Below are 42,814 nucleotides of genomic sequence, written 5' to 3' on the forward strand. Positions count from 1 at the left end.
GTAATATTTGAAAGGAATTAATACACCCATGTCACTTGTTAGTTTGATAAAAGGGCTTTTGCCTAACAATAAAAATAGTCATTTAGCAGACGATAGATATTCCTTAGTGTATGACTCATATGGCGTTAACTTTGTAACAGACGAGGCTTCTTACCATTGTTTAAACAAAGGTGAGGGCGGCGGCAGTCAGCTCATTGCGCATGTTGTGTTAAAAATGCTGCAAGAAAGAGACATTGCAGAAACGATACCTAATGGCTTTAGAGTGGATAGCGATCAAGCTTGTTTACTCGACCCAGAAGATGCAGAAGTACTTGGACTGCCACCTTTTTGTAGTCACGATTTTGACATTGATATTCAAGGCAGAACAACTAAAAGTAGTTTTACATTGCAGTTGTTTACAATGCTTGGTCATCAAAAATATCCCGTCAAAAGAAAAGGGCCCATACTGGCTTTTAGTGAACAAACACAGTTTTTAATGACACCTGAGCAGCTTAATGCTGTTTTGGCTGTAGAAGATCATTCATCTCTTACACCAGATGACCGCACTGAACTTAATAATGTTTTGGCTATCGCCAGGTTGCAGCAAGCGGTTAAAGACGGTTTAAAACTAGATTTAAAGCAGTTTGATAAATTTGATTTAGTCCAACCAGAGCAAATTACTGTTACCGCTAACCAAAAAGCAGATGGTAGCTTAGAGCTTAGCCCAAGCTTTGGTGATGGTTCATCATCAGAAGATTTACAAAATCGATTTGCTCAGTTACAAGGTGACGGACAGGTAATGCGAGTAAAAGATCGCATTGTGTTGTTGTCAGATGATAAAAAACAAGCCATAAAAGAAGTATTGCAAAATCGGACCATTCCAGCACACAAAGTCGCAGAATTTATTAAAACACCATCCGCTTTTTTAGATGCATCCATTCTTAATCTTGATTTAGGTTTTTCCATTCGTGTTTATGGTATCGGGAAGATGGTTCATATTCCCTTTGGGCAAGATAATGATGGAAGTAACGGCTGGTTTTCAACTAATGCTGCGAGTGAACCTCCAGAGCGTTTAGTTAGGCTGCTTGAATGTGAAGAAGATATAGCTTCTTTTGAACAAAGTTACGAGCAAGCTAAAGGTCAAAATGCCGACAGTGTCATTGTTGATAATGAAATCATTGATATTCGTGATGAGCAGCGTGTAAATGAAGCGCTTGCAGAGGTAAGGGACAATTTAGCAAATCCTATTAATGACTCTGACCTACCTGGTTTTGATGATGTTCCGGACCGTAAAGAGCAAGTGTCTTTATTGCTAAAAGATGCAGAAGATCATAATCAAGATATTGTAAATAAGGTCGCACAGTTAGATCGAACAATTAGTTTTAATCGAACTAACTTAGCTCGTACCCCTTTCCCTCATCAAGAGTCTGGTATTAGCTGGATGCTGTCGTTACTTAAATCTTCACAATTAGATAATTATGACGATATGTATCGCGTTCAAGGCGCTTTATTAGCCGATGATATGGGATTAGGTAAAACCTATATGACGCTAGTCATGCTAGCCGAATATTTATCAATCCAAAAGCAAAGCAATAAATCAGAAAAGCCTATATTAATAGTCGCTCCGCTTAGCTTACTAGAAAACTGGGAGCAAGAAGTGGCAGTAACGTTTAAGCATTCGCCATTTCGAGATATAAAAGTATTACAGTCTGCTAGGGATTTAAGAGAGTTTAAAGTTCAAGGGGCTGAACGTGAATCGATGCAACTAACGACAGTGATGAATGATTCACAAGCTGATCATAAAGCTATTCGTTATGCTTTGAATGTGGGTGCAGATGCTGCAACAAAACGCTTAGATATGGATAGACGCGTTGTTATTACGACATACCAAACGCTTCGAGATTACCAGTTTTCTTTATGCGTGATTGATTGGGGGATTGTTGTGTTTGATGAAGCACAAAATATTAAAAACCCTAATACTCAAGCTACTCGTGCGGCGAAGGCTTTAAAAGCTGACTTTAAACTCCTTGCCACAGGAACGCCGGTTGAAAACAGCTTAAGTGAGTTTTGGTGTTTAATGGATACTGCTCAACCTGGTTTACTAGGTGATTGGAGCTATTTTAGAGATCGTTGGATAAAACCAATTAGCAATGCTAATGATGAAGAAAAAGCGGAGATTCGCTTAGACATTGGTCATGATTTACGCACCTCCGTTGGGCAGTTTATGTTACGCCGCACCAAGGAAGAAGAATTAACGGGAATGCCAAAGAAAACAATAAAAACAGGTATTCATAAAGATCTTGCTGACAACATGTTATTTACACCCGAGCTCGCTCGTAATATGAGCGGTGGTCAGTTACTTGGATATAACCAAATTGTTGAAGACTACAGAAAAGCTAAAGCAAAGGAACAGGGCGGCACTCATGCTTTAGCAGTGCTTCAGCAATTAAGAGCGGTTAGTTTACACCCAAGGCTGAATGAGATTTTTAAAGCGCCACCAAATACCGCTAAAGAAGCGCTTAATATGCTGAATGAATCTGAAAAATTGCTTATGTTATTAGATATCTTGGCAGATATAAAAAACAAACAAGAAAAAGTCATTATTTTTGCGACGACTAAAAAGCTTCAGGCAGTGCTTAAAATTTGTTTAGACAAAATTTATGCTTTACAGATTCATGTCATTAATGGTGATAGTAAAGCGATTGCAACGAAGAAGGACCAACTGTCTCGTAAAGGCATGATTACTGACTTTGAGTCGAGAGAAGGCTTTAATATTATCATTATGTCACCTGTTGCTGCTGGCGTAGGATTGACCGTTGTTGGCGCAAATCATGTAGTGCATCTAGAGCGCCATTGGAACCCGGCAAAAGAAGCTCAAGCAACAGATCGAGTCTATCGAATTGGTCAGGAAAAACCTGTTTTTGTTCATTTACCCTGCCTTTTACATCCAGAGTATGATTCGTTTGATGTGAATTTAGACAAGTTATTAGCAAAGAAAACGATGCTCAGTGATGCAGTAGTAACGCCAGAAGCAGTCTGTGAACATGAGCTTATGTCTTCAATGGGCTTGTAGGGAATATTTAAACATGTCACAGGGAAGCTGCTATTCATCGATTCTTATATCTAAATTTGATTCGTTGTTGTGATTCTTGTAACGGGAACGATAAAAAAAGTATGAAATTATTACTATCCGCAACCAATGCACTCAACAAATGGCTTAAAGCCGACTTGTCTCGCTTGCCTGAGAAAGATGGCCAGAGAGTCGGGGTCCATAGCTTAGCGTCAGATAATCACACCTGTTGCTGGCAAGTACATATTATCGATAATGCCTATAAATCACGTCACAAAACCATTATTGCCTGTGAAGCAAACAGCCGTTTTACTGTATTTATACCCGCTGATACAAAACTAACGCTGGATGAATTAGCTGCACGCTTACAAATGGAGTGGCAATATTCATTAGCAGAAACCTTGCAGCAGCTCCGCGCCATACCAAGCAGTGATATTGCGATGTTATTAAGTGAGTTATCTGAACTAAACATGGATATTCATTGGGTTAAAAATACCGATTTAAGCATTAGCGGACATATTAGCGATGCCGCGCTTTGGGTAACCCAAATGTTGGAGGAGCAGGGGCTTAATGAGCTGCCATCTGATTTGTGCACCGATTTATCGATTCATCTAAACACTCAAATGAAGCGAGCTAAAAATCAAAAACAAAAATTTCTACCAATAGTAAAGATGATGGATTACTGCCAAGATATTTTAATGGAACCGCAACCACTACCAGCAAAGCCAGATTTAGCATCTGTTACTAATACGGCTGAAAATAGTACTCTTGCTGGCGACAAGATAGTGCAATTGAGTGATTACAGAAAGTAATAATAATTACCAATTGTTAAGATTGATTACCTAGTTTAATTGGTGTGATTAAACAAATTTGTCGCAAGAAATTGAAATATAAGTGTTTAAATAACTTATAGCTGTTGGCGTGATTGTGGCGCAGTTCTGGCATTAGTCGTCATACATTTATTGAAAAGGTATGAGCAATGTCCAAGCTGTTGTTACTGTTAGCCCTGTTAATGGTGATTTTGATCATCAACGCCATCGCCTTGCTAGTATACCTTGTCAAAGGCGACACCTATGAAGTGCCTGTTAGTAAAAACATAGCAAGCCAGGATACCGAGCTTGACCAGCAAAAACAGTTAAAGGATTAATATGACTAGCTTAGGAATAGTATTAAACAAAGGTAACAAGCCGAATTCCATTAAATGGATATGCTGTGTATTCAGCAGTATTTTTTATGATTATTTAACTTTTCTATCAAAAAAATTGAGTTCAGCAAAGCTTCATGCTTGAATACAAGCCACTGAAACAAGGATGTTTTTATGCCACTAGATCTCTCTAATACATTAGTCGTTGGTATTTCAGCCACGGCCTTATTCGATATGGCTGAATCTGACCAAATTTTCAGAAAAACCTTTGAATCAGATCCTGATACTGCCATAGAAAAATACCGCGAGTTTATGCTGGCACACGAAGATGAGCCGCTAAAACCTGGGACCGGTTACCCTCTGATCAAAGCTTTACTTGGCCTTAATCAATATCAGCAGGGCAATAGCCCTCTTGTTGAAGTTGTGGTGATGTCACAAAACAGCCCAGATACCGGTCTTCGGGTGCTTAATACTATTCGCCACGACAAGCTCAACATTACCCGTTCAGCCTTTACAGCGGGCGAAACCGTAGCCGATTATCTCGATGCCTTTGATGTGGACCTGTTTCTCACCACCAATGTTAAAGATGCTCAGCAGGTGATTGATTCCAAGAACTGCGCCGCGGCAATATTAAAAGCGCCGCCAACGGATGCACCGGAAATACCAGAGGGTCAAGTCCGCATCGCTTTCGATGGTGATGCCGTATTGTTTTCCGATGAAAGTGAATTAGTTTACAAAACCCAAGGCATGGAAGCCTTTCATGCTCAAGAAGACGCAAAACAAAATATCCCAATGGCAGAGGGGCCTTACGCCAGTTTATTGCATAAGTTGTCTCGCTTGCAGGATAGATTACCCATTCGCGTTGAATACTCACCGATCCGCATTGCATTAGTCACTGCTCGTAATAGCCCTTCGGAGATGCGAGTAATTAAAACCTTAAGGCATTGGGGCGTGTATGTTGATGAGGCTTTTTTCTTAGGGGGAGTAGAGAAGACTAAAGTGTTAAAAGCCTTTCGGCCTCACATCTTCTTCGATGATCAGGACGTGCACCTTGATGCTGCTGCTAATTTAGTTCCTTCCGGAAAAGTCCCTTATCTTAGTGATTCAGCATTGTCTGAAAAGTTAGCAAGTGATCTCATGTCAAAACACAGGGAGTAATTAATAATGGTTATGCCACTTGGAAATATGGCTTGGCAGTGTGAGAACTGCGGTTGGAAATTGAAAGCGCTGTGCAGTTAGCACATTGCTGTTTTAAGGGCTCTAGCAATGGTCTAAATACGATTGTCTACATACCAAAGCTAGATTGTAAATATTCGGACAACCTAACAAGGAACACGTATGACGGCTAAGGATTCGATGGCCTCAGCAGATTTAGATGTATTGCTGAAACAGGCATCAGATATATTGGCGAGAAAGCAGGTACAGGATAAACCTGTTATCGCCGTTTGGGGAATGATGAATGCAGGTAAAAGCTATTTGCTGAACATGCTCACTCACCACTATAACGCAGAGTATTTTCCAACTAATGATGTCCGAGAGACCGCCGAACTAAGGCAGTTTGAGGGAGAGTCTTATATTTTCCTCGATACGCCAGGTTTGGATGCTCATGACGCTGATGATCAAGTTGCGATGGATGGCGCCGCAAAAGCAGACGTGGTGTTATTTGTGCACCAGCCTAAAGGAGAACTCGAGAAAATTGAACTCGATTTTCTTAAGCAGTTGAAAGAATCATTTGGCGTTTATGCTGAGAAAAATATCGTCCTTGTCATCAGTAAAGCTGATGCAGAAAGCTTAGAGAAGATTGAACAGATTGAGCAAAAAGTGCTTGAGCAATGTCATCTTCATTTGGGTTTTGCACCTGAAAGTTTTCTCATTTCTGGAACTCGTTTTCACAAGGGGATTCAACAGCATAAGGATGGCTTAGTGAAAGCCAGTCATTTACAAGAATTGAAGCAGCATATTGAAACTTTGGGGATTGATGTACGGGCTGTTCGTGAAGAAAGAATACGTCATGCACAGAATACATTGTTATTGGATATCTCGGCTGCTGAAGAAGCGCTCAATGATGAAAAACTGCAATTAGAAGATGATTTGTACTGGAATTTTGCCCGCTTTAACGACGCCATGCTCTCGTTAGATCTCAGCATGACTTTGAAAAAAACCGAATACCTGAATGAAAGATTACGGGGAGAGTAAAATATGGCGTTACCTTGGTTGATTGGTGCGGCAGTAGTTGCACTTGGAGCGGCTGCGGTCTCTGCTTTCAGTGATGATAGTGACTCTGGGAGTGGCGGAAATGGTGACGAAGAGCGTCGTCGTAGAGAACGGGCAGAGCAGGAACGCAAGACGCGTGCCCACAAAGGAAAACTGGAGAGCATGAAAGAGGCGTTTGTCCAAGAAGGCATGCAGAGAGCAAATGATCTGCAACAAAGTTTAGATGGTCAAATAAAAGTGATCTTGCTTGGCGATAAACCATTTAAAGCTATTTTGGATAATGATGAAGAGTTTCACAATCCGGTTAGTCCAACATACGTGGAGGTTTATGACCTTCAGTTTTTACCTCAAGAAACACAGGACTACTTAGTTAAATTGGAGTCTTTGTATGATGTGGAACTTGAACCGGAAGAGGAATTAATGAACGTTCCAGTCAGACTAAAAGAAATAGACCACAAGCTTGTTCAATTAAAAACGTTGCGCGAAAAGCTTTAAGTACTTTTAAATGGATTAAAAGGATAGATAAAGGATGTCAGACCTTATTTTACGTGAACAGTTGTTGACGTCATTTCAGACGTTGAAAAGTGATTTTATGGCATCGTTAGTTGATGCCAAAAAGCTGGATAGCGAGTTTCAAAAGGCTCAAAAAACTTTTGCGGTGCGTATGGAATCGCATATCAGACAAGCAAAGAAACGTTTACCAGAGGGAAATCCGCTCAGTCGTCAAATTGATGGCATTTTGTCTGCTATCAGTGATACAGACAAAGCGTGGCAGGCTAATTTGGCTTCATATGATAAAGGGTTGAGTTTTCGTCAGGATTTCCAGGATTCTCTGTTGGTATTTGTATTTGGTAAGGTCAAATCAGGTAAGAGCTCGTTGGGTAACTATATAGCATGGGGTCATACAGATCCTTCGGAAAATTTAAAAGCTAGTGTCCCAATATCATTGCTGCCTGAGTATTTTACTGCTGCCAATACCAACGTTGTAAACGGTGATGCTGATGATGAAGCGAAGCGTCGTAGAGAGTTTCGCGTGGGAGCGACGGAAGCGACCAGCTCTATTCAAGGTTTTCGTCTTCCTGGTTTAACTTGGGTGGATTCACCAGGGTTGCATTCAGTGAATGATATTAACGGTAAATTGGCGCAAGAGTATGTGTCTCATGCAGATTTAATTCTCTATACCATGAGTTCAGGCTCACCAGGTCGTGCCAGCGATTTAAAAGAAATCAGAGAGCTCAAAAATAAGGGAAAGGAAACACTTATTCTGATTACCGGAAGTGATGTCAATGAAGAGGATTGGGACGATGAACTGGGAGAGCCTGTTTCCCGAGTTCAAATGAAGTCGAAAGAAACGCGGCAGCAGCAGCGAGAGTACATCGCCAAAGAATTAGAAGGCATTGACAGTAACGATATTCTTTCTAACTCCGCCCGTTACGCTCAAGAGCACTTAACCGATCCTAAGGAGATGCAAAACAGCGGCATGGTTCAACTATTTAGTCGATTGCACAGCATTTCTCAAAACCAAGGCGTGCAGATAAAGCGCGCCGTTCCAATGACGAATTTCAGTAATTTCTTAGACAAGTGCCGAAAGGAATTATTGCCCTATACAAAATTGACAAATGACCTAGATGCAGAGATTGCGCATTTGGAGAGCTCTGTGCCAAAGGTTATGGCGAGATACACTCGAGAGGCGCAGAAAGAGATGTATGCAATCATCGATGATACATTTAACACGTTAGAGAATTATCGTGATGATGATGAGCAGATGAATCAAGAGTTGAGGTACGCTCGTCGAAGTTGGGATGACAAGCTTCAGCAAGTTATTGGCATTGCTTTAGAAAGTGGATTAGCGGATATCACCAAAGAGTTGAAACATGCTGTGGATAATACTTGGTATTCAGCGTCACTGGAATTGCCGAATTTCTCAATAGAAAAAGTCACTGAGCAGATCTCTGCAGGCTATCAGGCCGGCACAAAAAATCGTAATAGCGGTTGGGGTGGATTGGGCGGCTTAGTTGCTGGCGGAGTCGCGGGCTTTATGCTAGGTGGTCCTGCTGGTGCAGCTTTGGGGGCATCATTGGCAGGTGGGGCTGGTAGTATGGCTGGTAGCGCATTTGGTAGTGATGCCAAATTAAAGACGAAAACGATAGAGTTAAATGTCGGTGATAATCTAGAGTCACTGAAAAAAGAGATACGCGATAACTATGCGAGAGTTGTAAAGACTGTGATCGAGGATGAATCTAAAAAAGTGCTTACAAATGTATTGGCTGAAATGAGGACAATGACACGACAGCTTGCCACCGAACTACGCGAAGTGAATGAGCGGGTCGAAGCACTGAAAGCCCTATCGCTGCAAAAAATCGTAAAAAATGGAGTTTAAGATGAAGACGAGTGCTGAACTTTATAGAGCCTATGCAGAAACGAAAAAGCTAATTGTTGAATATCCTGATATGCAGGCAGCATTTAGGGATGTTGAAACATTATTTGAAGATAAAAAGGCCTCGCCTGAACTAAGTGTCATGGTATACGGCATTTACAATGCCGGTAAAAGCACCCTGATAAATGCATTGGTTGGTTCAGACGTAGCTCCTACAGGGGATGTGCCTTTAACGGCAGATGTTAAGGCTTATCAATGGAATAACTTTAGCATCCTAGACACCCCTGGTGTTGATGCGCCATTAGCGCATGAACAGGTGACACAAGCACAAATGATGCTTGCAGACGCAGTAATATTTGTTGTCAACCCATCTGGAGCCGCGGAAGAAGAGAAAACCCTTGGTAAGCTTATTGATTTAATTTATAAGAGAAAAAAGGTATTTTTGGTATTCAATGAAAAAAGCCCGCTTTCTCAAGAGGACTTTATTCGTCTAAAAAATGATACTCGCGCAAGGATTCAGTCTCTGGCTGTTGCTCAAGGTCTTAGTGAGGTTTTGACCGATATCCCGATATTGCGTGTTAATGCAGCTAGTGCCTTAAAAGGGAAGTTAGCGATGCAACAAGGCTTGGTAGAGCATAGCGGTATCATTGAACTTGAGATCTCACTTAATAGCTTTTTTACTTCTATTAGTCCAGAAGATGTCAACAGTCGTTTGGCTTATTCTCTGCAAGTATTTTTGAGCCAATTTATTCAGCAATTAACAAATGCTGACAGTAATGAACTACTCAGTCACTATAAAGAATTGTGTCGTAAGTTGATCGCCAACCAAAGCCAGTGCCGGGATAATATTTACCGCGAAATTGCTAGCAATCGAAAAAATATTACAGTTAAAAGTAAATCTGCCATGCATCAAAACCCCGAAGGCTGTATTGCATTGCTTGAGCAAGTCTTTGAAGAGTCGGGTAAAGCTGTTGTCGCTGTTATGGATGACGAGTTACAGTACTTGATGAGCCAATTCAACGATGATGTTGAAACAATGTCGGCGCTCTTAAATGCACAGCACGAGGGACCGAGTATTAATGACGTTCCACATTTCTCGGCTTCAGAATCTAAAGATCCTAATAATCAAAGAGGGATAAATAAAGAGGTTTTGGGTAATGCGGCGAGCTCTGTCGTAAAAATGGCGAAGCCAGAGCATATTGTTGGTGGATTAAAGTTGGTTAAAGACTGGGCACCTTCATTAATGAAAGGAATTGGGCCAAAAACCATGGAGAAATGGGCTGGCCAAGTTATCGGCAAATGGATCCCATACGTAGGTACGGGGATTACTGTTATTTCTTCTATTTACGATTTATTTTCAGAAGACCCCTCTGATAAAGAAATGCGTGAACATGCAGCAAAAGTTCAGCTGGAACGTGAACGATTTGAGCAGCAGGTTGAAGATACAGCTAAAGATCTGGGAGAACAGTTTGAGCGCGCGATGAATCAAATTTTGCGTCAGGAACTGGAGCCTGCCCTTCAACAAATGCTGTCAAAAGTAGAGTCAGCGCAAACTAGTGCTAACGAGCAAGAAAAGGCAAATAGTGTTGCTTTAATGAGAGCTCAGACTTTGCTAACAACGATATAGCAATGATGACTCTGACAATACCTAAGCCGTTCCCATGTAATGCTTGTGGACTTTGCTGCCGCAGAGTGAACGAGAGCGTGGAAACGGCTTTTCTTGATCGTAGCGATGGTGTTTGTCGTCATTTCGATGAGCAAACACACCTTTGTACTATTTATGACGAGCGTCCATTGGTATGCCGCGTAGAAGATTATTATCAAGCGAATTTATCTTCATTAGTTTCCTGGAGCGTCTTTGTCGATCTTAATGTTGAAATTTGCAATGAATTGCAACGCTTAGCAAAACTGAATAGTGAGTAAACTTTAACATGCCATTTCCACCTAAACCATACAAACTTATTTGCCCGCAATGCCAGTGGAGTTCAGTTAGGGCGCCCAAAAGCGATGTATTATTACCCAATGATGTACGAACAGAGTGCCCGGAATGTGGTTGTGAAGAGTTAAAAAGAGTGCAACCTTCAATGTTTGAGAAACTAAGCGCAAAACTGTTGAATAAATTTTAAATCCGAATTCAACTTCGAAGGATGATATTCGCCAAATTAAGGGGCTATTGTTTAAATACAACAGCTGGATGCTTAAACTTCAAACATTTCTTAGGTCGGTAGTTATCCTGTTATGTGCAAACAAGATGATGCCATCGCTTACCACAAAGTTGTTACGTTTTTTTATGAGCTTGCAAAAGCAACTGATCACGTACTAGAAAAAATTTTACAGCGAGATTTTAATGGATTTATGTTCCAAGGAGTAGCAGTTTAAAAGAGTTATCAATATTTGATGACGATATGAATCAAAGTGCTTAATCGAGCTGTTAACAATCCTTAGTGAATATAATAAGGACTCTTGTGCCTTTTTGGGTAGTGGTCTAGTTTCAGCTTGTCAAAAATCGCTTGTGCCAACATGTTTGGCACCGATTTGGCACAAGCTGCCTTTTTTAAGCTTTTGAATGTAATTTTGCACTTTGAAAAATTCGGCAGAGGACTTTAATTCTTAAAAAACGAATGGGTTTTAAATAATATTTTAAGGGAGAGTTGGCACAGATTTTTGGAGTTTGTCACTGAGGAATGTAAAGTATTTTAGATTGTAAAATATGGAAGACTTGATATTTCATAAGATTACAGCAAGAAATGGTACACCCGAGTGGACTCGAACCACCGACCCCTACCATGTCAAGGTAGTGCTCTAACCAACTGAGCTACGGGTGTATTATATTATTTTCACGTTTTATACTCTGTGAAGAGAGTGGTACACCCGAGTGGACTCGAACCACCGACCCCTACCATGTCAAGGTAGTGCTCTAACCAACTGAGCTACGGGTGTATCGTAAATTTTAACTTGCTATTCAAAAGCGTTGCGCCTTGGAACGAGCGCTATATTAGGGGCATAGCGCAGGGCTGGCAAGCAAAAAAATCAAATTTGTCGTCAAATGGTGAATTGCTGTGCAACTTGTCCAGTGTTTCAGCAAAGTCGCTGATAAAACCGCAGTTTATTATCCGTTTATACCAATCGTATAAAATATCTGCTCATTCAGCGGGAGTTCAACGCGCTTTAGACAAGGCGAAGGCTAGGGCATAGTGGTGCTCTGTCTAAAGCCTTAAACGCAGTATAAAGCGCGTTGCCATGCCGTTAACATCAGCCGGCCTTCGGGAGCCACACAGGCATCCCACTCCGGTGTTGCATTGACTTAAAAGGGAATGACCACTTCTGCGTCAATGCGCCTTGGATTGAGATGCCTGTGAGGCTCTGAACTGATTGTGATTGGTATTAGAGAAGGCATCGAAATCAAACCGATAAACAAAACGGCGAGCATCGATGCTCGCCGTTAATGCTATCAATGATGCACACTATCACCATCGATGAGGCTTAAATGCACGCCATGTTTTTGGATGTAACGCAGTCGAATGAAAAATAGCAGCGCCGCCGAGGTGAGGCCTGCAATCAATCCGGCCCAGAAACCATGGGCACCCATGGCAGGAACGATATGATCCGTATAAGCCAAGGTATAACCGAGTGACATCCCTATACCCCAATAGGAAAACAGCGTGATATAAAAGGCACTGCGGGTATCTTTATAACCACGTAGGGCTCCGGCAGCAACCACTTGGACTGAATCAGATAATTGATACAGTGCAGCCATTAACATCAAGCTGCCGGCTAAAGCGACAACTTCAGGATCACCATTATAAAGCTCTGCAATCTGGAATCTAAATATGACGGTCAAGACTGCAGTTGATAATGCAAGGGACAGCGCCAGCCATAAACCCACTTTGGTAACCACTGCGGAAATATCGGCGCGATCACGGCCTAAGTAGTAACCAATTCGGATCGATACCGCGATACCAATAGATAACGGCAGCATAAATACGATGGCAGAAAAGTTCAGTGCTATCTGGTGACTTGCCACCACAGTTGCGCCTAATGGGGCGAGTAACAGCGCGATAATGGCAAATAAACTCACTTCAAAAAACAGCGCCATTGCTATCGGCATGCCGAGTTTGGTCATTTTTTTCATCGTTTCAAAGTCAGGACGATGAAATTTACTGAAAGGAGCCAAGGCCGCGAATTTCTTATGCAGTTGCATATAAATAGTCATAGCAATCAGCATGGTCCAAAAAACCAAGGCAGTGGCAATACCGCAGCCAGCCCCGCCCATCGGAGGTACGCCAAAGTGTCCGTAAATAAAGATGTAGTTGGCGGGGATGTTCACTGCTAAGCCGACAAAGCCAATGACCATAGTCGGTAACGTGTAAGAAATCCCTTCACTACAGCCGCGCAGCACTTGATAAAGCACAAATGCGGGCGCACCCCATAAAATACCGTCGAGATATCCAATGGTTAAGCGGTATAATTCGGGTTCTAAATCCATATGGCCAAGCACAAAGGGCGCTGATGCGAGGAAAATCATCACGCCAATGCCACCAATGATGGCAAGATAGGCACCTTGAAAGGCCAAAGGTTGGATGGCTTTTTGATTATTCGCTCCATTGTAGTGGGCAAATAAAGGCGTAAAAGCCATCAGCAAACCTTGGACAAACAGAATAGCGGGTAACCAAAGGCTAGTGCCGACCGCCACCGCGGCCATATCAACCGCGCTAACACGGCCCGCCATAACGGTATCAATAAAGCCCATCATGGTCTGAGTGACCTGAGCTATTAGCACCGGCAGCGCCAATTGGATTAAACGTTTGGCTTGATAGCCTGAATTATTCATAAATACAGCCTTTAACGATTAAGCGAGCAGAAAATGTTTACAGGTATAGTTCAAGCCACCTGCGAGGTGGTTGCAATACATAAGAAAGATGGCCTAAATACCCTTGAGGTAGCGTTCGAACCTGATTTGCATGAGGGACTTGCGATTGGTGCAAGTGTGGCAAATAACGGGGTATGTCTTACTGTGACTCAGGTCGTTGATGATAGGGTATTTTTCGACGTAGTGGAAGAGACCTTGCGACTGACGAATCTGGCTAATTTGTCTATAGGTCAAAGCGTTAATGTTGAGCGTTCGTTGACTTTTGGTAGTGAAATTGGTGGTCACATTCTCTCTGGCCATATTCATACCAAGGCTAAAGTCGTTGATATTAGCCATACAGAACAGCATTATGATCTGACACTGGGCATTGAGCCTAAATGGATGGATTACATTTTTTATAAAGGTTTTGTTGGCGTTAACGGCTGCAGCTTAACGGTAGGCGAGGTGAGTGACTCCGGCTTTAAGTTGCACTTAATTCCTGAAACCCTAAAACTGACCAATTTAAGTCAGTATAAAGTGGGTGATGAACTCAATATTGAGATCGACAGCCAAACGCAAGTTATCGTCGACACTGTCGAGCGCGTGCTGGCCAGGCGTTTTAACGAACAAGCCCGTTAGTTTCATGACATCGCAGCCTTTAGTGCAATCTCGTTTAATAGATTTGCTCGTCGTCTGAATCGATATACAGCTCAACGGTACGTCTCAATTCGTCGATATGTAAGCGTAAGTGAATGGGATTACAACAAATTCGGCAATCATCGTAATAATCTTGATCTCCGCAGCTGGCATCGATACTGATATCTTGATGGTGCCCGCAGTGGGGACAAGCAATAACTTTGTTCATGACTCTCATGGTGTAACTCCTTATAGCTAATAGAAGAAAGCCACAATAGAGCAGAGCCCCAATAGAATAGAGCGAATCACTCAGTTCAATCAGTACATCTCACACTTAGTTCGTTCATCGCACTTATTGTTGTGCGCGTTGGTTTTGCAAACCTGAGTGCTGTTTATGTGCGTCCTATTCGAGCGCCTCTATTTAAGTGCTTCCTATTTGAGTATACAGCAGAGTGCAGTGCGCTGACTTAGACGAAGTCGGTATCAAAATGCAGCATGATAGACCTTCTGGTTAAATGCTTTGCTTAGTGGATCAACAACACTTTTTAGCATCTAGTCCTTAACCGTGACTAACCCTTCCATTTCGCTGCTGTGTAACACGCCATCGCGGGCATTTTGGGTAATATCCCGCGTTAAACGCTGCATCTGTAGCTCAAGCTCACTTTTAATATCAACGAGTAATACTTGAGTATCGATCTCAGGTTCGTTTGTACTTATATGCCGCGGCTCAGGTAAAGCGGCGGCTGTGTTCGTGAGTGCCACAGCCAGTAGAATGCAGTTCAACATATCAACTCCCTTGTCATGTTTTCAGTGATGGCTAATAAACTGGCGCCAGAATAGGGGAGTTAGATGACCGCTAAGTTACCAAGACACTGCAAAATCATGAATTTGCTTTTTGCTTTCAATCCCAATTCTGGCCAATATGCTTGCGCCTTTTAGCTACAATCCCTTAGAATAAACGCCCTGCTACGCAAGGCGGCTAAGACTCCTGTACTGTCTTAACCTAGCGAGCATTTCTCTTACATTAACTAAAACCAAGTGGCCCTACGTGTGGGTCACCACTGGAAAGGACATTTCATGCCTGTAATTACACTTCCCGATGGTAGCAAACGCGAGTTTGCTCATGCTGTATCGACCCTCGATGTTGCCGCCGATATTGGCCCAGGTTTAGCGAAAGCTTGTATCGCTGGCCGTGTTAATGGCGAATTAAAAGATGCTTGCGATCTCATTGAAACCGATGCAGAGCTATCAATCATTACCGCCAAAGACGAAGAAGGTGTTGAAATTCTTCGCCATTCTTGCGCACATTTATTAGGTCACGCGATTAAGCAAATGTGGCCAGAAACCAAGATGGCGATTGGTCCAGTTATCGATAACGGCTTCTACTATGATATCGACCTTGAGCACAAGTTGACTCAAGATGACATCGACGCCTTAGAAAAGCGCATGCTTCAACTGGCAAAAACTAACTATGACGTTGTAAAACGTGTGGTTAGCTGGCAAGAAGCGCGCGATACATTCGCTGCGCGCGGCGAAGATTATAAGATTGCCATTCTGGATGAGAACATCAGCAAAGACGCGACGCCTGCGCTGTATCATCACGAAGAATACACAGACATGTGTCGTGGACCGCACGTGCCTAACATGCGTTTCTGCCAACATTTCAAATTAATGAGCATTGCTGGCGCTTACTGGCGTGGTAACTCAGAAAACAAGATGTTGCAACGTATCTATGGTACTGCTTGGGCTGACAAAAAAGCCTTGAGCACACACTTAACCCGTCTTGAAGAAGCGGCTAAGCGTGACCACCGTAAAATCGGTAAGCAGCTCGACTTGTATCACATGCAAGAAGAAGCACCAGGTATGGTGTTCTGGCATAACGACGGTTGGAGCATCTTCCTCGAATTAGAAAGATTCATTCGCCGTAAGTTAAACCAATACACTTACCAAGAAGTGAAAGGCCCATTAATGATGGACCGCGTGTTGTGGGAACGTTCTGGTCACTGGGATAAATACTCAGAAGCCATGTTCACGACCAGCAGCGAAAACCGCGAATATGCTATCAAGCCAATGAACTGCCCAGGCCACGTGCAGATCTTCAACCAAGGGTTGAAATCATACCGCGACCTGCCATTACGTATGGCTGAGTTTGGTTGCTGTCACCGTAATGAACCTTCTGGTTCGTTGCACGGATTAATGCGCGTACGTGGTTTTACCCAAGACGACGCACATATTTTCTGTACTGACAGCCAAGTTCAAGAGGAAGTGAGTGCTTGTATCCAGATGGTTTACGATACATACGCCACCTTCGGCTTTGAAAATATCGTGGTGAAATTGTCGACTCGCCCAGAAAAACGTATCGGTGACGATGCGATGTGGGACAGAGCGGAAGAAGCGCTTAAGCAAGCTCTGAGTGACAATAATATTGAATTCACCATTTTGCCAGGTGAAGGCGCCTTCTACGGACCAAAAATCGAATTTACTTTACACGATTGTTTGGACCGTGCGTGGCAATGTGGTACTGTGCAGCTCGATTATGCGTTGCCAAGCCGTCTTGGTGCAACTTACGTTGCCGAAGATAATAGCCGTCAGACCCCAGTGATGATCCATCGTGCCATTTTAGGCTCTTTGGAACGATTCTTGGGTATCTTGATAGAAGAATATGCAGGACGTTTCCCAACTTGGTTAGCCCCAATGCAAGTTGTCGTGATGAATATCACTGATAAACAGGCTGATTATGTTGAAGAAGTCGTAAAATTCTTCAAAGAACAAGGTATTCGAGCGTCTTTTGACTTGAGGAATGAGAAAATAGGCTTTAAAATACGCGAACACACCTTAAGGCGTGTCCCTTATTTGTTGGTCGTTGGCGATCAAGAAATGGAAAATAAGGAAGTAGCGGTGCGTACCCGTGATGGTATCGATTTAGGTAAGATGCGACGTGAAGATTTCGCCACTAAAATCCATCAACAGATTTCGCTCCGTAGTCTCAAATTGTTGGAGGAATAGGTCATAAAGATCAAAAAAACAGCAGGGCGTCAGCCGGCCCCTAATAGAATCAATGAAGAAATCACAGGTGTACCAGAAGTACGCTTAACTGGCATTGATGGTGAAGCTATTGGTGTGGTAAGCATCAGAGATGCTCAGAATTTGGCAGATGAAGCAGGTGTAGACCTGGTAGAAATCAGCCCAAATGCTGAACCTCCAGTATGTCGCATTATGGACTACGGTAAGTTCCTTTTTGATAAGGCTAAGTCAGCCAAGGAACAAAAGAAGAAGCAAAAACAGGTTCAGGTCAAGGAAATTAAATTCCGTCCTGGAACTGACGAAAACGACTATCAGGTAAAACTACGCAACCTGATACGTTTTCTGGAAGACGGGGACAAAGCGAAGATTACGCTACGTTTCCGAGGTCGCGAAATGGCACACCAAAACCTGGGTATGGATCTATTGAACCGTATCAAGGCTGATTTGGACGAGTATGCGGTTGTTGAGTCTTTCCCGAAAATGGAAGGCCGACAAGCAATTATGGTGCTAGCGCCTAAAAAGAAATAAGTAGGGCAAAACTTAAAGTAGCAAAGGCCTATGGCCTTTGCTCGCCTTGCTTTTTATTAAACATCCCAATGCGGAGTTTTAGAAATGCCTAAAATGAAAACAGACAAGGGTGTAGCGAAGCGTTTTAAGAAAACCGCTAATGGTTTCAAGCGCAAGCAAGCACACTTACGTCACATTTTGACGAAAAAAAGCACTAAACGTAAACGTCACTTACGTGCCAAATGTTTAGTATCAAAAGCTGACGTTCCAGCAATCGCGCGTCAATTACCTTACGCTTAATTTAGGAGTTTAGAAAATGCCAAGAGTTAAGCGTGGTGTAACCGCTCGTGCTCGTCACAAGAAAGTTTTAAAACTAGCTAAAGGTTATTATGGCGCTCGTAGCCGTACTTACCGTGTTGCTGTTCAAGCAGTAACTAAAGCTGGTCAATATGCTTATCGTGACCGTCGTCAGAAAAAACGTCAATTCCGTCAACTTTGGATTGCACGTATTAATGCTGCCGCTCGTCAAAATGGTCTGTCTTACAGCCGTTTCATCAACGGTCTGAAAAAGGCGTCTATCGAAATCGATCGTAAGATTTTGGCTGACATCGCTGTATTCGACAAAGTTGTATTTGCAACTTTAGTTGAAAAAGCAAAAGAAGCGTTAAACTAAGAAATTAGTTTGTTGCTGTAGAGAAGGGACCATTTGGTCCCTTTTTTTGTGCGCCATTTTTGACTTAACCCAATGATGTTATTTACTTAAACACTTATAAGCGCTCATTTGACTGGTACAAGATTAAGCATCGTGAAGGAAAAACACCTGCACGCGTGAACAGTACTGATTGGCAAGCTCACAAAATTTTTTGTAATCGCTTAAGGATTTTGGACTAAAAAAATAGCAGGCTAAGCCTGCTATTCGTTGAAAAATTGAATCTAGTTACTTTTTAGCGTCTAAATAACGCTCTGCATCGAGTGCGGCCATACAACCTGTGCCCGCAGAAGTAATCGCTTGACGATAATGTTGGTCCATCACATCACCACAAGCATAAACACCTTCGATACTGGTTTGCGTGGCGTTACCTTGCAAACCGCTCTGTACTTTTAAATAACCGTGGTTCATTTCCAACTGACCTTCAAAAATACCGGTATTAGGGCTGTGACCAATGGCGACGAACACACCAGCAACGGCTAAGTCAGTAATAGAGCCATCTTTGGTACTCTTCATCTTCAGGCCGTTCACCCCCATAGCATCACCAACCACTTCATCCATGGTTTGATCTAAGTGAAGAATGATGTTGCCATTGGCAACTTTGTCCATCAGACGGTCGATCAGAATTTTTTCTGAGCGGAAGGTGTCACGACGGTGGATCAGATGCACTTCAGCGGCAATATTGCTTAAGTACAATGCTTCTTCAACGGCAGTGTTACCGCCACCGATCACAGCGACTTTTTGATTGCGATAGAAGAAACCATCACAGGTCGCACAGGCTGATACACCGCGACCCTTGAATGCTTCTTCTGACTCTAATCCTAAGTAACGGGCAGAAGCGCCAGTTGCGATGATCAGCGCATCACAGGTGTACTCGCCGTTATCGCCTTTCAAACGGAAAGGGCGCTCGGTTAAGGTCACTTCGTTGATGTGATCGAACAAGATTTCAGTATCGAACTTTTCAGCATGCTTCTGCATACGTTCCATCAACGCTGGACCAGTTAAGTCATCCGCGTCACCTGGCCAGTTTTCAACTTCAGTCGTAGTGGTTAATTGACCACCTTGCTGCATACCTGTGATCATCACAGGTTTTAAATTAGCACGCGCAGCATAAACGGCTGCGGTATATCCTGCTGGGCCTGAACCCAAAATCAATAAGTTACAATGTCTGACCTGGCTCATTTTTATCTCCGTGCCTTTAGCAAATTGCAAGGATTGTAGGGAATTTACCTGTGGGGGTAAAGTGTTGGAGGGCGATTCTTTTAGATTACGCTAATCGAGTCAGTGCGCTTTGGTATTCAGAGCGTCATTTTTACTTTACTGCGGCGAAATAAACAGCTTGAGAGGGCATCACTAACGAAAGAACGGGACAAGTTTGGATATGGGAGATTATCGATTCACATGCTTAAGCTTTGGTTCTGGCCAATAAAAAATCGGCCTCAACAGAGTCGAGGCCGATTTGGATTATTTGCTAGGTAAAGCAAACGCAATGTTCCACCGAAAGCTTAAGCTAATTAAACGCTTATGCCAGTAATGAAACTGGATCGGTGAACTCTAAATTCAGGGCGTGAGCCACTTCTTTACAGACCACTTTACCGTGCATCACGTTTAAGCCATTCAATAAGTGCTTGTCTTGCAACAACGCTTCTTTATAGCCTAAGTTAGCTAACTTAAGAATATACGGTAGCGTTGCATTGTTAAGTGCGAAAGTTGAAGTACGAGCAACCGCACCTGGCATGTTCGCCACACAGTAATGCACAACATCATCAACGATATAAGTCGGATCTTGGTGAGTGGTTGCGTGTGAAGTTTCAACACAGCCGCCTTGATCGATTGCTACGTCAACGATGGCACTGCCCGGCTTCATACGTGAAATCATGCTACGGGTAACCAATTTAGGTGCCGCAGCACCTGGGATCAGTACGCCACCGATCACAAGATCGGCTTCAATAACATGACGTTCAATCGCATCAGCAGTAGAGTAAATGGCTTTTACGGCAGAGCCGAATTGCACATTTAAGCGACGCAGTGCATCAATGCTACGGTCAAGTACAACCACATCTGCACCCATACCAACCGCCATTTGTGCAGCGTTAGTACCGACCATACCGCCGCCAATGATAACGACTTTAGCAGGTTCAACCCCTGGTACGCCGCCCAGTAACATACCGCGACCACCAGAAGATTTCTCTAATGCCATAGCGCCAGCTTGGATAGACATACGGCCAGCGACTTCTGACATTGGGGCAAGTAGGGGCAGGCCACCACGGTCATCAGTCACAGTTTCGTAAGCGATACATACGGCACCACTTTTAATTAAATCTTCAGTTTGCGGTAAATCTGGCGCAAGATGCAGATAAGTAAATAAAATCTGATCGTGACGCAACATAGCGCGTTCAACTGCTTGAGGCTCTTTTACTTTTACAATCATCTGCGCTTTAGCGAAAACTTCAGCAGCAGTCGCTAAAATTGTGGCGCCAGCATCAATATAATCTTGATCTGAAAAACCAATACCTGTGCCAGCATTTGTTTCTACAAAAACTTCGTGACCTTTGATCGCTAACTCGCGAACACTAGAAGGAACCATACCGACACGATATTCGTGGTTTTTAATTTCCTTGGGAACACCAATAATCATCTTTGAGCCTCAATTGCCTGAAAACCCACTTTTAATGGGCATAATTGTTATTTTATCGTGACCTGAACGTGATTAATTCAGGGATATCTAGTATAGTATCGGCGACGCAGTTTATGCTGCTGAACTTTCGGCATACGTAGAATAAAATGTTGTTTTAGTGATAAAGCAAGGTTAAATAAATGGCATATAATAAAAAGAGTCCTGTAAAAGACTTGGATCGCATCGATCGCAACATTCTTAATGAATTACAACTTGATGGCCGCATTTCTAATGTGGAATTATCAAAAAGAGTCGGACTTAGTCCAACTCCGTGTTTAGAAAGAGTGAAACGACTCGAAAAGCAAGGTTATATCAATGGCTATACTGCATTGGTCAATCCTCATTTCCTGGGTGCATCCCTACTGGTATTCGTGGAAATCACCTTAAGCCGTGATACTCCCGAAGTGTTTGATAAGTTTAACCGTGCAGTGCAGTTACTCGACGACATTCAAGAGTGTCATCTGGTTTCAGGCGATTTTGACTACTTACTGAAAACTCGTGTTTCAGATATGTCGGCTTATCGTCGCTTGTTAGGTGAAACCTTGTTGAAATTACCTTCTGTTTCCGACACGCGCACTTATGTCGTGATGGAAGAGGTTAAACACACCAGTCGCGTAGCGATAAATCATCTACTCTCAGATATCTAAATTACCCTGATTGTTTGGTTTTACAATAAGGGGCTTAGGCCCCTTATTTATTAGTCAAGTCAGCACAACTATCCCGTTTAGCACCTACGACGACTAACCTTGTTATAGCCCTTAAGTTCGCCAACTTAGGGGCTTATTTTTGTGGCATTTTTAAGCAGAGTTGTTAACGGAAGTGTTTGTGTAATAACTCATTCCTCTCCAAAAGCACACTTAAACACCCCAATAGGTTAATTTTTGCCAATCATGGCCAATTCTGCACAGAAAAACAGGCTAATGTGCTCCACATTTAGTGGGATTCTGGTATCGTTAGGCCACCTGTTTTCACTTTTTATGGATTACGTCGTTTGTCTCAAGGAAATAGTGTACGCACGCTCACTGGCCTGCAACGTCTGCTGGAAGGCGGACTCATCATTTGTTGTGTCCTCGCCACTTATATTTTACTCGCATTGACGAGTTTTAGTCCGTCTGATCCCGGTTGGAGTCAGTCGCATTTTCAAGGCGACATAAAAAACTGGACCGGAGCTGTAGGGGCTTGGATAGCCGATATTCTGTTATATTTCTTCGGCGTCACGGCTTACATCATGCCAATCATTGTCGCGTCGACCGGCTGGCTGCTGTTCAAACGCGCCCATCATTTACTCGAAGTTGATTACTTTTCAGTGGCCCTGAGATTGATTGGATTTTTGCTGATCATCCTTGGGTTTTCTGCGTTGGCGAGTATGAACGCTAACAACATCTACGAGTTTTCGGCAGGCGGAGTGGCGGGCGATGTGATCGGCCAAGCCATGCTGCCGTATTTTAATAAACTCGGTACCACCTTATTGCTGCTGTGCTTCTTAGGTTCTGGCTTTACCCTGTTGACGGGGATCAGCTGGCTGACCGTGGTCGAGAAAATCGGCTTAATCTCTATTTGGACTTATAAGAAACTTAAATTATTACCACAAGCGATGAAACGTGAGCGTGAAACCGAAGATACCCGTGGTTTTATGTCTGTGGTCGATAAATTTAAACAGCGCCGCGAATCACAATACGTGCTTGAGAAGCCGCCAGTCGTTGCCACGCCAAAGGTGCGTGAACGTCATATTGGCCGCAGAGCCGAAATAACTCCAACCCTGTCTACTGCCGCAGATGAAGGGTTTATTACCGAAAGCATTAATACTGAAGAAGTTGCGCCGCAAAGAACCAAGCTATCGGCCCTTGCAAAAATTTTGAGTTTGAATGGCAGTAAAAGCAAAAATGCACAAAGGGTTGAGCCTCAAATCGATCAAGAGGATTTTGCCGCCCATGGCAATTTTGAAGCGCCACCTTGGTTAGCCGAACCTCAACATGCAAGAAATGATGAGCAAGAAAGAGCCGACTTCAATTCGCATTCATTCGATCGCGACGACAATGAGCCAGTTTTTAACAGCCAAACCTTGGCGGAAGATGACGATGAAAGCTTGGGCTTTACCGATGATGACGTCATTGATTTTGATACTAAAGCCTCAACGGGCGCCGTGAATCAAGCCCTGCGAAAGAAGCAAGATCAAAAAGCGAAGATTGTGGATGGCATTGTGGTGTTACCGGGACAAGAAGATAAACTTGCTCCGAAGAAACCAATGGACCCGTTACCCAGCATCAATTTGCTTGATGTGCCCGATCGTAAGAAAAACCCGATCAGCCCAGAAGAGTTAGATCAAGTCGCTCGTCTAGTTGAAGTGAAATTGGCAGATTTCAACATTATCGCCAATGTGGTGGGTGTGTATCCAGGGCCTGTGATCACGCGCTTCGAATTAGAATTAGCGCCTGGCGTTAAAGCGTCAAAAATCTCTAATCTGTCGAAGGATTTAGCCCGTTCACTGCTGGCTGAAAGTGTGCGCGTGGTTGAAGTTATCCCGGGCAAGGCTTATGTCGGACTCGAACTGCCGAATAAATTCCGTGAAACCGTGTTTATGCGCGATGTGTTAGATTGCGCCGCCTTTACCGACAGTAAATCCAACTTAACGATGGTGTTAGGTCAAGATATTGCCGGCGACCCAGTCGTGGTTGACCTGGGTAAAATGCCGCATTTATTAGTTGCGGGTACCACAGGTTCGGGTAAGTCTGTGGGCGTAAACGTGATGATCACCAGCTTACTGTATAAGTCTGGCCCAGAAGATGTGCGCTTTATCATGATCGATCCCAAAATGTTGGAATTGTCTGTCTATGAAGGCATTCCGCATTTGCTCTGTGAAGTCGTCACCGATATGAAAGAAGCCGCCAATGCACTGCGTTGGTGTGTGGGCGAGATGGAACGTCGCTACAAGCTAATGTCTATGATGGGCGTGCGTAACATCAAGGGCTATAACGCCAAAATTGCCGAGGCGAAAGCCAATGGCGAAGTGATTTTAGATCCTATGTGGAAGTCATCCGACAGCATGGAGCCTGAAGCGCCTGCGTTAGATAAGCTGCCATCGATTGTTGTCGTGGTCGATGAATTTGCCGACATGATGATGATTGTCGGTAAAAAAGTTGAAGAGTTGATTGCCCGTATTGCGCAAAAGGCCCGTGCTGCAGGGATACATTTGATCCTAGCAACCCAAAGACCGTCAGTGGATGTGATTACCGGCTTGATTAAAGCCAACATTCCGACACGTATGGCGTTCCAAGTGTCATCGCGTATCGATTCGCGCACCATTTTAGACCAACAGGGTGCTGAAACCTTGCTCGGTATGGGGGATATGTTGTTCTTGCCACCGGGTACTGCGGTTCCAAACCGTGTCCATGGCGCCTTTGTTGACGATCATGAAGTTCACCGCGTTGTTGCCGATTGGTGCGCCCGTGGTAAACCGCAATATATCGATGAAATTCTCAATGGTGCCAGCGATGGTGAGCAAGTCTTACTACCGGGTGAAACGGCTGAAACTGATGAAGAATACGATCCACTCTACGATGAAGCCGTCGCCTTTGTGACCGAAACCCGTCGCGGCTCGATTTCAAGCGTACAGCGTAAATTTAAGATTGGTTATAACCGTGCAGCGCGCATTATTGAACAGATGGAAGCCCAAGGTATCGTTTCGGCTCAAGGCCACAACGGTAACCGTGAAGTCTTAGCGCCGCCGGCACCAAAACATTATTAAGCCGCGCTGAGGCGTGGCTTTGTTACACCCAAGGGTTTTACAGGGTAAGGAATAAAATGAAAAAACGATTATGCGCTGTGTTGTTAGCTTCACCTTTGCTATTTAGCGCGGCCGTGTTTGCCGATGATGCGCAGCAGTTAAGAGACAAACTGATTGGTACTGCATCACTAAAAGCCGATTTCAAACAAACCGTCACTGACGTCAATAAAAAGGTCATTCAGACGGGTTCTGGTATTTTTGCCTTGGCGTATCCTAATCAGTTTTATTGGCACTTAACTCAACCCGATGAATCGCAAATTGTCGCTGATGGTAAAGATTTATGGATCTACAATCCCTTCGCCGAAGAAGTGGTCATCATGGATTTTGCCGAGGCTATCAATGCTTCGCCTATCGCCTTGTTAGTCCACCGCGACGATGCCACTTGGTCACAGTATTCAGTCACTAAGCAACAAGACTGCTATGAGATCAAACCTAAGGCGATTGATTCGGGCATATTGTCCGTCAAGGTGTGTTTCAAAAATGCCCAGTTAGCCAACTTTAATGTTGCCGATGACAAAGGTAACTTGAGCCAATTTGATTTGAGCAATCAGCAAGCGATTACTGATAAAGACAAAGCGCTGTTCAGCTTTGTGCTGCCTGACAATGTCGATGTTGATGATCAACGTCGTAAAACAGCGCACTAGGCGATAGCGTGAGCAGTTTATCCTTTAATTTCGCCCCCGACTTTCGTCCCTTGGCCGCACGCATGCGGCCAAGAACGATCGCTGAGTACATAGGTCAAGCCCATTTACTGGGTGAAGGCCAGCCGCTACGCAAAGCATTGGAAGCGGGACGCGCCCATTCCATGATGTTGTGGGGGCCGCCGGGCACAGGTAAAACGACCTTAGCCGAATTAATCGCACATTATTCAAATGCGCACGTTGAACGCATCTCTGCGGTCACCTCTGGCGTCAAAGACATTCGCGCGGCGATTGAGCAAGCGAAAGCCGTGGCTGAATCCCGTGGTCAACGCACGTTATTGTTTGTCGATGAAGTCCACCGATTCAATAAAAGCCAGCAGGATGCCTTTCTGCCATTTATTGAAGATGGCACTGTGATTTTTATCGGTGCGACCACTGAAAACCCATCCTTTGAAATCAACAATGCCTTGCTCTCGCGGGCACGTGTCTATCTTATCAAGCGTTTAAGCCATGATGAGATAGCCCACATAGTGACTCAAGCCTTAAGCGATACCGAGCGCGGCTTAGGCCAACGCCAATTTGTGATGCCAACCGATGTGCTCACCACATTGGCACAACTTTGTGATGGTGATGCCCGTAAAGCGTTAAATCTTATTGAGTTAATGAGCGATATGCTCGCCGATGGTGGTACTTTTACCACTGAAATGTTGATTCAAGTGGCGGGGCACCAAGTTGCCGGATTCGATAAGAACGGCGATCAGTTTTACGATTTAATCTCAGCCGTCCATAAATCAATCCGCGGTTCAGCACCCGATGCGGCGCTGTATTGGTTTTGTCGAATATTAGAAGGCGGCGGCGATCCGCTGTATGTCGCAAGGCGCTTACTGGCGATTGCCTCTGAAGATGTGGGCAATGCCGATCCTGCGGCGATGACCATAGCGCTTAATGCTTGGGATTGTTTTCACCGTGTTGGCCCAGCCGAAGGTGAGCGAGCAATAGCGCAAGCCATTGTTTATCTTGCCAGCGCGCCTAAGAGTAACGCTGTCTATACCGCATTTAAGGCCGCGCGTGAGTTAGCTCACGATACTGGGCAAGTCGAAGTGCCGCACCATTTACGCAATGCACCGACTCAGTTAATGAAAGACATTGGCATGGGAGCAGGGTATCGATATGCCCACGATGAAGCCAATGCCTATGCCAGTGGTGAAAATTATTTCCCCGAATCCCTGCAAACAGCGCAGTTTTATTTTCCGACTGAGCGAGGGTTCGAGAAGCGAATCAAAGATAAGTTGGCGCAATTAGCCCTGTTAGATCAAGCCAGCGAGCACAAAAGATATGAATAATCTCTTACTTGTGGCGCTAGGTGGTTCAATTGGGGCTGTTTTTCGCTATCTTATTTCAATATTCATGATCCAGGTATTTGGCAGCAGTTTTCCTTTTGGTACACTGTTGGTTAATGTCCTCGGTTCATTTTTAATGGGCGTAATTTACGCACTGGGGCAAATGAGTCATATCAGCCCAGAACTCAAAGCGCTGATCGGTATTGGCCTGTTGGGCGCTTTGACAACGTTTTCGACTTTCTCTAATGAAACCTTATTGCTGCTGCAAGAAGGGGATTGGCTGAAGGCGACTTTGAATGTGGTGTTGAATCTAAGTCTATGTTTATTCATGGTGTACTTAGGTCAGCAACTGGTTTTTTCTCGCATTTAACTATTAAGAATATATCACATGTTAGATCCTAAATTTTTGCGCAACGAATTAGAAGTTACCGCTGAGCGACTGGCCACCCGTGGCTTTATTTTAGACATAGCTCACCTCACTCAATTAGAAGAAAAGCGTAAGTCACTGCAAGTGGCTACAGAAGAATTACAAGCGTCGCGTAATGCCATCTCCAAATCCATTGGCCAAGCTAAAGCCCGTGGTGAAGATGTTGAAGCGATCATGGCGCAAGTGGGCGATTTAGGTTCACAGCTGGATGCCAAAAAGATTGAACTGGCGGCCGTGCTTGAAGAAGTCAATGCCATTGCCATGTCAATGCCCAACCTGCCAGACGAATCCGCGCCAATCGGTGCCGATGAAACGGAGAACGTTGAAGTTCGCCGCTGGGGTACGCCACGCACTTTTGATTTCCCAATTAAAGATCATATCGATTTAGGCGAAGGCCTAAACGGTTTAGATTTTAAAAATGCAGTGAAAATCACTGGCTCACGTTTTATCGTGATGAAAGGCCAAGTTGCCCGCTTAAACCGCGCCATTGGTCAGTTCATGCTGGACTTGCACACCACAGAGCACGGTTATACCGAAGCCTATGTGCCGTTACTGGTTAACGAAGCAAGCTTACTGGGCACAGGTCAACTGCCTAAGTTTGGTGAAGACTTGTTCCACACTAAACCTGCCACCGAAGAAGGTCAGGGTTTGAGCTTGATCCCAACGGCCGAAGTGCCATTAACCAACTTAGTGCGTGATAGCATTGTTGATGAAGACGAGCTGCCGATTAAGTTAACCGCGCATACCGCATGTTTCCGCAGCGAAGCGGGCTCATACGGCAAAGATACCCGTGGTCTGATCCGTCAGCATCAGTTCGATAAAGTAGAAATGGTGCAAATCGTTAAGCCTGAAGATTCAATGGCGGCGCTCGAAGCGCTAACAGGTCATGCTGAAACGGTATTGCAACGTTTAGGTCTACCGTACCGTACCGTGATTTTATGTACTGGTGATATGGGCTTTGGCTCAAGCAAAACCTACGACATCGAAGTCTGGTTACCTGCACAAAACACTTATCGTGAAATTTCTTCTTGTTCAAACATGAAGGATTTCCAAGCCCGTCGTATGCAAGCACGTTACCGCGTGAAAGCAGATAATAAGCCCGCGTTACTGCATACCTTAAACGGTTCCGGTTTAGCTGTCGGTCGTACCTTAGTCGCTATTTTAGAAAACTATCAAAATGCCGATGGCAGTATCACAATCCCAGAAGTGCTGCGTCCATACATGGGCGGCTTAACTCAAATAGGCTAATGGAACGCAAAATAATACTATGGATAAAGGCCAGCGCTATCTCCGTTGGCTTTCCTATACCGCTGTCATTGCTGTATTTTTTGCGGTGATGTTGGCGACCATAGGCAAAGCCGTCTGGGTTGTGTTAGAAAACGTCAAATAACCCTATTAACTTTGTTCAAGTAAAAAGAAAGGCATGTTTCCCAAGGGAACATGCCTTTTTTGTTTGTGCCATGTTTATGTTCAATGCTCACATTTGACGCTTACGTTCGATATTAAGTTAAGTGTGATGACTTTACCCTATACGATTAAATGCATTTAGCTGGCTTTGGCAGGCCTGCAATTTTGGTCGCTTGTTTTGCTGGGCCAATAGGGAACAAGGTATATAAGTATTTTGAATTGCCTTTGTCTGGCCCTAAAGCTTGGCCAATAGCTTTGACTAATACGCGAATAGCAGGGCTCGTTTTGTATTCAAGATAAAAATCGCGAACAAAGTTAATCACTTCCCAATGGGCTGGCGTAAGCACGATTTGCTCTTCTGCCGCTAATAGTAAAGCCATGTCCGGTTGCCAATCGTTGAGATCTTTTAAATAACCTTGATGGTCACGGGCGATTTCTGCGCCATTAAATTGCAATGGATTTACCATGTTATCACCTTGTCATGGAGTAATGATTGAGCCACAAACTCATTGTAATCGATAAGCTTCACGTTCTTTAAACGCTCAGATAGGCCGCGAGCGACGACATCGTCTTTTAAGACCATGAGCTTGAAGGGCGATAATGCCATTGCCCATTGACGCAGCAGTAACGCGTTCACGCCATCGCTCGATAGTAGAATCGCATCTTCCTTACAGGCGTAACGTAAGCAGAGTTTCAACGCACTATCTCGGCTGGGAGATGTTTGAATATGATGTAAAATCATCAGAATACTAAGACCTCATCAACCTGTTTTAAATGGGCAGCGATGGCTTCATCGTTGACCACAGTAACAGGAACTGACAGTAAGCCATGGCTTAAGCCGTAGTCGGCTAAGGATTGCTTACAGACAAATACCGACTCGATATCGTACAGCGGCAGTGCTTTAAAGGTAGAGATGTAATCTTTAGCGCCGATAAGCTCAGGCTGTTGATCTTTAATCAAATGCAGCACACCTTCATCGACAAACACTAAACTTACTTCTTGCTCAAAGCTAGCGCTCAGCATGGCGAGATCTAAACCTTCGCGGCCACGAACAGTACCGTGTGGCGAACAGCGAAATAGGATACACAATTTTTTCATAGTCACCCTGAGAGTTAAAAACTGATCAAACGATCGGCCGATTCAATGCCGGTGACAAGCTCGCCTAAACCGCCCATGATAAATGACTCGCCCACATTCCAGTGGCTTAAGCCATTCTCGCTGGCATCTTGCTTGCTCACAATCCCACGGCGCAGCGCTGCTGAAACGCAATTGACTAACGGGAGCTGATGGGATTGCGCGAGCTGTTTCCAGTCACTGATCACATCGTTTTCATCGGAGGCGGGTAAGCTTAAATCTGTGGAGTTATACACGCCGTCTTGATAAAAAAACACACAGATAATCTGATGCCCAGCCAAAAGTGCAGCTTGGGAAAAGCGTAAGGCGTTAACACTCGCCGACGTGCCATAAGCGGGCCCGTTCACTTGGATAATAAATTTGCTCATTTAAAATAAAAATGGCCCTAAAAGTAGGGCCATTCTAACGCAAGTTAAGCTAAAAATCGCTAACTAGGATTAGTCATCGTTGCCTATGCCCATTAGGTGCAACAGCGCGATGAATAGGTTTAAGAAGTCTAGGTATAATGAGATAGTTGCGCGAATGTAGTTCGTCTCGCCACCGTTCACAATACGGCTAGTATCAAACAGGATAAAACCTGTCATCAATAATGCAATACCGGCGTTAATCGCCATAAAGGCAATGCTGTTACCCATAAAGATGTTAATTACGGCAGCTGCAATCACCACAATCAAGCCAGCAAACAAGAACCCACGCAGGAAAGAGAAATCTTTCTTAGTGGTCACCGCATAGGCTGATAACGCAACGAAAATCACTGACGTTAACCCCAGTGCTTGCATGATCAGCTGTGGACCGTTTGCCATGCCTGCGTAGTGATTCAGCATGTAGCCCAGTGACGCGCCTTCCATACCAGTAAAGGCAAATACCCAGAAGATACCCGCTGCAGATTCGGCTTTACGTAAGGTTACAAACAACAGCACTAGGCCACCAATGGATAAGCCAATGGAGAGTAATGGACTGATATTTAATGCCATTGCCAAGCCAGCACACAGGGCAGAGAAGGCCAATGTCATAGACAACAGCATATAAGTGTTTTTAAGAAGTTTGTTCACTTCCAGTGTTGATGCACTTGTCGAATATAAGGTTTCTTGGGTCATGTTGATCTCCGTTGACACATTTCCAAACTGATCATTTTGATTTTTTACAGCACACTAAGTTCCCGTAAAATCCTAAAACGAACTTAACTGCATTCATGATACCGTACCTGAGATACGGGTGAAAGTCATAGAACCATGAATAACAAATTGTTAATCTTAAAAATTTTGCCTCATCTCACATATCAATCTTAAGTGCTAAGTGTTTAGGATTGAGATGGCTGCATCCGTATCTTTATCCACTCAGCACATGAATGCTTGGTTAAAACTTAATTAGCTTGATAAATAGGCCTGCTGAACTTAGGTGCACTTACAGTAAATTTCAAGTTCAATGTTAATTTCAATGCCGATTTCAAAGACAAGTCCAATGCTAATTTCAATGCCAAGTATATGGACTAGATCAGCATATTGAGTTTAAACCAAGCTTAAGCCAGCCACTCTTTATGCAATTTTTCAGTATCGCCCAGATATTCCAGCACCCAAGCGAGCGCAGGCGACATCTTGTCGGCATTCCACGCGAGACAACAAGGGCTGGTCTGCTTAGGATTTTCTAGCTGTTTCTCAACCAGCGCACCCGCTTTAATAAACACACTTGCTAAGTGCACTGGCATATAACCAACGCCTAAACCTTCACGGAAACAGTTAATGGCGCGGATCCAATCGGGTACAACGAGGCGACGTTGATTTTCGAGCAGCCAAGTCATACGTTTTGGAATTTCCCGAGAGGTGTCTTCTAGGCAAATCGAGGGGAAAGGGCGCAGCTCATCGTCGCTTAGCGGACGGTCAATATTGGCCAATGGATGATTTTTGCTGACTAAAAAAGCCCACTCAATATCGCCCATGTCTTTATATTGGTACACGCCGCCGACCGGAATTGCGGTTGTTGCACCAATTGCAATGTCACTGCGGCCCGTGGCGAGCGCTTCCCAAACCCCGTTAAAGACCTCAATGCGAATAATCAATTCAATATCATGGAAATGACGATAGAAGTCAGCAATCAATACGCTGATCCTGTCGGCACGGACGATATTATCCAGCGCGATGGACAAGGTCGGTTGCCAACCGTTTGCTACGCGCTGCGTGCCACGCTTCATCTCGTCCATCTGCGTAAGCAAAGTTCTGGCTTGCTTAACAAAATGTTCACCCGCAGGGGTTAAGGTTACGCTGCGATGATGACGTTCGAAAAGAATGACGCCGAGTTCTTCTTCTATTTGCTTGACCGCGTAGCTCACGGCAGAGGGCACTTTATGCAGCCGATTCGCCGCCGCGGTGAAACTTCCTACACGAGCCACAATATCTATGAGTTCTAGCGCTTGTTCTGAGAGCATAGCTGACGTCCGTTCCAATGAAAATAATTGATAGCACAAGTCAAAAATAAACGTTTCCAATAGATTTAACAAGTCATTAGACTGCACGCTTTAGTCAATCCGACCCGATTATTTTATGAAAAAGTCTAGTAACACCTTTGTAAACATAAAGTTCTTTATGTTTCTATTCTATTTAGCCATGTTGAGCATACTCGGCTTTATTGCCACTGACATGTATTTGCCTGCTTTCAAAGCAATTGAAGGCTCACTTAACAGTACCCCATCACAGGTGGCGATGTCGCTGACCTGTTTCCTGGCGGGTCTTGCCTTAGGTCAGCTACTTTATGGCCCCTTAGTCAATAAAATCGGCAAACGTTGGGCATTGATTTTTGGCCTAGTGGTATTTGCCGTTGCCAGCGTGTTTATTGCCAACAGTGATTCAATCCTAATGCTCAATACCGCGCGCTTCTTCCAAGCGATTGGCGCCTGTAGTGCAGGGGTTATTTGGCAAGCGATTGTGGTTGAACAATATGATGCTGATAAAGCCCAAGGTATTTTCAGTAACATTATGCCACTGGTCGCATTATCGCCTGCATTAGCACCGATCCTTGGCGCTTACATTCTGAACGAATTAGGCTGGCGTGCAATCTTTATCTCTTTGTGTGTTATCGCTTTTCTACTGATATTGATGACATTGTACTTTGTGCCAGGCAAGCGTCAGCATACACACAGTGAACATGCTGCGGTATCTTATGGGCAAATTTTGAAAAACACCCGCTATTTAGGCAACGTCGTGATCTTCGGCGCCTGTTCCGGTGCTTTCTTTGCTTATCTAACCGTATGGCCGATTGTGATGGAAATGCACGGTTATCTGCCAACTGAAATCGGCCTTAGCTTTATCCCGCAAACCATTATGTTTATTGTCGGTGGTTATGCTAGTAAGCTGCTGATAAAACGCATTGGCGGGCATCAAACGCTGAATATCTTGTTGTCGATTTTCGCAGCCTGCGTTATTTCGATCATCATGTTCACGCTGATTTTTCCAGCAAGCACGATTTTCCCACTGCTTATTTCGTTCTCGATTTTGGCCGCAGCAAATGGCGCCATTTACCCGATAGTCGTAAATAGTGCACTACAACAGTTTAGTCAGAATGCCGCTAAGGCCGCAGGATTACAGAACTTCTTGCAGATCAGCATAGCCTTTGGTGCATCAAGCTTAGTCGCTATGTGGGCAAACCTAGGTGAAGTAGCTATCGGCTGGGGCATCCTATGTTGCGCTATCTTAGTTGTGGTCGGTTATGTGCTGAAGAGCCAACAAGGGTGGGGCGATTTTGCCAAACATTTCACTAAGCCAGATCCCGCACGTGTCGGCATAGTGGCCGATGTGAAGCAAAATCCAGCGGATTGAGTGTAATAGCAACAATCGGCGCATAATTGAGAGTTAGTGCTTTACAGTCAACACACTTACTTATATTATGCGCCTCGTTCGGAGGGGTGGCAGAGTGGTTTAATGCACCGGTCTTGAAAACCGGCGTGGGTTTATAGCCCACCTAGGGTTCAAATCCCTACTCCTCCGCCATATTCAGTCAAAAAGCCGCTAAGCAATTAGCGGCTTTTTGCATTTTAGCTATTCTAGCCTTGAGTTTCTGATTCGAAACGCAGCGCCTCCATCATAGTTTACCAACAAGGCCATCAGCATTGATGGCCTTGTTGGTTATTGTCATTTAACTCTAGATTTGCTCATTCAAGATGATGCACTGACAATCTCAGCCATCATTACACTTTGGGTAGTTTGTGTTGGATCATGGCCAGCGCAAAGGCGTTCCAGTCTGCATTAGCATAACTACTCACCAGATCCCTCAGGATAGTCGGTTCACCGACGTTATCCACCTGCTGCGAAATTATCGACAAATTCAGCGCATTACAGTAATCCTGCCGCTCCACCACAAAAAACTGCTTCTTGTAGGGGAGTAACAATGTGCCTTCAGCTTGTGCATTAAAATCACGCGCGGCTAAATAGCCAGTAAACCAATGATTGAGTAGCGTCTCGCATTGCTTAGTGTGGAATAAGTTTCCCCAATCATCCCCGAGTATGGCTTGACCCGACAGGACTCGCTGACAATGATGAAAATCGATAAAGCCTAGCTCACGAGCAATCACTTGTTGGCAATGCTTAAGCTGGAGATCTGAGTGTAAGATACCCAACTTCGCTATTAAGGTTGTGACTCTTTGCTTGGCTGACGGCTCACCCTGCTGACAAGCTTTGAGCAGCTTCTTAGCGCGAATTTTAGTTTCATTTAATGCGATGGTGCTTGAGTCTTTCATATTGGCTAACTTCATTTTGCATTACCTCCATGACTGACTCTATTTGCTTGCGGCACGTGAATGAAAGGCCAAATACTGATGATCAATAAACTCAAGAGACAAGCTAAGATGTCCGCGATTGGAAAGGCCATCCATAACTCAATCAAAGCGTTTGGCATGATCTTAATGTTTAATGCACCTGTGATAAATGAAATATCTGTAAAGGATAGTTGAGGTAACAGGACCAGCAGGGGCAATAACAAACCATAGATTTTTATCCCAGATAATAGCAATGCAAGCTTAGGGCGGTTTGTGCCTTGATACACCGCAATCGCAATACCTGTGATCCCCGCCAAAGGTAAGGCGATAAACGTCACACTCGAAATCTTAACACTGGCGGCAATGAGTGCGAGGTCATCGGTGAAAACACCAAATACTGAGGTAGGAAACCCCATAAATATGATTGTCACTACACTCAGATAACAGCAGGTCAAGACGATTCCCCATTTAGCACACGCTAACACCCGAGAAGATGCCATCGCCCCATAGTTATAGGCACTGATCGTTTGTGCTGCACTGGTGAGAGCCATGAGCGGCAGGGCGATAAAGATATTAAAGCGGCCGATCAAACCATAAGCGCTGATCATGTACGCGACCTCATTCGCCGCTGGCGTATTGGGCACTACATTGGCTAAATGACTGACTAAAATATGATTTACCAATGAGATCACGCAGGCAATCCCAAGATATGACAATAGTATTGGGCTACCCAAGCCAAGAATCGCTTTTATCTCAGTGAGGTTGAGCTTTATCTGCTCTATTCTAAAACAAGTAGGCTGGGCAGCTTGCCGATGAAGCGCCTGCTTATTGGCAAAGCGGTTATTTGGAACAAAATAGACGACGGCGATAAATAGACTCACACATTGGCCCGCTACCGTTGCCCACGCCGCACCACTTACGCCCATCTCCAAAACGGTAATAAAGAGTGTATCGAACAGAATGTTCATGACCGCCGACAACAAGATAACCAGCAGCATCACCATGACTTTGCCTTGTGCTCTGAGTAAATCGCCGCTAAGGGATAACAAAAAGGTGAACAGACTAAAACAGAGAATGGGTTGTAGATACTCTATAGCAGCTAAGGCAAGTGTTGAGCTTACCCCAATAAACGCTAATAGATTATCGAGCTGGGCGAGTGACACGACAGTGACGATCACGCCGCAACATAGGGCTAACGCGAAACCGCTATTCGCGATTTGACTCGCCTTATCAAACTCGTTTGCCCCTAAAAATCGGCTCACTAAGGTCGCAGTCCCATTTCCTATCATGCAGGCTAAAGCGAAAATCATCATTTGTAACGGGAAGGCAATCGTTACCCCAGCCAATGCATCGGCGCCGATGTATTTCAAAATAAAATAAGAGTCGACTAAGTTGTAACTGCCGCTGAGCATCATGGCGAATGCCATGGGTAACGCAAAACGTAAATACAAAGTAGGGATAGCTAACGTACCTAAGGACTCTGTTGACTGAGAGCCGGAGTGATATTTCCCGTGGGAGGGGGTTTCGGTGGCTGCTAAGGGAACAATGTCAGAAGGTTCAACATTGATACTGGCGGGTTTGAAAGTGTTGGCGGTTGCATGTTTCACAAACAATTCTCCTAAGTTTATTGGCATTCCGCTAAGCCAAACTTATTTGATTGCTGTGGGTTCGATATGAAATCGATTCGCAACGCTGTTAATTTATCAGAGTGATATCATCTTTTGCGGACAGGCTTCTCTGCAACCTGGCGCGTATTATTCTCACTCATCCGCTCGATGTCAATCACCAGATTAACCACGCTAACTCAAATCACCGATTTTCTGTACTTCTCGAATTTTCTGCCGATGCATTTTTATCGCTATTTAGCAGAAACAGCAAATCCTTACAAAACAATTGCCTCGATAAACTTGTTGCTGATGTTAAAAAAATTATCACTCTTTGATAAAAATAATATTGTAATACCATTAAGCTATAGTAGTATTGTAGCATTAAATGATATTCACAATGTTTGTGATCACTTGGATGATTGCAGAGTTCAATGTACGGGGATGCTAATGTCTAATGTTTTAGGGTCTTACGCGTTAGGGCTGGATTACGGCTCTGATTCTGTTCGCGCGTTATTGGTTGATACACAAAGCGGCGCTGAAGTTGCTACCAATGTGGTGTACTACCCACGTTGGAAAAAGGGACTGTATTGCGTCCCTGCTAAAAATCAATTTAGGCAACATCCTTTAGATTACATTGAAAGTTTAATTGAGGTTGTACAAGGACTTTGGGCTAAAGCACCAGCAGGCGCAGCGGCAAACGTGTGTGGTTTAAGCTTTGACACGACAGGCTCAACACCGATTGCCGTTGATGAAGCTGGCGTGGCATTAGCCCTAAAAGAAGAATTTTCGTCTAATCCTAATGCGATGTTTTTACTGTGGAAAGACCATAGCGCGATTCTTGAAGCCCAGCAAATTACCGCAGCGTCTAAAGTCGCCAAAGAGAATTACCTTAAATATGAGGGCGGGATCTACTCATCTGAATGGTTCTGGGCCAAGGCCTTATACGTACTGCGCCATGACACTGAAGTGAGACAAGCAGCTTACAGCTGGGTAGAGCACTGTGATTGGATCACAGCATTAATGACAGGCACAACTCACCCTAAGATATACAAGGCGGGTCGCTGCGCATCGGGTCACAAAGTCATGTGGCACGAGTCATGGAATGGTTACCCACCTAATGAATTCTTTATTGATATCGATCCATTACTGGACGGAATTCGTGACCGCTTACCCGTTGAAACCTGTACCTCTGATAAAGTCTGCGGCACATTAACTCCAGAATGGGCATCTAATCTTGGACTGTCGACAGACGTTATCGTGTCGTTCGGCGCGTTCGACTGTCATGCGGGTGCGGTGGGGGCCAATGTCAAGGAAGGCGTACTCACCAAAGTGATGGGCACGTCGACTTGCGATATCACAGTTGCCAGTTATGAAGACATTGGCTCCCGATGTATTAAAGGCATTTGCGGCCAAGTCGATGGCTCAGTTATGCCAGGTTTAATTGGTCTTGAAGCAGGGCAGTCAGCCTTTGGCGATCTCTACGCTTGGTTTAAGGACCTCACCACTTGGCCCATTAAAAATATCAATACTTCAGCGTTATTTGACGAAGAAGTGAAAGCCAAACTGATTGTACAGCTCGAGGATGAAACCTTAACTGAGCTGGGTAATGCTGCTGCGACGATACCAGTGGGCGACACTGGTATCGTCGCGCTTGATTGGATTAACGGTCGTCGTACCCCCGATGCCGACCAATCTGTGTCTATGGCGATCAGCGGCTTAACCATGGGTAGCCACGCACCGCAAGTGTTTAAAGCCTTAGTCGAAGCCAGGGCCATCATCGAACGCTTTAAGGAAGAGGGCGTGCGAATCGATCAGGTCGTCACGATTGGCGGTATCTCTAAAAAGTCAGATTTCATCATGCAAACCTGCGCTGACGTGTGGAATTGCAATATCGACGTACTGGAAAGCGAGCAGAGCTGTGCTTTGGGCGCTGCAATTTATGCCGCAACCGCTGCAGGCGTGTATCCCGATGTGTTAAGTGCGCAAGCCGTGATGGCCTCGAATGTTGCCAAAACTTATGCACCCAATCTTGCCAATGCTGAAAAATACCAAGCGCTTTATCAAGCGTATTTAGCCCTAGGGCATTATGTTGATGGAGTGAAATAACATGTCATTTCTTGAACTGAAACGCGAAGTTTATGAAGCCAATATGGAGCTTGAGAAGCGCAATTTAGTGACTTACACCTTTGGTAATGTGTCGCAAGTTGATCGCAGGCTCGGTGTAATTGGCATTAAACCGAGCGGTGTGCCCTATGAGGATCTCAAGGTCGAAGATATCGTTATTGTCGATCTTGAAAACCAAATTATCGAAGGGCGTTTACGTCCGTCATCCGACACCAAAACGCACACTTATTTATACCGTCAATGGCAGAGTATTGGCGGCATCACCCACACACATTCGACTTATGCAACTGCATGGGCGCAGGCGCAAATCGCCATTCCTTGTTTGGGTACCACACAAGCCGATTATGTTTACGGCGAGATCCCATGCACTGCTGTGATGCGTGATGACCAAATCAGTCGCGATTACGAAGAAGAAACGGGCGTACAAATTCTCGATTGCTTTGCTGATAGAAATCCAAGCGAGTCACCTATGGTAATCGTAGCGGGGCACGCGCCATTCACTTGGGGAGACAGCGCGTCAAAGTCGGTTTATCACGCTGTATTACTGGAAGAAATCGCGCGAATGGCTTATCTGACCAAAACCTTGTCGCCAAGTATCACGCCATTAAAACAAGAGCTTATTGATAAACATTACTTACGTAAGCACGGTAAAGACGCCTATTACGGCCAAAACAGTGTTCTAAGTAAATAGTGCATCAAATCAATCGGTTTCACGTTACTAGTATCATCAAATTTATAGGGTAAAGAGCAATATGAAAGCATTCAAACAAAAGCAAGTGTGGTTTGTGACCAGTTCGCAGGATTTATACGGGCCTAAAGTGTTGGAGCAAGTGGCGAAAAATAGTGAGCAAATTGTCCACGGTTTTAATCAGTCAGACACGATTTCAATGGAAGTCGTCTATAAACCTACGGTTAAATCACCTCGCGAAATCTATGCTGTTTGCCAAGCGGCCAACAGTGATGAAAACTGTGTAGGCGTTATCCTGTGGATGCACACGTTCTCGCCTGCCAAAATGTGGATTGCGGGTTTGAATGAACTCAGCAAACCCTTCATGCATTTGCATACTCAGTTTAATGCCGAGCTGCCTTGGGCCGACATTAACATGAACTACATGAACACCCATCAAAGTGCCCATGGTTGCCGCGAGTTTGGTTATATCGGCACCCGCATGCGCAAAGAGCGCAAAGTGGTAGTAGGTCATTGGCAAACAAACGATGTACAAGCCCAAGTAGACGATTGGTGCCGTGCTGCGGCCGGTTGGAACGAAAGCCAAAATCTTCGTATTGCGCGTTTTGGCGACAACATGCGCCAAGTGGCAGTGACCGAAGGCGATAAAGTAGCGGCACAGATTCAATTCGGTTACGAAGTGCATGCCTACAGTTTAGGTGAGCTAAATGATGCAATTAATGCGGTTGCCGATAATGATATAACTGCCCAAATCGACCGCTACGCGAGCGAATATGTCATTAGTAATGAATTGTTTAACGATGAATACCAACTTGACCGTTTAAGAAAGGAAGCGCAAATCGAACTGGGCTTAACCCAATTCTTAAAAGATGGCGAGTTTGGTGCCTTTACTAACTGCTTTGAAAACTTAACTGGCATGACGGGTTTACCTGGGCTAGCGACACAACGTTTGATGGCAAACGGAATGGGTTATGGCGGTGAAGGTGATTGGAAATATGGTACGCATCATGAAAGTGATGGGCCAAGGCCGCACCGGTGGCACTTCATTTATGGAAGATTACACCTATAACTTTGGCGTGACAGATCAAGTGCTCGGCGCGCACATGCTTGAAGTGTGTCCGTCTATTGCCGCCGCTAAACCACGTTTAGAAGTACACCGTCATACTATCGGTGTGCGCTGCGATGTTCCGCGTCTGCTATTTACCGGTAAAGCGGGACCGGCCATTAACGTATCGACTATCGATCTTGGTAACCGCTTCCGTATTATTCTCAATGAATTAGATACAGTGACACCACCACAGGAATTGCCAAATCTGCCCGTTGCCTCGGCACTGTGGGAGCCGCGTCCAAATCTGTCTATTGCTGCAGCAGCGTGGATCCATGCGGGCGGCGCGCATCACTCAGCCTATAGCCAAGCCATCAGCACTGACAACATTGTCGATTTTGCGGAAATGGCGGGGGCTGAACTGGTGAGCATCGATGCTGATACTCGCATTCGTCAGTTTAAAAATGAGCTTCGCCAGAATTCCGTATATTACGGTTTAGCAAGAGGGCTATAATCTCAAGCTAATACTGAAAAGCCGCCTCAGGGCGGCTTTTTAATTTGTGCACGTTAATGTGTGAGCGTCAGACGAGTTGAGCTGGTCAATTTATTTCAGTCTTAAAGGTTGGGAAAGCAGTATGTACGCAGATTTTGATGGCATTATTTTCGATATGGACGGCACCTTGGTCGATAGCGGCCAGTTACATGAACAGGCATGGCGACAAACATTAACCCACTTTGGGATCCCTATTGATGGCGCATTAATGCGATCCTTGGCGGGCGTGCCGACAATTGGCACCCTTAAAATCTTAATTGCTCATTTTGGTGTAACACCAAACGCCACATGTGAAGCTATGAATGACTATAAAGAAGCCTTGGTTCGTGAAACCATGCACCTCTATGTTATGCCAACCCGTTTAGCCGAATTTGCCAAGCAGAATAAGGGCAAGCGCCCTATGGCAGTGGGTACAGGCGCATATACTGAGGAAGCGGTTGAGATTTTAACCCTGTGCGGCTTACTCGAGCTAGTCGACCATGTGGTTGGTGCCGACCAAGTCGTCGCGCCCAAACCTGCACCAGATACATTTTTGCGCTGCGCCGAGTTGATGGGGATTGCCCCTGAGCGTTGTATCGTGTTTGAAGATGCCAAAGCAGGTATTCAAGCAGCACAATCAGCGGGCATGTTTGTGGTCGATGTCTTGATCGATTTTGATATTAAAAACGATTATTTCCTAACGGAGTCATCTCGCTGAAAACCTGTCGAATATAGGCATAAAATGAGCCGTAGCAGGTAAATTAACCCTGTCCCTAGCAGCTTTACAGTGTAAAGAAAAGCGTGAGAATGGGGTGACGGCGAAAGGATGAATTAGCGCGAAACCCTCATAAATTCTTGGCTTTATGAAAATTACCTGTTACGTTTTTAAGGAAAGGTAGTATCATAACATTTGATCAAATTCGGCTTTTTTAGCGAGTTATTTTAGATACTGTTCGGCTATATCGGGACATAAGAGGGCGCAATGGCAAATCAGGCAAACAACCGACCGCAGAATATCCACAACTGGGTGGCCAGCGAACTTGGCTCGCGTATTGTTGGCGGATTTTATGCTCCGGGTGAATATATTCCCAATGAGAACACCATTTGTGAAGAACTTGAGGTGTCTCGTACTTCGCTCAGAGAAGCCTTTAAAGTGCTTACCGCAAAGGGCTTAATTGAATCGCGTCCCAAACTGGGCACCCGTATTCGTGAGCGCCGCCATTGGAATATGTTCGATCCCGTGATTTTAAATTGGTTTTCTCAATCTAAACCCTCGCCTGAATTTTACACGTCGTTGTATGAAATCCGTGAGGTGTTTGAGCCTGCAGCTGCCGAACTTGCCGCGAAAAAACGTACTCCAGCGCAACTTGAAATCATTGCGGCTGCCTATGCCAAGATGGAAGCGGCGCAAGTGGGCACAGATGAGGTTTATACCTCGGATATTGACTTCCACATGGCGATTTTAGATGCGACCAACAATGAGTTTATGGTCTCTTTAGGCGTATCAATTCAGTCGGCTTTACTCGAAATTTTTAGATTGAGTAGTACCATCCAAGATGATTTCCTCGAATCACTGCCAGGCCACAAGGCCATTTATACAGCGATTGAAGCAGGGGACAGTGAACGTGCTAAAGCAGAAATGAATAAACTGCTCTCCACCTCCCAAGATACACTAAAGAAGAATATCGAGCACAAATAGCATCACGCACATGCTTGGTGACAACAGAAAGGTGATCCGATATTCGGCTCACCTTGTTAGTTTCTACAACTGTCCTCGCACCATATTAGCCATTATCAGAGTATTACTGCGCCGAAGTAATGCCTTCCGTCGTCATCTGGATTCGCTTAATCGTGCCATCTTCATTGTAATAAAGCGGGTCGATGGCAACGGTTCGTCTAAACTCACCACCGCCATTTTGCGAAGCGCCAGTATGATAAATAAAATAAGATTTGCCTTTAAATTCAATAATCGCTTGATGATTTGTTGGTGAGTTACCCGCTACTTCATTTAGTATGCCTTGGTACTTCCACGGGCCTTTTACATTATCGCTGGTCGCGTAGGCGATTTTTTCGGGGAAACCTGAGGCGTAAGAAAGGTAATAGGTTTTATCCTTTTTATGCACCCATAACGCTTCGGTGAAATTAGGCACATCGA

Annotated in this window: 40 protein-coding genes, 3 tRNA genes and 2 pseudogenes; 28 read left to right on the forward strand and 17 right to left on the reverse strand. The window is 44.5% G+C overall.

All coding sequences use genetic code 11. The annotated features are described in order from the left end of the window. Window positions 1-28: 28 nt before the first annotated feature. The 9 genes from FW758_RS18280 (at window position 29) to FW758_RS18320 (ending at window position 10,707) form a co-directional block, all read left to right on the forward strand. A complete protein-coding gene (locus tag FW758_RS18280; protein WP_446446140.1) occupies window positions 29-3,052 on the forward strand; it encodes a DEAD/DEAH box helicase in 3,024 nt (1,007 codons plus the stop codon). Window positions 3,053-3,153: 101 nt separating this feature from the next. After that, window positions 3,154-3,861 carry a DUF6933 domain-containing protein gene (locus FW758_RS18285; protein ID WP_259563604.1) on the forward strand — a complete coding sequence of 236 codons (708 nt, stop codon included), beginning with the start codon at window positions 3,154-3,156 and terminating at the stop codon, window positions 3,859-3,861. Between the two features lie 167 nt (window positions 3,862-4,028). Beyond that, window positions 4,029-4,196, forward strand: a complete 168-nt coding sequence (locus FW758_RS18290) for a hypothetical protein (RefSeq protein WP_446446141.1) — start codon at window positions 4,029-4,031, stop codon at window positions 4,194-4,196. A 171-nt stretch (window positions 4,197-4,367) separates the two neighbouring features. Beyond that, the gene (locus FW758_RS18295; RefSeq protein WP_263166151.1) at window positions 4,368-5,351 is read left to right on the forward strand and encodes a 5'-nucleotidase; all 984 of its coding nucleotides are present in this window, start codon (window positions 4,368-4,370) and stop codon (window positions 5,349-5,351) included. 198 nt (window positions 5,352-5,549) lie between these two features. Then, window positions 5,550-6,389: a GTPase gene (locus tag FW758_RS18300; protein WP_446446142.1), complete on the forward strand. Its 840-nt coding sequence runs from the start codon at window positions 5,550-5,552 to the stop codon at window positions 6,387-6,389. 3 nt (window positions 6,390-6,392) lie between these two features. Continuing rightward, entirely contained in the window at window positions 6,393-6,902 is a 510-nt protein-coding gene (locus FW758_RS18305; RefSeq protein WP_446446143.1) for a hypothetical protein, read from the forward strand. 34 nt (window positions 6,903-6,936) lie between these two features. Then, complete coding sequence (locus FW758_RS18310; RefSeq protein ID WP_446446144.1) at window positions 6,937-8,787, forward strand: dynamin family protein; 1,851 nt, start codon at window positions 6,937-6,939, stop codon at window positions 8,785-8,787. Between the two features lies 1 nt (window position 8,788). Continuing rightward, entirely contained in the window at window positions 8,789-10,411 is a 1,623-nt protein-coding gene (locus tag FW758_RS18315; protein ID WP_446446145.1) for a GTPase, read from the forward strand. Between the two features lie 2 nt (window positions 10,412-10,413). Then, window positions 10,414-10,707, forward strand: coding sequence for a YkgJ family cysteine cluster protein (locus FW758_RS18320; RefSeq protein ID WP_351019348.1), 294 nt, complete (start codon window positions 10,414-10,416; stop codon window positions 10,705-10,707). Window positions 10,708-10,954: 247 nt separating this feature from the next. Here the strand turns inward: FW758_RS18320 and FW758_RS18325 are convergent. From FW758_RS18325 to FW758_RS18340, 4 genes and pseudogenes are all read right to left on the reverse strand, one after another. Then, window positions 10,955-11,052, reverse strand: a pseudogene (locus FW758_RS18325) (IS30 family transposase); the annotation flags it as partial. Between the two features lie 480 nt (window positions 11,053-11,532). Next, window positions 11,533-11,609: transfer RNA gene (locus tag FW758_RS18330), tRNA-Val, on the reverse strand. A 38-nt stretch (window positions 11,610-11,647) separates the two neighbouring features. Next, window positions 11,648-11,724 (reverse strand) — tRNA-Val (locus FW758_RS18335). A gap of 511 nt (window positions 11,725-12,235) precedes the next feature. Next, window positions 12,236-13,615: an MATE family efflux transporter gene (locus FW758_RS18340; RefSeq protein ID WP_446446146.1), complete on the reverse strand. Its 1,380-nt coding sequence runs from the start codon at window positions 13,613-13,615 to the stop codon at window positions 12,236-12,238. A 33-nt stretch (window positions 13,616-13,648) separates the two neighbouring features. Here FW758_RS18340 and FW758_RS18345 point away from each other — a divergent pair, with 33 nt between their 5' ends. Continuing rightward, entirely contained in the window at window positions 13,649-14,272 is a 624-nt protein-coding gene (locus FW758_RS18345; RefSeq protein WP_012197183.1) for a riboflavin synthase, read from the forward strand. A 34-nt stretch (window positions 14,273-14,306) separates the two neighbouring features. On the opposite strand, the gene FW758_RS18350 is transcribed toward FW758_RS18345, so the two are convergent. Together FW758_RS18350 and FW758_RS18355 are read right to left on the reverse strand one after the other, a co-directional pair. After that, a complete protein-coding gene (locus tag FW758_RS18350; protein WP_006087488.1) occupies window positions 14,307-14,507 on the reverse strand; it encodes a CPXCG motif-containing cysteine-rich protein in 201 nt (66 codons plus the stop codon). Window positions 14,508-14,821: 314 nt separating this feature from the next. Continuing rightward, window positions 14,822-15,055: a hypothetical protein gene (locus tag FW758_RS18355; protein ID WP_446446147.1), complete on the reverse strand. Its 234-nt coding sequence runs from the start codon at window positions 15,053-15,055 to the stop codon at window positions 14,822-14,824. 291 nt (window positions 15,056-15,346) lie between these two features. Between FW758_RS18355 and thrS the strand changes: the two genes are divergently transcribed. The 4 genes from thrS to rplT all read left to right on the forward strand — a co-directional run bounded on the left by thrS (window position 15,347) and on the right by rplT (window position 18,473). Further along, window positions 15,347-17,275 carry a threonine--tRNA ligase gene (thrS, locus tag FW758_RS18360; RefSeq protein ID WP_446446148.1) on the forward strand — a complete coding sequence of 643 codons (1,929 nt, stop codon included), beginning with the start codon at window positions 15,347-15,349 and terminating at the stop codon, window positions 17,273-17,275. A 3-nt stretch (window positions 17,276-17,278) separates the two neighbouring features. Next, window positions 17,279-17,821, forward strand: coding sequence for a translation initiation factor IF-3 (gene infC / locus FW758_RS18365; RefSeq protein ID WP_012089240.1), 543 nt, complete (start codon window positions 17,279-17,281; stop codon window positions 17,819-17,821). Between the two features lie 84 nt (window positions 17,822-17,905). After that, the gene (gene rpmI, locus FW758_RS18370; RefSeq protein ID WP_006081653.1) at window positions 17,906-18,100 is read left to right on the forward strand and encodes a 50S ribosomal protein L35; all 195 of its coding nucleotides are present in this window, start codon (window positions 17,906-17,908) and stop codon (window positions 18,098-18,100) included. A gap of 16 nt (window positions 18,101-18,116) precedes the next feature. Then, window positions 18,117-18,473 (forward strand): 50S ribosomal protein L20, encoded by a 357-nt coding sequence (gene rplT / locus FW758_RS18375; protein ID WP_006081652.1) that lies wholly within the window; start codon window positions 18,117-18,119, stop codon window positions 18,471-18,473. Window positions 18,474-18,737: 264 nt separating this feature from the next. Here rplT and trxB read toward each other — a convergent pair whose 3' ends face one another. Together trxB and ald are read right to left on the reverse strand one after the other, a co-directional pair. Then, window positions 18,738-19,691 carry a thioredoxin-disulfide reductase gene (gene trxB, locus FW758_RS18380; protein WP_011846834.1) on the reverse strand — a complete coding sequence of 318 codons (954 nt, stop codon included), beginning with the start codon at window positions 19,689-19,691 and terminating at the stop codon, window positions 18,738-18,740. Between the two features lie 340 nt (window positions 19,692-20,031). Beyond that, complete coding sequence (gene ald, locus FW758_RS18385) at window positions 20,032-21,147, reverse strand: alanine dehydrogenase (protein WP_446446149.1); 1,116 nt, start codon at window positions 21,145-21,147, stop codon at window positions 20,032-20,034. A gap of 179 nt (window positions 21,148-21,326) precedes the next feature. Here ald and lrp point away from each other — a divergent pair, with 179 nt between their 5' ends. The 7 genes from lrp (at window position 21,327) to FW758_RS18420 (ending at window position 28,768) form a co-directional block, all read left to right on the forward strand. Continuing rightward, a complete protein-coding gene (gene lrp / locus FW758_RS18390; RefSeq protein ID WP_006081649.1) occupies window positions 21,327-21,833 on the forward strand; it encodes a leucine-responsive transcriptional regulator Lrp in 507 nt (168 codons plus the stop codon). Window positions 21,834-22,177: 344 nt separating this feature from the next. Continuing rightward, window positions 22,178-24,931, forward strand: coding sequence for a DNA translocase FtsK 4TM domain-containing protein (locus FW758_RS18395; RefSeq protein WP_446446150.1), 2,754 nt, complete (start codon window positions 22,178-22,180; stop codon window positions 24,929-24,931). Between the two features lie 56 nt (window positions 24,932-24,987). After that, window positions 24,988-25,614 (forward strand): outer membrane lipoprotein chaperone LolA, encoded by a 627-nt coding sequence (gene lolA, locus FW758_RS18400; RefSeq protein WP_011846837.1) that lies wholly within the window; start codon window positions 24,988-24,990, stop codon window positions 25,612-25,614. 8 nt (window positions 25,615-25,622) lie between these two features. Continuing rightward, on the forward strand, window positions 25,623-26,954 hold the full coding sequence (locus tag FW758_RS18405; protein ID WP_446446151.1) for a replication-associated recombination protein A: 1,332 nt from the start codon (window positions 25,623-25,625) through the stop codon (window positions 26,952-26,954). After that, window positions 26,947-27,321, forward strand: a complete 375-nt coding sequence (gene crcB / locus FW758_RS18410; RefSeq protein WP_006081645.1) for a fluoride efflux transporter CrcB — start codon at window positions 26,947-26,949, stop codon at window positions 27,319-27,321. The genes FW758_RS18405 and crcB overlap by 8 nt, the downstream gene beginning before the upstream one ends. An 18-nt stretch (window positions 27,322-27,339) precedes the next feature. Next, on the forward strand, window positions 27,340-28,626 hold the full coding sequence (serS, locus tag FW758_RS18415) for a serine--tRNA ligase (protein ID WP_006087497.1): 1,287 nt from the start codon (window positions 27,340-27,342) through the stop codon (window positions 28,624-28,626). A 19-nt stretch (window positions 28,627-28,645) separates the two neighbouring features. Next, window positions 28,646-28,768 carry a hypothetical protein gene (locus FW758_RS18420; RefSeq protein ID WP_006081643.1) on the forward strand — a complete coding sequence of 41 codons (123 nt, stop codon included), beginning with the start codon at window positions 28,646-28,648 and terminating at the stop codon, window positions 28,766-28,768. A gap of 145 nt (window positions 28,769-28,913) precedes the next feature. Here FW758_RS18420 and FW758_RS18425 read toward each other — a convergent pair whose 3' ends face one another. The 6 genes from FW758_RS18425 to punR form a co-directional block, all read right to left on the reverse strand. Then, the gene (locus tag FW758_RS18425; RefSeq protein ID WP_006081642.1) at window positions 28,914-29,252 is read right to left on the reverse strand and encodes a TusE/DsrC/DsvC family sulfur relay protein; all 339 of its coding nucleotides are present in this window, start codon (window positions 29,250-29,252) and stop codon (window positions 28,914-28,916) included. Beyond that, window positions 29,246-29,527, reverse strand: coding sequence for a sulfurtransferase complex subunit TusB (tusB, locus tag FW758_RS18430; RefSeq protein WP_446446152.1), 282 nt, complete (start codon window positions 29,525-29,527; stop codon window positions 29,246-29,248). Before tusB ends, FW758_RS18425 begins: the two co-directional genes overlap by 7 nt. Then, the gene (gene tusC, locus FW758_RS18435; protein WP_446446153.1) at window positions 29,527-29,883 is read right to left on the reverse strand and encodes a sulfurtransferase complex subunit TusC; all 357 of its coding nucleotides are present in this window, start codon (window positions 29,881-29,883) and stop codon (window positions 29,527-29,529) included. The genes tusB and tusC overlap by 1 nt, the downstream gene beginning before the upstream one ends. 14 nt (window positions 29,884-29,897) lie before the next feature. Further along, window positions 29,898-30,287, reverse strand: coding sequence for a sulfurtransferase complex subunit TusD (gene tusD, locus FW758_RS18440; RefSeq protein WP_012089235.1), 390 nt, complete (start codon window positions 30,285-30,287; stop codon window positions 29,898-29,900). A 69-nt stretch (window positions 30,288-30,356) separates the two neighbouring features. Then, entirely contained in the window at window positions 30,357-31,016 is a 660-nt protein-coding gene (locus FW758_RS18445; protein WP_006081638.1) for a Bax inhibitor-1/YccA family protein, read from the reverse strand. A 422-nt stretch (window positions 31,017-31,438) separates the two neighbouring features. Further along, on the reverse strand, window positions 31,439-32,341 hold the full coding sequence (punR, locus tag FW758_RS18450) for a DNA-binding transcriptional activator PunR (protein ID WP_011846842.1): 903 nt from the start codon (window positions 32,339-32,341) through the stop codon (window positions 31,439-31,441). A gap of 115 nt (window positions 32,342-32,456) precedes the next feature. Between punR and punC the strand changes: the two genes are divergently transcribed. Together punC and FW758_RS18460 are read left to right on the forward strand one after the other, a co-directional pair. Beyond that, on the forward strand, window positions 32,457-33,728 hold the full coding sequence (gene punC / locus FW758_RS18455) for a purine nucleoside transporter PunC (RefSeq protein WP_446446154.1): 1,272 nt from the start codon (window positions 32,457-32,459) through the stop codon (window positions 33,726-33,728). Between the two features lie 80 nt (window positions 33,729-33,808). Further along, window positions 33,809-33,899: transfer RNA gene (locus FW758_RS18460), tRNA-Ser, on the forward strand. Between the two features lie 197 nt (window positions 33,900-34,096). On the opposite strand, the gene FW758_RS18465 is transcribed toward FW758_RS18460, so the two are convergent. Both FW758_RS18465 and FW758_RS18470 read right to left on the reverse strand, forming a co-directional pair. Further along, window positions 34,097-34,660: a hypothetical protein gene (locus FW758_RS18465; protein WP_446446155.1), complete on the reverse strand. Its 564-nt coding sequence runs from the start codon at window positions 34,658-34,660 to the stop codon at window positions 34,097-34,099. Further along, window positions 34,657-36,270: an MATE family efflux transporter gene (locus FW758_RS18470; RefSeq protein ID WP_446446156.1), complete on the reverse strand. Its 1,614-nt coding sequence runs from the start codon at window positions 36,268-36,270 to the stop codon at window positions 34,657-34,659. Before FW758_RS18470 ends, FW758_RS18465 begins: the two co-directional genes overlap by 4 nt. Window positions 36,271-36,717: 447 nt before the next feature. Here FW758_RS18470 and FW758_RS18475 point away from each other — a divergent pair, with 447 nt between their 5' ends. The 5 genes and pseudogenes from FW758_RS18475 to FW758_RS18495 all read left to right on the forward strand — a co-directional run bounded on the left by FW758_RS18475 (window position 36,718) and on the right by FW758_RS18495 (window position 42,358). Next, window positions 36,718-38,376 carry a ribulokinase gene (locus FW758_RS18475; protein WP_446446157.1) on the forward strand — a complete coding sequence of 553 codons (1,659 nt, stop codon included), beginning with the start codon at window positions 36,718-36,720 and terminating at the stop codon, window positions 38,374-38,376. A 1-nt stretch (window position 38,377) separates the two neighbouring features. Continuing rightward, window positions 38,378-39,085 carry an L-ribulose-5-phosphate 4-epimerase gene (locus FW758_RS18480; protein ID WP_446446158.1) on the forward strand — a complete coding sequence of 236 codons (708 nt, stop codon included), beginning with the start codon at window positions 38,378-38,380 and terminating at the stop codon, window positions 39,083-39,085. A 61-nt stretch (window positions 39,086-39,146) separates the two neighbouring features. Next, window positions 39,147-40,641: pseudogene (gene araA / locus FW758_RS18485) on the forward strand (L-arabinose isomerase). Between the two features lie 121 nt (window positions 40,642-40,762). Then, window positions 40,763-41,377, forward strand: a complete 615-nt coding sequence (locus FW758_RS18490; protein ID WP_446446159.1) for a beta-phosphoglucomutase family hydrolase — start codon at window positions 40,763-40,765, stop codon at window positions 41,375-41,377. A gap of 264 nt (window positions 41,378-41,641) precedes the next feature. Continuing rightward, a complete protein-coding gene (locus tag FW758_RS18495) occupies window positions 41,642-42,358 on the forward strand; it encodes a FadR/GntR family transcriptional regulator (protein ID WP_126491924.1) in 717 nt (238 codons plus the stop codon). 103 nt (window positions 42,359-42,461) lie between these two features. On the opposite strand, the gene FW758_RS18500 is transcribed toward FW758_RS18495, so the two are convergent. Then, a partial coding sequence (locus tag FW758_RS18500) for a family 43 glycosylhydrolase (protein WP_446446160.1) occupies window positions 42,462-42,814 on the reverse strand: 353 nt, incomplete at its 5' end.

Source organism: Shewanella sp. 1180_01 (assembly GCF_052850535.1).

What these genes read in the sequence shown, in the direction of transcription:
- FW758_RS18280 (WP_446446140.1), top strand. Translation starts at nt 29, where the DNA reads ATGTCACTTGTTAGTTTGATAAAAGGGCTTTTGCCTAACAATAAAAAT.
- FW758_RS18285 (WP_259563604.1), top strand. Translation starts at nt 3,154, where the DNA reads ATGAAATTATTACTATCCGCAACCAATGCACTCAACAAATGGCTTAAA.
- FW758_RS18290 (WP_446446141.1), top strand. Translation starts at nt 4,029, where the DNA reads ATGTCCAAGCTGTTGTTACTGTTAGCCCTGTTAATGGTGATTTTGATC.
- FW758_RS18295 (WP_263166151.1), top strand. Translation starts at nt 4,368, where the DNA reads ATGCCACTAGATCTCTCTAATACATTAGTCGTTGGTATTTCAGCCACG.
- FW758_RS18300 (WP_446446142.1), top strand. Translation starts at nt 5,550, where the DNA reads ATGGCCTCAGCAGATTTAGATGTATTGCTGAAACAGGCATCAGATATA.
- FW758_RS18305 (WP_446446143.1), top strand. Translation starts at nt 6,393, where the DNA reads ATGGCGTTACCTTGGTTGATTGGTGCGGCAGTAGTTGCACTTGGAGCG.
- FW758_RS18310 (WP_446446144.1), top strand. Translation starts at nt 6,937, where the DNA reads ATGTCAGACCTTATTTTACGTGAACAGTTGTTGACGTCATTTCAGACG.
- FW758_RS18315 (WP_446446145.1), top strand. Translation starts at nt 8,789, where the DNA reads ATGAAGACGAGTGCTGAACTTTATAGAGCCTATGCAGAAACGAAAAAG.
- FW758_RS18320 (WP_351019348.1), top strand. Translation starts at nt 10,414, where the DNA reads ATGATGACTCTGACAATACCTAAGCCGTTCCCATGTAATGCTTGTGGA.
- FW758_RS18340 (WP_446446146.1), bottom strand. Translation starts at nt 13,615, where the DNA reads ATGAATAATTCAGGCTATCAAGCCAAACGTTTAATCCAATTGGCGCTG.
- FW758_RS18345 (WP_012197183.1), top strand. Translation starts at nt 13,649, where the DNA reads ATGTTTACAGGTATAGTTCAAGCCACCTGCGAGGTGGTTGCAATACAT.
- FW758_RS18350 (WP_006087488.1), bottom strand. Translation starts at nt 14,507, where the DNA reads ATGAGAGTCATGAACAAAGTTATTGCTTGTCCCCACTGCGGGCACCAT.
- FW758_RS18355 (WP_446446147.1), bottom strand. Translation starts at nt 15,055, where the DNA reads ATGTTGAACTGCATTCTACTGGCTGTGGCACTCACGAACACAGCCGCC.
- thrS (WP_446446148.1), top strand. Translation starts at nt 15,347, where the DNA reads ATGCCTGTAATTACACTTCCCGATGGTAGCAAACGCGAGTTTGCTCAT.
- rpmI (WP_006081653.1), top strand. Translation starts at nt 17,906, where the DNA reads ATGCCTAAAATGAAAACAGACAAGGGTGTAGCGAAGCGTTTTAAGAAA.
- rplT (WP_006081652.1), top strand. Translation starts at nt 18,117, where the DNA reads ATGCCAAGAGTTAAGCGTGGTGTAACCGCTCGTGCTCGTCACAAGAAA.
- trxB (WP_011846834.1), bottom strand. Translation starts at nt 19,691, where the DNA reads ATGAGCCAGGTCAGACATTGTAACTTATTGATTTTGGGTTCAGGCCCA.
- ald (WP_446446149.1), bottom strand. Translation starts at nt 21,147, where the DNA reads ATGATTATTGGTGTTCCCAAGGAAATTAAAAACCACGAATATCGTGTC.
- lrp (WP_006081649.1), top strand. Translation starts at nt 21,327, where the DNA reads ATGGCATATAATAAAAAGAGTCCTGTAAAAGACTTGGATCGCATCGAT.
- lolA (WP_011846837.1), top strand. Translation starts at nt 24,988, where the DNA reads ATGAAAAAACGATTATGCGCTGTGTTGTTAGCTTCACCTTTGCTATTT.
- crcB (WP_006081645.1), top strand. Translation starts at nt 26,947, where the DNA reads ATGAATAATCTCTTACTTGTGGCGCTAGGTGGTTCAATTGGGGCTGTT.
- serS (WP_006087497.1), top strand. Translation starts at nt 27,340, where the DNA reads ATGTTAGATCCTAAATTTTTGCGCAACGAATTAGAAGTTACCGCTGAG.
- FW758_RS18420 (WP_006081643.1), top strand. Translation starts at nt 28,646, where the DNA reads ATGGATAAAGGCCAGCGCTATCTCCGTTGGCTTTCCTATACCGCTGTC.
- FW758_RS18425 (WP_006081642.1), bottom strand. Translation starts at nt 29,252, where the DNA reads ATGGTAAATCCATTGCAATTTAATGGCGCAGAAATCGCCCGTGACCAT.
- tusB (WP_446446152.1), bottom strand. Translation starts at nt 29,527, where the DNA reads ATGATTTTACATCATATTCAAACATCTCCCAGCCGAGATAGTGCGTTG.
- tusC (WP_446446153.1), bottom strand. Translation starts at nt 29,883, where the DNA reads ATGAAAAAATTGTGTATCCTATTTCGCTGTTCGCCACACGGTACTGTT.
- tusD (WP_012089235.1), bottom strand. Translation starts at nt 30,287, where the DNA reads ATGAGCAAATTTATTATCCAAGTGAACGGGCCCGCTTATGGCACGTCG.
- FW758_RS18445 (WP_006081638.1), bottom strand. Translation starts at nt 31,016, where the DNA reads ATGACCCAAGAAACCTTATATTCGACAAGTGCATCAACACTGGAAGTG.
- punR (WP_011846842.1), bottom strand. Translation starts at nt 32,341, where the DNA reads ATGCTCTCAGAACAAGCGCTAGAACTCATAGATATTGTGGCTCGTGTA.
- punC (WP_446446154.1), top strand. Translation starts at nt 32,457, where the DNA reads ATGAAAAAGTCTAGTAACACCTTTGTAAACATAAAGTTCTTTATGTTT.
- FW758_RS18465 (WP_446446155.1), bottom strand. Translation starts at nt 34,660, where the DNA reads ATGAAGTTAGCCAATATGAAAGACTCAAGCACCATCGCATTAAATGAA.
- FW758_RS18475 (WP_446446157.1), top strand. Translation starts at nt 36,718, where the DNA reads ATGTCTAATGTTTTAGGGTCTTACGCGTTAGGGCTGGATTACGGCTCT.
- FW758_RS18480 (WP_446446158.1), top strand. Translation starts at nt 38,378, where the DNA reads ATGTCATTTCTTGAACTGAAACGCGAAGTTTATGAAGCCAATATGGAG.
- FW758_RS18490 (WP_446446159.1), top strand. Translation starts at nt 40,763, where the DNA reads ATGTACGCAGATTTTGATGGCATTATTTTCGATATGGACGGCACCTTG.
- FW758_RS18495 (WP_126491924.1), top strand. Translation starts at nt 41,642, where the DNA reads ATGGCAAATCAGGCAAACAACCGACCGCAGAATATCCACAACTGGGTG.